At 72.4% G+C, this 57,482-nt stretch carries 49 protein-coding genes (1 of these 49 running past the window's edge); 32 read left to right on the top strand and 17 right to left on the bottom strand.

Annotated elements, in window-relative coordinates:
* The 9 genes from ACFV9W_RS21765 to ACFV9W_RS21725 all read left to right on the top strand — a co-directional run.
* A protein-coding gene (locus ACFV9W_RS21765) for a polyamine aminopropyltransferase (protein WP_385763299.1) crosses the window boundary here: on the top strand, positions 1-1,254 show its 3' portion. Its footprint begins 270 nt before the window's first position; 1,254 of the gene's 1,524 nt are visible here — the last part of the coding sequence; its start codon lies beyond the left edge, outside the window; its stop codon occupies positions 1,252-1,254.
* A 929-nt stretch (positions 1,255-2,183) separates the two neighbouring features.
* Positions 2,184-3,035, top strand: coding sequence for an SRPBCC family protein (locus ACFV9W_RS21760; RefSeq protein WP_385763297.1), 852 nt, complete (start codon positions 2,184-2,186; stop codon positions 3,033-3,035).
* Positions 3,036-3,061: 26 nt separating this feature from the next.
* Positions 3,062-3,856 carry an aldose 1-epimerase gene (locus tag ACFV9W_RS21755; RefSeq protein WP_385763295.1) on the top strand — a complete coding sequence of 265 codons (795 nt, stop codon included), beginning with the start codon at positions 3,062-3,064 and terminating at the stop codon, positions 3,854-3,856.
* Between the two features lie 24 nt (positions 3,857-3,880).
* On the top strand, positions 3,881-4,435 hold the full coding sequence (gene pyrE / locus ACFV9W_RS21750; RefSeq protein ID WP_385763293.1) for an orotate phosphoribosyltransferase: 555 nt from the start codon (positions 3,881-3,883) through the stop codon (positions 4,433-4,435).
* A 167-nt stretch (positions 4,436-4,602) separates the two neighbouring features.
* The gene (gene fbaA, locus ACFV9W_RS21745; RefSeq protein WP_385763291.1) at positions 4,603-5,634 is read left to right on the top strand and encodes a class II fructose-bisphosphate aldolase; all 1,032 of its coding nucleotides are present in this window, start codon (positions 4,603-4,605) and stop codon (positions 5,632-5,634) included.
* 136 nt (positions 5,635-5,770) lie between these two features.
* Complete coding sequence (locus ACFV9W_RS21740) at positions 5,771-6,184, top strand: DUF3151 domain-containing protein (RefSeq protein ID WP_385763289.1); 414 nt, start codon at positions 5,771-5,773, stop codon at positions 6,182-6,184.
* Positions 6,185-6,339: 155 nt separating this feature from the next.
* Positions 6,340-7,194, top strand: coding sequence for a tryptophan 2,3-dioxygenase family protein (locus tag ACFV9W_RS21735; protein WP_385763287.1), 855 nt, complete (start codon positions 6,340-6,342; stop codon positions 7,192-7,194).
* Positions 7,187-8,398, top strand: coding sequence for a kynureninase (kynU, locus tag ACFV9W_RS21730; protein ID WP_385763285.1), 1,212 nt, complete (start codon positions 7,187-7,189; stop codon positions 8,396-8,398). The genes ACFV9W_RS21735 and kynU overlap by 8 nt, the downstream gene beginning before the upstream one ends.
* A 1,004-nt stretch (positions 8,399-9,402) precedes the next feature.
* A complete protein-coding gene (locus ACFV9W_RS21725) occupies positions 9,403-10,020 on the top strand; it encodes a GNAT family N-acetyltransferase (RefSeq protein ID WP_385763283.1) in 618 nt (205 codons plus the stop codon).
* 175 nt (positions 10,021-10,195) lie between these two features.
* On the opposite strand, the gene ACFV9W_RS21720 is transcribed toward ACFV9W_RS21725, so the two are convergent.
* Positions 10,196-10,816, bottom strand: coding sequence for a TetR/AcrR family transcriptional regulator (locus ACFV9W_RS21720; protein WP_385763281.1), 621 nt, complete (start codon positions 10,814-10,816; stop codon positions 10,196-10,198).
* A 166-nt stretch (positions 10,817-10,982) separates the two neighbouring features.
* On the opposite strand from ACFV9W_RS21720, the gene ACFV9W_RS21715 reads away from it, so the two are divergent.
* From ACFV9W_RS21715 to ACFV9W_RS21700, 4 genes are all read left to right on the top strand, one after another.
* Positions 10,983-11,888, top strand: a complete 906-nt coding sequence (locus ACFV9W_RS21715) for an alpha/beta hydrolase (protein ID WP_385763279.1) — start codon at positions 10,983-10,985, stop codon at positions 11,886-11,888.
* Positions 11,889-11,996: 108 nt separating this feature from the next.
* Positions 11,997-13,331 carry a sensor histidine kinase gene (locus tag ACFV9W_RS21710; protein ID WP_385763277.1) on the top strand — a complete coding sequence of 445 codons (1,335 nt, stop codon included), beginning with the start codon at positions 11,997-11,999 and terminating at the stop codon, positions 13,329-13,331.
* The gene (locus ACFV9W_RS21705) at positions 13,328-13,993 is read left to right on the top strand and encodes a response regulator (protein ID WP_385763275.1); all 666 of its coding nucleotides are present in this window, start codon (positions 13,328-13,330) and stop codon (positions 13,991-13,993) included. Before ACFV9W_RS21710 ends, ACFV9W_RS21705 begins: the two co-directional genes overlap by 4 nt.
* Positions 13,994-14,012: 19 nt before the next feature.
* The gene (locus tag ACFV9W_RS21700; protein WP_385763273.1) at positions 14,013-15,248 is read left to right on the top strand and encodes a cytochrome P450; all 1,236 of its coding nucleotides are present in this window, start codon (positions 14,013-14,015) and stop codon (positions 15,246-15,248) included.
* Here ACFV9W_RS21700 and ACFV9W_RS21695 read toward each other — a convergent pair.
* The 3 genes from ACFV9W_RS21695 to ACFV9W_RS21685 are packed head-to-tail and all read right to left on the bottom strand — an operon-like array spanning position 15,211 to position 18,044.
* Complete coding sequence (locus ACFV9W_RS21695; protein WP_385763271.1) at positions 15,211-15,459, bottom strand: hypothetical protein; 249 nt, start codon at positions 15,457-15,459, stop codon at positions 15,211-15,213. The genes ACFV9W_RS21700 and ACFV9W_RS21695 overlap by 38 nt on opposite strands.
* A 51-nt stretch (positions 15,460-15,510) precedes the next feature.
* The gene (locus tag ACFV9W_RS21690; RefSeq protein WP_385763269.1) at positions 15,511-17,127 is read right to left on the bottom strand and encodes an ABC transporter permease; all 1,617 of its coding nucleotides are present in this window, start codon (positions 17,125-17,127) and stop codon (positions 15,511-15,513) included.
* Positions 17,124-18,044 (bottom strand): ATP-binding cassette domain-containing protein, encoded by a 921-nt coding sequence (locus ACFV9W_RS21685; protein WP_385763267.1) that lies wholly within the window; start codon positions 18,042-18,044, stop codon positions 17,124-17,126. Before ACFV9W_RS21685 ends, ACFV9W_RS21690 begins: the two co-directional genes overlap by 4 nt.
* A gap of 92 nt (positions 18,045-18,136) precedes the next feature.
* Here ACFV9W_RS21685 and ACFV9W_RS21680 point away from each other — a divergent pair, with 92 nt between their 5' ends.
* On the top strand, positions 18,137-18,649 hold the full coding sequence (locus ACFV9W_RS21680) for a GbsR/MarR family transcriptional regulator (RefSeq protein ID WP_385763265.1): 513 nt from the start codon (positions 18,137-18,139) through the stop codon (positions 18,647-18,649).
* 85 nt (positions 18,650-18,734) lie between these two features.
* Here ACFV9W_RS21680 and ACFV9W_RS21675 read toward each other — a convergent pair whose 3' ends face one another.
* The gene (locus ACFV9W_RS21675) at positions 18,735-19,595 is read right to left on the bottom strand and encodes a diacylglycerol kinase (RefSeq protein ID WP_385763263.1); all 861 of its coding nucleotides are present in this window, start codon (positions 19,593-19,595) and stop codon (positions 18,735-18,737) included.
* A gap of 172 nt (positions 19,596-19,767) precedes the next feature.
* Between ACFV9W_RS21675 and ACFV9W_RS21670 the strand changes: the two genes are divergently transcribed.
* Positions 19,768-21,051, top strand: a complete 1,284-nt coding sequence (locus ACFV9W_RS21670) for an adenylosuccinate synthase (protein ID WP_385763261.1) — start codon at positions 19,768-19,770, stop codon at positions 21,049-21,051.
* A gap of 81 nt (positions 21,052-21,132) precedes the next feature.
* Here ACFV9W_RS21670 and ACFV9W_RS21665 read toward each other — a convergent pair whose 3' ends face one another.
* The gene (locus ACFV9W_RS21665; protein WP_385763259.1) at positions 21,133-22,830 is read right to left on the bottom strand and encodes a serine/threonine-protein kinase; all 1,698 of its coding nucleotides are present in this window, start codon (positions 22,828-22,830) and stop codon (positions 21,133-21,135) included.
* Positions 22,831-23,012: 182 nt separating this feature from the next.
* Here ACFV9W_RS21665 and ACFV9W_RS21660 point away from each other — a divergent pair, with 182 nt between their 5' ends.
* Positions 23,013-23,699 (top strand): DUF4956 domain-containing protein, encoded by a 687-nt coding sequence (locus tag ACFV9W_RS21660; protein ID WP_385763257.1) that lies wholly within the window; start codon positions 23,013-23,015, stop codon positions 23,697-23,699.
* A complete protein-coding gene (locus ACFV9W_RS21655) occupies positions 23,696-24,502 on the top strand; it encodes a polyphosphate polymerase domain-containing protein (RefSeq protein WP_385763255.1) in 807 nt (268 codons plus the stop codon). Before ACFV9W_RS21660 ends, ACFV9W_RS21655 begins: the two co-directional genes overlap by 4 nt.
* On the opposite strand, the gene ACFV9W_RS21650 is transcribed toward ACFV9W_RS21655, so the two are convergent.
* From ACFV9W_RS21650 to ACFV9W_RS21640, 3 genes are all read right to left on the bottom strand, one after another.
* The gene (locus ACFV9W_RS21650) at positions 24,483-25,754 is read right to left on the bottom strand and encodes a sensor histidine kinase (protein ID WP_385763253.1); all 1,272 of its coding nucleotides are present in this window, start codon (positions 25,752-25,754) and stop codon (positions 24,483-24,485) included. The genes ACFV9W_RS21655 and ACFV9W_RS21650 overlap by 20 nt on opposite strands.
* Positions 25,754-26,452, bottom strand: a complete 699-nt coding sequence (locus ACFV9W_RS21645; RefSeq protein ID WP_385763251.1) for a response regulator transcription factor — start codon at positions 26,450-26,452, stop codon at positions 25,754-25,756. The genes ACFV9W_RS21650 and ACFV9W_RS21645 overlap by 1 nt, the downstream gene beginning before the upstream one ends.
* A 173-nt stretch (positions 26,453-26,625) precedes the next feature.
* The gene (locus ACFV9W_RS21640; protein WP_385763249.1) at positions 26,626-27,123 is read right to left on the bottom strand and encodes a hypothetical protein; all 498 of its coding nucleotides are present in this window, start codon (positions 27,121-27,123) and stop codon (positions 26,626-26,628) included.
* Positions 27,124-27,279: 156 nt separating this feature from the next.
* Here ACFV9W_RS21640 and ACFV9W_RS21635 point away from each other — a divergent pair, with 156 nt between their 5' ends.
* The 3 genes from ACFV9W_RS21635 (at position 27,280) to ACFV9W_RS21625 (ending at position 31,899) form a co-directional block, all read left to right on the top strand.
* Positions 27,280-28,635, top strand: a complete 1,356-nt coding sequence (locus ACFV9W_RS21635) for an aspartate aminotransferase family protein (RefSeq protein WP_385763247.1) — start codon at positions 27,280-27,282, stop codon at positions 28,633-28,635.
* A gap of 1,804 nt (positions 28,636-30,439) precedes the next feature.
* Complete coding sequence (locus tag ACFV9W_RS21630; protein ID WP_385763245.1) at positions 30,440-31,123, top strand: GntR family transcriptional regulator; 684 nt, start codon at positions 30,440-30,442, stop codon at positions 31,121-31,123.
* A gap of 125 nt (positions 31,124-31,248) precedes the next feature.
* Positions 31,249-31,899, top strand: a complete 651-nt coding sequence (locus tag ACFV9W_RS21625) for a hypothetical protein (RefSeq protein WP_385763243.1) — start codon at positions 31,249-31,251, stop codon at positions 31,897-31,899.
* Positions 31,900-32,028: 129 nt separating this feature from the next.
* On the opposite strand, the gene ACFV9W_RS21620 is transcribed toward ACFV9W_RS21625, so the two are convergent.
* The gene (locus ACFV9W_RS21620) at positions 32,029-32,793 is read right to left on the bottom strand and encodes an SLATT domain-containing protein (protein WP_385763241.1); all 765 of its coding nucleotides are present in this window, start codon (positions 32,791-32,793) and stop codon (positions 32,029-32,031) included.
* 344 nt (positions 32,794-33,137) lie between these two features.
* Between ACFV9W_RS21620 and ACFV9W_RS21615 the strand changes: the two genes are divergently transcribed.
* The 7 genes from ACFV9W_RS21615 to ACFV9W_RS21585 all read left to right on the top strand — a co-directional run bounded on the left by ACFV9W_RS21615 (position 33,138) and on the right by ACFV9W_RS21585 (position 39,590).
* Positions 33,138-33,482 (top strand): YbaB/EbfC family nucleoid-associated protein, encoded by a 345-nt coding sequence (locus ACFV9W_RS21615; RefSeq protein WP_385763239.1) that lies wholly within the window; start codon positions 33,138-33,140, stop codon positions 33,480-33,482.
* Positions 33,483-33,541: 59 nt separating this feature from the next.
* Positions 33,542-34,141 carry a recombination mediator RecR gene (gene recR / locus ACFV9W_RS21610; protein ID WP_385763237.1) on the top strand — a complete coding sequence of 200 codons (600 nt, stop codon included), beginning with the start codon at positions 33,542-33,544 and terminating at the stop codon, positions 34,139-34,141.
* The gene (locus ACFV9W_RS21605; protein ID WP_385763235.1) at positions 34,134-34,859 is read left to right on the top strand and encodes a DUF5063 domain-containing protein; all 726 of its coding nucleotides are present in this window, start codon (positions 34,134-34,136) and stop codon (positions 34,857-34,859) included. Before recR ends, ACFV9W_RS21605 begins: the two co-directional genes overlap by 8 nt.
* A gap of 300 nt (positions 34,860-35,159) precedes the next feature.
* Positions 35,160-36,446 (top strand): aspartate kinase, encoded by a 1,287-nt coding sequence (locus ACFV9W_RS21600; protein WP_385763233.1) that lies wholly within the window; start codon positions 35,160-35,162, stop codon positions 36,444-36,446.
* Positions 36,446-37,516, top strand: coding sequence for an aspartate-semialdehyde dehydrogenase (locus ACFV9W_RS21595; protein WP_385763231.1), 1,071 nt, complete (start codon positions 36,446-36,448; stop codon positions 37,514-37,516). The genes ACFV9W_RS21600 and ACFV9W_RS21595 overlap by 1 nt, the downstream gene beginning before the upstream one ends.
* A gap of 308 nt (positions 37,517-37,824) precedes the next feature.
* Positions 37,825-38,499: a SigE family RNA polymerase sigma factor gene (locus tag ACFV9W_RS21590; protein ID WP_385763229.1), complete on the top strand. Its 675-nt coding sequence runs from the start codon at positions 37,825-37,827 to the stop codon at positions 38,497-38,499.
* A complete protein-coding gene (locus ACFV9W_RS21585) occupies positions 38,496-39,590 on the top strand; it encodes a hypothetical protein (RefSeq protein WP_385763227.1) in 1,095 nt (364 codons plus the stop codon). The genes ACFV9W_RS21590 and ACFV9W_RS21585 overlap by 4 nt, the downstream gene beginning before the upstream one ends.
* Positions 39,591-39,774: 184 nt before the next feature.
* On the opposite strand, the gene ACFV9W_RS21580 is transcribed toward ACFV9W_RS21585, so the two are convergent.
* The 7 genes from ACFV9W_RS21580 to ACFV9W_RS21550 form a co-directional block, all read right to left on the bottom strand.
* Positions 39,775-40,542: an SURF1 family protein gene (locus tag ACFV9W_RS21580; protein ID WP_385763225.1), complete on the bottom strand. Its 768-nt coding sequence runs from the start codon at positions 40,540-40,542 to the stop codon at positions 39,775-39,777.
* Between the two features lie 67 nt (positions 40,543-40,609).
* Complete coding sequence (locus ACFV9W_RS21575) at positions 40,610-42,427, bottom strand: prolyl oligopeptidase family serine peptidase (RefSeq protein WP_385763223.1); 1,818 nt, start codon at positions 42,425-42,427, stop codon at positions 40,610-40,612.
* A 314-nt stretch (positions 42,428-42,741) separates the two neighbouring features.
* Positions 42,742-43,542 carry an SDR family oxidoreductase gene (locus ACFV9W_RS21570; protein ID WP_385763221.1) on the bottom strand — a complete coding sequence of 267 codons (801 nt, stop codon included), beginning with the start codon at positions 43,540-43,542 and terminating at the stop codon, positions 42,742-42,744.
* Positions 43,539-45,218 carry an FAD-binding dehydrogenase gene (locus ACFV9W_RS21565; RefSeq protein WP_385763219.1) on the bottom strand — a complete coding sequence of 560 codons (1,680 nt, stop codon included), beginning with the start codon at positions 45,216-45,218 and terminating at the stop codon, positions 43,539-43,541. Before ACFV9W_RS21565 ends, ACFV9W_RS21570 begins: the two co-directional genes overlap by 4 nt.
* 99 nt (positions 45,219-45,317) lie before the next feature.
* Positions 45,318-45,713, bottom strand: coding sequence for a type II toxin-antitoxin system VapC family toxin (locus ACFV9W_RS21560; protein WP_385763217.1), 396 nt, complete (start codon positions 45,711-45,713; stop codon positions 45,318-45,320).
* On the bottom strand, positions 45,710-45,949 hold the full coding sequence (locus ACFV9W_RS21555; protein ID WP_385763215.1) for a hypothetical protein: 240 nt from the start codon (positions 45,947-45,949) through the stop codon (positions 45,710-45,712). Before ACFV9W_RS21555 ends, ACFV9W_RS21560 begins: the two co-directional genes overlap by 4 nt.
* 51 nt (positions 45,950-46,000) lie before the next feature.
* Positions 46,001-46,588, bottom strand: a complete 588-nt coding sequence (locus tag ACFV9W_RS21550) for a TMEM165/GDT1 family protein (protein WP_385763213.1) — start codon at positions 46,586-46,588, stop codon at positions 46,001-46,003.
* Between the two features lie 416 nt (positions 46,589-47,004).
* Between ACFV9W_RS21550 and ACFV9W_RS21545 the strand changes: the two genes are divergently transcribed.
* The 5 genes from ACFV9W_RS21545 (at position 47,005) to ACFV9W_RS21525 (ending at position 57,427) form a co-directional block, all read left to right on the top strand.
* A complete protein-coding gene (locus ACFV9W_RS21545) occupies positions 47,005-48,042 on the top strand; it encodes a murein hydrolase activator EnvC family protein (RefSeq protein ID WP_385763211.1) in 1,038 nt (345 codons plus the stop codon).
* Positions 48,043-48,140: 98 nt separating this feature from the next.
* A complete protein-coding gene (locus ACFV9W_RS21540) occupies positions 48,141-50,696 on the top strand; it encodes a S8 family serine peptidase (RefSeq protein WP_385763209.1) in 2,556 nt (851 codons plus the stop codon).
* A 2-nt stretch (positions 50,697-50,698) separates the two neighbouring features.
* Positions 50,699-53,596, top strand: a complete 2,898-nt coding sequence (locus ACFV9W_RS21535) for an FG-GAP repeat domain-containing protein (protein WP_385763207.1) — start codon at positions 50,699-50,701, stop codon at positions 53,594-53,596.
* Between the two features lie 77 nt (positions 53,597-53,673).
* Positions 53,674-56,997, top strand: a complete 3,324-nt coding sequence (locus ACFV9W_RS21530; protein WP_385763205.1) for an ATP-binding protein — start codon at positions 53,674-53,676, stop codon at positions 56,995-56,997.
* 157 nt (positions 56,998-57,154) lie between these two features.
* Positions 57,155-57,427, top strand: coding sequence for a hypothetical protein (locus ACFV9W_RS21525; protein WP_385763203.1), 273 nt, complete (start codon positions 57,155-57,157; stop codon positions 57,425-57,427).
* Positions 57,428-57,482: the final 55 nt, after the last annotated feature.

The raw sequence follows: 57,482 nt of genomic DNA, 5'->3' as shown, positions 1-57,482 counted from the left end.
CTGCGGGCCGCGGTCGGCTTCGGGATGATCGAGGCGCTGCTCGCGCTCGTCGGCGGCTGCAGCGCCATGGCGCTGTACGCGGTGTTCGCGTGGACCGGGGACTGGGGCGGGGCCTGGGCGGACGGGCCGCGCTGGCTGCTCGTCGCGTTCTCGCTGGCCATCGGGGTGCTGATCGGGGCGGAGGTGCCGCTCCTCATGGTGCTGATCCAGCGGATCAGGCGGCAGGACGCGGGCGGGGCGGTCGCCGACCTGTTCGCGGCGGACTATGTGGGCGCGCTGGTCGGCGGGCTTGCCTTTCCGTTCCTCCTCCTGCCGCTGCTCGGGCAGTTGACGGGGGCGCTGCTGACCGGGGCGGTCAACGCGGTGGCGGGAGCGGTGCTCGTCCTCGGGCTGTTCCGGCGGGACCTGAGCCGGCGGGCCCGCTGGCTGCTGATCGTCGCGAACGTCACGGTGCTCGGCGTGCTCGCCACGTCCTGGGTGCTCGTCGACGACTTCGAGCGGGCGGCGCGGCACGCCCTGTTCGGGGCGGATGTGCGGGTCGCCGTGCAGACCGGGGCGCAGGAGGTCGTGCTCACGGGCGGCGGGCGGCGCCCCACGTCGCTCTTCCTCGACGGGCGGCTGCGGGCGGACGGTCGTGAACGGGGCCGTCCCTACCGGCAGTTCGTCGGGCCCGCGCTGCACGGGGGGCCGCGGGCGCGGGTCCTGATCCTCGGCGGGGGCGACGGGCTGGCCGCGCGCGAGGCGCTGCGCGCGCGTGGTGTGCGCAGGGTCGACGTCGTCGACCCCGACCCGGAGGTGGTGCGGCTCGCCCGGACCGACCCGGGGCTGAGCCGGCTGAACGGGCGGGCGTTCGGGGACCCGCGGGTGCGGGTGATGACGGGGGACGTGTTCGCGTGGCTGCGGGGCGCGCCGCGGGCGGTGCCGTACGACGTGGTGGTGTGCGATCTGCCCGACCCCGGCAGCACGGCGAGCACGAAGCTGTACTCGCAGGAGTTCTACGGGTTGGTGGGGCGGGTTCTCGCGGACCGGGGGCGAGTGGTGGCGCGGGTGGGCGGGGGCGCGGCGCCGCTGGGGACGGCGACCGCGACGGTGCGCTCCGCGGGGTTGCGGGCGGTGGCGTATCGCGGCGACGGGGGTGTGGGGTTCGTGGTGGCCGGGTGGGTCAGGCCGGGGCCCCTGGCGGGTGAGCGGATGGTGCGGACGGGGTCCGGGTTCGCACCGTCGACGCTGGTGCACCCCCGCTTCACCGACTGACGCCTGGCTGGCGGGGGCGGGTGGGTGGGGTCCGGGTGGGTGGTGTTGTTGCGGGGCGGCGGGGTTGTGGGGCCGTGTCGGGGGTGGGGTGGGTGGTGCTGGTTCACGGTGGCGTGGCTTTCGGCTGCGCCGGGCTTCGGTCGTCTCCCACCCTCCCGCCCCCTTCCGGGGGCTTCGGTCCGCCGGGGTTGTGCCCGTGGTGCGGTGTCCGCCGGTGTTGTTGTGCGGCGGCGGGGTTGTGGGGGCCGTGTCGGGGGTGGGGTGGGTGGTGCTGGTTCGCGGGGGCGTGGTTTTCGGCTGCGCCGGGCCTCGGTCGTCTCCCACCCTCCCGCCCCCTCCGGGGGCTTCGGTCCGCCGGGGGCGGGCGTGGGGGGTGCTGGCCTGGGCGTCGAGCTGGCCACTCAGCGTTGCTGGGCCTGGGGCGTTGAGGCGACGGCTCGGTGTGGCTGGGGCCTGGGGCGTTGAGGCGACGGCTCGGTGTGGCTGGGCCCGGGGCGTTGAGGCGCCGCTCGGTTCGCTGCCCCTCCTGGTATTGAGCCGGTCGCGCGGTCCCGCTGGCTCCTCGCGGCGTCGAGCCGGTCGCGCAACCCTGCTGGCTCCCTCCCAGCGTCGAGCCGGTCGCGCGGCCTTGCTCGGTTCCCCGGTGTTGAGCCGGTCGCGCGGCCCTGCTGGCTCCCTCGCGGCGTCGAGCCGGTCGCGCGGCCCCGCTGGGTTCCCCGGCGTTGAGCCAGTCTCGCGGCCCCGCCGCCCCCTCCCCCGAACATCGAGCCCGTCGCGCCGTGGCCGTGGGTGGTGCCATCCGTGTCGTCGCGGTCCAAGGCGGGCAGGGGTCGTTGCGGTAGCACAGGAGGAGTCGTGTCCGCCGGAAAGTCGAAAGGTGGGCCGCGAAGGGGGTACACGTGAGCGATGGGGTCGCTAGGCTCGGCGGCATGGAGCATGAGGTGTTCGTTCCGGTTCCGGCGGAGTCCCTGCGGGCGGTGCTCTGCGATTCCCAACGCGTCGACCGGGCCCTGCCCGGGTACCAGCGTGACGCCGCCGGTGGCGGAGGCCGCCTGAAGGTACGTATCGGCGGGCACACCATCACGTACCGCGGCAGCGTCACCGTGACGCAGTCGGCGGACGGGTCGTTCGCCGTGACGGGTGACGGCAGCGAGGCCCGCGGCACGGGAGGCGTGAAGTTCGCCCTGACCGCGCGGGTCGCCGCGGCGGCGGGCGGCTCCGCGGTCACCTTCTCCGGCACCGGATCGGGCGACGGCCGCGTCGCCGAGCTGCCGCGCGAGGCCGTGAAGGCGGCGGCCCACCGCCTGCTGAACCGGTTCGCGGAGAATCTCGGGGCGACCGGCCAGGAGCCGGGTTCCGATCCCGACGACGACACCCAGGACGGAGAGGGCATGGGCGCTGCCGCCGGGCCCGTCGATGACACCGTCGAGGGCGCGGGGAGCAGCCCGGTCGGTGAACCGGTCGTACCGGAGCCCCAGGAGGACGCCGTCCACGACCACTCCTCCGTCTTCGACGCCGAGATTCCGCCGCCGTCCCTCGACCCCGTCGCGGGATCCGGGACCGAGCTCCCGGCGGAGCCGGTCGCCGCGCACGCCCGGCGCACCATGATCGGCCGCAGCGCGGAGGAGGTCGACCACGCGCCGCCGCGCGGCCGGTACGCCCCGGTGCCCGCCCCCGAGGGCGTCACGACCAGCGCCACGCTGCGCTGGGCCGCCCCCGCGGCCGCCGTCGCGCTCGCCTCGGCGATCGTCGTCGGCCGGGCCCTGCGCAGGCGCCGCTGACGGTCCCCGGCATAGGCTCAGGAGCCGTGACGACACAGGAAACGACGCTGACCGCGGGCGACGCGGAAGTGACCGTGGCGCCGGGCAACGGCTGCCGTATCAGCAGCCTGAAGATCTCCGGCACCGAGCTGCTGCGGCAGGGCGAGAAGTACGGGTGCTTCCCGATGGTGCCGTGGTGCGGGCGCATCAGGGAGGGACAGTTCCGCAACGGCGGCCACGTCCACCAGATGCCGCTGAACTCCCCGCCGCACGCCATCCACGGCTTCGGCCGCGGCGCCGAGTGGACCACCGCCCGCGAGACCCGCACCGAGGCCGCGTTCACGTACGACCTCACCGACCCGTGGCCGTACAGCGGACGCGTCACGCAGCTCGTCTCGCTCTCCGAGGACTCGCTGACCCTGTCGCTGGGCATCGAGACGTACGGCGACTCGTTCCCGGCGCAGGCCGGCTGGCACCCCTGGTTCAACCGGACGATCACCGACGGCGGCAGCAGCGTGCAGATCGCCTTCGACCCGGCCTGGCAGGAGGAGCGCGGCGCGGACCACCTGCCGACCGGCAAGCGCATCGAGGCGACCCCGGGCCCGTGGGACGACTGCTTCGGGATGCCCGACGGCGTCGACGTCACGCTGAACTGGCCGGGCGCCCTCCAGGTCGAGGTGACCAGCCCCGAGCAGTGGGTCGTCGTCTACGACGAGCAGGACGCGGCCGTCTGCGTCGAACCGCAGACCGGCCCGCCGAACGGGCTGAACACGGCGCCGCGCCTGGTCACCCCGGTCGAGCCGCTGGAGGCGAGCACCACCTGGACCTGGCGTCACCTGTAAAACGCGCCCTTTAAGCTCGTAGGCATGACGACGAACGACGTGCGCGACGCGCTGCTGACGCAGATCAAGAACAAGGCCGTGGTGCACGGCAAGGTGACGCTGTCCTCCGGCATCGAGGCCGACTACTACGTCGACCTGCGCCGCGTCACCCTCGACGGCGAGGCCGCCCCGCTGGTCGGTCAGGTCCTGCTCGACCTGACCGCCGACCTGGAGTTCGACGCGGTCGGCGGCCTCACCATGGGCGCCGACCCGGTCGCCGGCGCCATGCTGCACGCGTCCGCCGCCCGCGGCGAGCGCCTCGACGCGTTCGTCGTCCGCAAGGCCGCCAAGGCGCACGGCATGCAGAAGCGCGTGGAGGGTCCGGAGATCAAGGGCCGCCGCGTGGTCGTCGTCGAGGACACGTCCACCACCGGCGGTTCCCCGCTGGAGGCCGTCCAGGCGGTGCGCGAGGCCGGTGCCGAGGTCGTCGCCGTCGTGACCATCGTGGACCGGGCGACCGGCGCCGCCGAGAAGATCACCGAGGGTGCCGGGGTGCCGTACCTCTTCGCCTTCTCGAAGGACGAGCTCGGCCTCGACTGAGACCCCGGACCCGGGTCCCGTACTTCGGGACCTTCGCCGGACTGGAGCATCCGCACAAGTCTGGAAAGATGGGGTCGACGATGATGTCACCCCTTGACGCTTGGTGAGGGTCACCGAGAACGACAACCCGAGCCCCGCAACCCGCGCGCTTTACGAGGAGACGGCAGATGGCCATCGCAACCCCGGACCAGTACAACGAGATGCTCGACCGGGCCAAGGCGGGGAAGTTCGCCTACCCGGCCATCAACGTCTCGTCGACGCAGACCCTGAACGCGGCGCTGCAGGGCTTCGCCGAGGCCGAGTCCGACGGCATCATCCAGATCTCCACCGGCGGCGCCGAGTACCTCTCGGGCCAGGGCGTGAAGGACATGGTCGTGGGCGCCGAGGCGCTCGCCGAGTTCGCGCACGTCGCCGCCGCCCGCTACGGCAACAAGATCGCGCTGCACACCGACCACTGCCCCAAGGGCAAGCTGGACGGCTACGTGCGCCCGCTGCTCGCGATCTCGCAGAAGCGCGTCGAGGCCGGCGGCCTGCCGCTGTTCCAGTCCCACATGTGGGACGGCTCGGCGGAGACGCTCTCCGACAACCTGGAGATCGCGCAGGAGCTGCTCGCCAAGGCCAAGGCCGCGAACATCATCCTCGAGATCGAGATCACGCCGACCGGTGGCGAGGAGGACGGCGTCTCGCACGAGATCAACGACAACCTCTACACCACGGTCGACGACGCGCTGCGCACCGCCGAGGCCCTGGGCCTGGGCGAGAAGGGCCGCTACCTGCTGGCCGCGTCCTTCGGCAACGTGCACGGCGTCTACAAGCCGGGCAACGTCGTGCTCCGCCCCGACCTGCTCAAGGAGCTGAACGAGGGCGTCGCCGCGAAGTACGGCCAGCCGGCCGGCTCGAAGCCGTTCGACTTCGTCTTCCACGGCGGCTCCGGCTCGACGGTCGAGGAGATCACCACCGCGCTCGAGAACGGCGTCGTGAAGATGAACCTCGACACCGACACCCAGTACGCCTTCACGCGCCCGATCGCGGGCCACATGTTCGAGAACTACGACGGCGTCCTGAAGGTCGACGGCGAGGTCGGCAACAAGAAGACGTACGACCCGCGCGTGTGGGGCAAGAAGGCCGAGGCGAGCATGACCGCCCGCATCGTCCAGGCCTGCGAGAACCTGCGTTCGACGGGTACGCGCATCAAGTAGTCCTTCCGCCAGTACTTGCGCTCGCGGGCCCGGCGTCCCCCTTCGGGGAGCCGGGCCCGTGGCATGTCGCCGCATGCAGACGCATGTCACCGGGGCGCTCGACGGGCAACCGGGAAGGCGCGTCACACTTGACCCCATGAACCTTCACGAGAACCTCCTCGGCGGCCCGCCCCCGACCGAGCTCCCGGACGACCCGGAGCCCCGCGAGCTGCTCGCGTCCGGCACGGCCCCCGCGGACGTCGCCGCGAAGTACCCGACCTCCTCGCTCGCCTGGGCGCAGCTCGCCGACGACGCGTACCAGCGCGGCAGCATCGTCGAGTCGTACGCCTACGCCCGCACCGGCTACCACCGCGGCCTCGACTCGCTGCGCCGCGCCGGCTGGAAGGGCCACGGCCCGGTGCCGTGGGAGCACGAGCCGAACCGCGGCTTCCTGCGCGCCCTGCACGCCCTCGCGCGGGCCGCGGGCGAGATCGGTGAGCAGGAGGAGTACGAGCGCTGCACGCAGTTCCTGAAGGACTCCTCGGAGTCCGCCGCGCAGACGCTGACCTGAGCGTTCTTCGCACGGCAAGGCCCGCCCGGTCCATTGTGACCAGGCGGGCCTTGCCGTTTGCGGGGACGATTGCGGAGGATGCACGTGGGGACCGGGGCCCCGTGTCGGTAACGGCAGGGCGGACCGCTACCCGGAGTACAAAACAGGAGACAGCGATGTCCCACGACGCGGATCACGAGGCGGGGCGCGACACAGAGGCGCCCGCCACCCCGCATCTCGACTTCGCGGGCACCACGCCCTACGAGGACTACGTCCAGGCCGACGTCCTCACCCACCTCCAGCACCTCCGCTCGGACGATCCCGGCGAGATGGTCTTCCTGGTCACCACCCAGGTGATGGAGCTGTGGTTCACCGTCATCGTGCACGAGTGGGAGACGGCCGCCCGCGCCCTCGGCACGGACGACGTGCCGACCGCGGTCGCGGCGCTGAAACGGTCCGTCAGGGAACTGGACGCGCTCAACGCCTCATGGCGGCCGCTCGGCCAGCTCACGCCCGGCCAGTTCAACTCGTACCGGTCCGCGCTCGGCGAGGGCAGCGGCTTCCAGTCGGCGATGTACCGGCGCATGGAGTTCCTGCTCGGCGACAAGTCGGCGTCCATGCTGGTGCCGCACCGCGGCGCGCCGCGGGTGCACGCCGAGCTGGAGAAGGCGCTGCACGAGCCCAGCCTGTACGACGAGGTGCTGCGGCTCCTTGCCCGGCGCGGGCATCCGGTGCCGCGCGCCGTCCTCGACCGTGACGTGTCGCAGAAGTACGTGCCGTCGCCGGAGGTCGAGGCGGTGTGGACGCGCCTGTACGCGGGCGACGAGAACGACGAACTCGCCCGTCTCGGCGAGGCGTTGACGGACGTCGCCGAACTGGTGTGGCGCTGGCGCAACGACCACCTGGTGGCCACGCGGCGCGCGATGGGCGCGAAGGCGGGCACGGGCGGCTCCGCCGGTGTGGCGTGGCTGGAGAAGCGGGCGCAGAAGAACGTGTTCCCCGAGCTGTGGACGGCGAGGTCCCATGTCTGATCTGCAAGAGCGGGCGAAGGAGCTGGATGCGGCCGATCAACTCGCCGGTGTGCGGGGCGAGTTCGTACTCGGTGATGACCACGGCGGTGTCTATCTGGACGGGAACTCGCTGGGCGCGCTGCCCGCGAACGTGCCGGGCCGTGTCGAGGACGTCGTGCGGCGGCAGTGGGGCGAGCTGCGGATCCGGTCCTGGAGCGAGTCGGGGTGGTGGACGGCGCCCGAGCGGATCGGGGACGTGATCGCTCCGCTCGTGGGCGCGGGCGAGGGGCAGGTCGTCGTCGGCGACTCCACAAGTGTCAATGTTTTCAAGGCACTTGTGGGTGCGGTACGGCTCGCCGGCGGTCCCGGGGCCGGGCGGGACGAGATCCTCGTCGACGCGGCGACGTTCCCGACGGACGGGTACATCGCCGCCTCCGCGGCCCGGATGACGGGCTGTTCGGTGCGGGCGGTGGAACCGGGAGAGGTGCCGGGCGCGCTGTCGTCGCGTACGGCGGCGGTGCTGCTGAACCACGTCGACTACCGCAGTGGCCGGCTGCACGATCTGCCGGGGCTCACGGCGGCGATCCGGGCGGCCGGGGCGGTCTCGGTGTGGGACCTGTGCCACAGCGCGGGCGCGCTGCCGGTCGGGCTCGACGAGCACGGGGTCGACCTGGCGGTCGGCTGCACGTACAAGTTCCTGAACGGGGGGCCGGGTTCGCCTGCGTACCTGTATGTGCGCAGGGACCACCAGGCGGCCTTCGACTCGCCGCTGCCGGGGTGGAACTCGCATGCCGAGCCGTTCGGGATGCGGTCCGAGTACGAGGCGGCGGACGGGGTCGTGCGCGGGCGGGTCGGGACGCCGGACATCCTGTCGATGCTGGCGCTGGAGGCGGCGCTGGAGGTGTGGTCGCGGCCCGACGTCTCCGTCGACGCGGTGCGGGCCAAGTCCCTCGGCCTGACGGACTTCTTCCTGGAGTGCGTCGAGGCGTACGTTCCCGGGGGCCGGGTCGAGGTCGTGACGCCGGTCGGGCACGGGCAGCGGGGGAGCCAGGTGGCGTTGCGGTGTGCCGATGCGGGGGACGTGATGGGGCGGCTGATCGGGGCCGGGGTCGTCGGTGACTTCCGGGCCCCGGACATCCTGCGGTTCGGGTTCACGCCGTTGTACCTGTCCTATGCGGATGTGGAGCGGGCGGGGGCGGTGCTGGGGCGGGAGCTCTCCGCGTAGCGGTACCCGGTTGGGGCGGGTGGGGAGCGGTTGGCTGGTGGGTGTGGCCGGGGCCGACTCGGTCGACCGGGGCCCGGGGCGGGGGCGGGTCCGGGGTTGGGGTCGGCGGTGACGGGTGCGCGGCACCGGGGTCTTGGCCCGGCTGCGCGCGGCACCGGCTCTTACCGGCTGCGCCGATCCCGGCTCATCTCCCACCCGCCCGCCCCCTCCGGGGGCGTAGGCCCCCCGGGGCCCGGGGCTGTACCGCGCTTGGCGCCTGTGGCGATGGACGCGCGGCACCGGCGTCTCGCCGACTGAGCCGTTCCTGGCCGTTCTCCCATTCGTCAGCTCGTCCGGGGTCCGGGGTCCGGGGGCTGTACAGGGTTTGTCGTCTGCCGTGACGGGCGCGCGGCACCGGGGCCTTGCCCCGGCTGCGCCGGTCCCCGCTCATCTCCCACCCACCCGCCCCCTCCGGGGGCGTAGGCCCCCCGGAGGCAGCGCTCTGTGGTGGTCGGCTGCTGCGGGACGGCGACGGCTCGTCCGGTCCCTGGTGCTGCACCGGGCTTGGCGTCCGTGACGACGGGTGCGCTGCACAGGCGTCCTGCCCCGGCTGCGCCGATCCCCGCTCATCTCCCACCCGCCCGCCCCTTCCGGGGGCTCCGGTCGTCCGGACCCCGGGCCGCTCTGCCGGGGGGGGGGCAGGGCCCGTCGTCCGTCCCTGTTGCGCGGCACCGGGCGCCGCCTTGCCCACCCTGCCGCCCAAGGCGGCAGATTGCCCAAATCGGGGGTCGTTACCGGGCGGGGAGCCGGGCTGGATGGTTCGGGGCGGGTGGGGGTGTCCAAGGTGGCAGATTGCCCGTGTCGGGTGGGGCCGTCGTTACGGGTCGGTGGGCCGGGCTGGATGGTTCGGGGCGGGTGGGGAACGGCCGAGGGGGCGGACCGCCCTGGGCCCTGTCTCCCCGATCACGGGGTCTCGTGGCGAATATCAGGAGGAGGCGGGTCGGTCGGCCGGACACAATGCGGCCATGGGTGATCACGTTCGAGATGCTTCCCGCCCGGATTTCCTCAGCAAGCCGTCGCTACGAGGGGACCAGGTGCTGCTCCGGCCGGTCACGGTGGATGACGTGCCTGCGCTGATGCCGATGTTCCTGGACGCAGAGGCATCACGGCTGACCGGCAGTCATGACGACGGCGTGCCCGATGAGGGGCGGATACGTACCTGGTACGACAGTCGTCGAGAGCAAGACGACCGGCTGGACCTTGCCGTGGTCGAGCCGGCGTCGGGAAACGTCGTCGGCGAGGTGGTCCTCAACGAGTGGGACCCGGACAACGAAAGTTGCAGCTTCCGTATCTGTCTGGTGCCCGGCACGTACGGATCTGGTCTGGGGACGGAGGCGACCCGTCTGATCGTGGGGTACGGCTTCGAGGAGCTGGGGCTGCACCGCATCTCGCTGGAGGTCTATGCGTTCAATCCGCGAGCCCGCCGCGCTTACGAGAAGGTGGGGTTCGTCGCTGAGGGCGTACTGCGTGACGCACTGCTCTGGGAGGGCGAGCGGGTGGACGCGACGGTGATGTCGATCCTGGCGCCGGAGTGGTTCCAGCACGGTGGACGCCCGGAAAACACTGGTCACGCGTCGGTCTGACCGTGCTGCTCGGCATCGGAGTGCAGTGGAGAGAGCGGCGACCGGATTGTCGCCGGAGACGTACGAGTCCGAGGTCGGCGGAGGCCAGTCGGGGGAGAGGGGAGAGGGGCTGTGGTGCGGTCACGGTCACTGGGCTCGTTCACGGTGCGGTCCTTCCGCGGCGCACCCCGCCCCCTCACCCCACGTAAACCCCCGCCACCCCCGCCGCCACGGCTCCCGCGACCGCGCGTTCCGCGTCGGACGGGGTGGGGGCGGTGCCCGTGGTGAGCAGCCGGTAGTACAGGGGGGCGGACACCGCGCGGATGACCTCCGACGGGTCCGTCCCGGAGGGAAGTTCGCCGCGGGTCACCGCCTGTTCCACGCAGGGGGCCCACTCGGCCACCCGTACCTCGTAGAAGCGGGCGAGGGCCGAGGCCGTGCGCGGGTCGCAGGCGGCCGCGGCGATCACCGCGCGGAACAGGGGGCCCTGCCGGGGGTCGGCCAGGGTGCGTTGGACGAGGCGGGCGTTGGCGGTCAGGTCGCCGTGCAGGGTGCCCGTCTCGGTGCGGGGCAGCGATTCCTGGGCCATCTGGTCGAGGAGGTCGGCGACGAGTCCTGTGGGCGAGCCCCACCGCCGGTACACGGTCGTCTTGCCGACGTCCGCGCGCCGCGCGATGTCGCCCAGGTCGAGCCGGTCGAAGCCGTGCTCGGCGAGGACGTCGCCCGCCGCCTCGAGCACCGCGGCGCGGACGCGGGCGGTGCGCCCGCCGGGGCGGAGCGTGCCGGGTTCGTGGGCGTCGGTCGGGTTGGCGGTCATGACCGCCAGGGTAACGGGGTAACGGTACGAAGGAACCGTTTGTGCGGTCACTGTACGTGTTGACGCACGTCACGGGCCTGGTAGCGTCCGCATACCGCGACGCACCGGCCGCCCGCCGGTTCGTACGCATTTGGCCAAGTTCCGCACGATGTCGAGAGGTTGGAGCATGCCAGACCCCGACAAGTCCGGCGCCACCCGCGAGGAGGCGGAGGAGGCGTCGGCCTTCTCGCATCCCGCCGTGCCGCCGGACGTCAGCGCCGCGTACGGGGATCACCCGGACCAGGTCGTCGACTTCTACGCCCCGAGGGACGGCTCGACCGCGGCCCCGCTGGTCGTGGTCCTGCACGGCGGCGCGTGGCGAGGGCCGTACGACCGGCAGTATCTGACCCCGTTCTGCGACTTCCTCGCGCGGCGCGGCTTCGCCGTCGCCAACGTCGAGTACCGGCGGGGGAGTTCGAGTCCGGTGCCGCATCAATCTGTGCCGCATCAAGGCGTCGAGGGACCCGTCGCGGGGCGTTGGCCCGAGACCTTCGACGACGTGGCGACCGCGCTCGACGCGATGCCCGCGCTCGCGCGGGAGCACCTGCCGTCCGCGGACCCGCGCCGCACCGTCGTCACCGGGCACTCGGCGGGCGGCCAGCTCGCGCTGTGGGCGGGCGCCCGGCACGTGCTGCCGGAGGGCGCTCCGTGGCGCACCCCGGACTCGGCGGCGCTGCGCGGCGTCGTCGCCATCGCCCCGCTGGTGGGCTTCGCGCTCGCCGAGGAGCTGGGTGTCTGCGGCGGCGCGTGCGTCCAGCTCCTGGGCGGTATGCGGGAGTTGTTCGACGAGCGCCGGCCGTACGCGGACCCGGTGGAGCTGCTGCCGACCGGCGTCGCGACGACCGTGGTGCAGGGTCGCGCGGACACGACCGTGCCGTTCGAGCTGGCCGAGGCGTACGCGGACGCGGCGGCGAAGGCGGGCGAGGTCGTGGGTGTCACGCTCCTGGAGGAGGTCGGCCACTTCCCGGTGATCGACCCGGCCGCGGACGCCTGCGCGGTGGTCGCGGAGGAGATCGCGCAACTGGCCTGGTGACCGTGGCCCCGGGGTCGCAAAGCAAGGCTCTAGTCCTTGCGACGGACCCCGCCGAACCCTCCTCCGTACGGACGCGGAGCGCCGCCCCCGCGACCTACCGTGAAGGGCATGACCGACACGACCATCGTCCAGGGCCCGCGGGAACACAGCCCTGAGATCAATCTCGCCAAGGCGGCGCTGCGGGGGCTGCGCGAGGACCTGTTCCGGGGGGTGCTCGCGTACCGGCCGATGCCGCGGGCGGGCACGGACGGGCCGTGGGCCCGGCAGTTCCCCGAGCGGTTCCGCCGTCGCCTGGGGCTCCTGCCGCACGCCGTCGTCCTCGGCCTCGCCGGGTTCACGCTGATCACCGGCATGGCGAGCTACGGTGCCCTCGACGACGGCTTCTTCGCCCTGGTCGCCGGACTGATGGCCGCGGTCCCCGTGGCACTCACCCTGCTCCGCCCGGTCCTCGCCTTCTGGCTCTCGCTGGGGGCCGCCCCGCTCCTGGTCTGGGCGACGGGCGACGGCCTCTACCCGTGGTCGGGCGGCAGCATCCTGGGCCACACGATCGTGATGATGGTGGTCGCGGCGCGCACCCGGCCGCGTACGGCGGCCTGGATGTGGGCCCTGTCCACGCTGTACTCGCTGCTCTCCGCGGCGGTCTTCGGCAGCCTGAACGGCGGCATCGCGGTTCCCATGACGGTGCTCTCCGGCATGGGGGTCGGGATCGTCGCGCTCGTCCAGGTCAACCGGAACGCGCGCCGCGAGGTCGTCCAGGAGCGCACGGTCACCGCCGTCGAGCGGGACCGGCGCACGCTCCTGGAGGAGCGCACGAACATCGCGCGCGAGCTGCACGACGTGGTGGCGCACCACATGTCGGTCGTCGCGATCCAGGCGGAGGCCGCCCCGTACCGCGTCGAGAACCCGCCGCCCGAGCTGGAGCAGGCGTTCGTCACGATCCGGGAGAACGCGGTGGCGGCGCTCACCGAGCTGCGCCGTGTCCTCGGTGTCGTACGGGCCGAGGACTACGAGGCGCCCGACGCCCCGCAGCCCACCCTCGCCGACCTCGACAAGCTCCTGGAGAACGTGCGGGAGGCGGGCCTGGCCGTGACGCGGACGGTGACCGGCGCGGCCCGTGAACTCCCGCAGGGCGTCGAGCTGTCGGCGTACCGGATCGTGCAGGAGGCGCTGAGCAACGCGCTGCGGCACGCCCCGGGTTCGCAGGCCGCGGTCGAGGTTTCGTACGTCCTCGGGGGCCTCGGCCTCAGGATCGTCAACGGCCCGTCGACAGGGCTGGTGAAGCCGAGCCCCGGCGCCGGACACGGCCTCACCGGGATGCGCGAGCGTGTGTCGATGCTGGACGGCGAGATGACGGCGGAGGGGACGGCCGACGGCGGGTACGAGGTGGCGGTCTTCATCCCCGTCGCCCGCGCCGCGGCCGCCGGGACGGAGGACGAGGCGTGATCAGGGTCCTGGTCGCCGACGACCAGATGATGGTCCGTGAGGGCTTCTCGGTCCTGCTGAACGCGATGCCGGACTTCGAGGTCGTCGGCGAGGCCGTCAACGGCGTCGAAGCCATCGCCAAGGTCCGTGAACTGCGCCCCGACGTCGTCCTGATGGACATCCGGATGCCCGAGCTGAACGGCATCGAGGCGACCCGCGAGATCGTCGCGGCGGACGCGGGCACGAAGGTGCTCGTCCTGACCACCTTCGACCTGGACGAGTACGTGTACCAGGCGCTGCGGGCCGGGGCCTCCGGCTTCCTCCTCAAGGACGCCTCCGCGCGCGAACTCGCCGACGGCGTACGGGTGGTGGCGAGCGGCGAGGCCCTCCTCGCGCCGACCGTGACCCGCCGCCTGATCACCGAGTTCGCCAAGCTGTCCGAGGCCTCGCCGGTTCCGGCGGGGCGGCAGCCGGGGGCGTACGGGGAGCTGACCGAGCGCGAGACGGAGGTGCTCGTCCTGATCGCGCAGGGCCTGTCGAACATCGAGATCGCGGAGCGGCTCGTGGTCGCCGAGTCGACGATCAAGACGCATGTGAGCCGGGTCCTGGTGAAGCTGGGGCTGCGCGACCGGACGCAGGCGGCGGTGTTCGCGTACGAGGCACGACTGGTCACGCCGGGCTGAGCGGGGCTAGCGTCCGCGCATGGATGCCGCTGTGTTCGATCCCTGGTCCCCGGCCTTCGTCGCCGATCCGTATCCCGCCTACGCGGCCCTGCGCGAGGCCGGCCGGGTCCACTGGTTCGAGCCCTCGAACCAGTACCTGGTCCCGCACCACGCCGACGTCTCGGCGCTCCTGCGCGACCGCCGCCTGGGCCGCACCTATCAACACCGGTACGCCCACGAGGACTTCGGCCGCACCGCCCCGCCGCCCGAGCGCGAGCCGTTCCACACCCTCAACGACCACGGCATGCTCGACCTGGAGCCCCCGGACCACACCCGCATCCGCCGCCTGGTGTCGAAGGCGTTCACGCCGGGCACGGTGCGCCAACTCCAGTCTTACGTAGAGAAGTTGGCGGGCGAACTCGTCTCCGGTCTCGTCGCCGACGGTGGCGGCGATCTGCTCACGGCCGTCGCCGAGCCGCTGCCCGTGGCCGTCATCGCGGAGATGCTCGGCATCCCCGAGTCGGAACGGGCGCCGCTGCGGCCGTGGTCGGCGGCGATCTGCGGCATGTACGAGCTGAACCCGTCGCAGGAGACGGCGCGGGCCGCGGTCACCGCGTCCATCGAATTCACCGAGTATCTAAGGGAGTTGATCGCGCGGCGCCGGGCGTGCCCCGCCGACGACCTGATCTCGGGGCTCATCGCCGCCCACGACGACGAGGACGGCACGGGCTCGGGCTCCGCGCCCGCCCGCCTCACCGAACAGGAGATGATCTCCACCTGCGTCCTGCTCCTCAACGCTGGGCACGAGGCCACGGTCAACGCGACCGTCAACGGCTGGTGGGCCCTGTTCCGGCACAACGAGCAGCTGGCGGCCCTGCGTGCGGACCACTCCCTGGTCCCCACCGCGATCGAGGAGCTGATGCGCTACGACACCCCGCTCCAGCTCTTCGAACGCTGGGTGCTCGACGACATCGAGGTGGCGGGCACCACGATCCCGGCCGGTTCGGAGGTGGCCCTGCTGTTCGGCTCGGCCAATCACGACCCGGCGGTCTTCGACGCCCCGGAGAGGCTGGACCTGACCCGCCCCGACAACCCGCACATCTCCTTCTCGGCGGGCATCCACTACTGCATCGGCGCCCCGCTCGCCCGCGTCGAACTCGCGGCGTCCATGCGGGCGTTGCTGACGCGGGCGCCGACGCTGCGGCTCGCGGCGGAGCCGGAGCGCAAGCCGAACTTCGTCATCCGCGGCCTGGAGGGTCTGCGTGTCGAGCTGTGAGGAGACGGGTCAGCAGCACCCCGGCCAGCGCTCCGGCGAGGGTGCCGCCGGCCAGGCACAGCGGCAGGTCCACGGCGAACACCCGCCAGTCCGGGCCCTGCTCGAACCGGTGGATCCGGCCGTCGGCACGGACGTTCCAGACGGCGATCCCGGCGCCGAGACCGGCGAGGGTGCTGAGGCAGCCGACGGCGGCCTGAGTGCGTTGTCCCATGTCAGGGGGACGCACTCGGGCCGCTGAAGGGTTCCGCGGGCGAGGTGCCGCTCAGCTGGACATGTCCCGCCTGCGCAGCCCGGCCAGGCCGACGGCCACGAACACGGCCGCGAGCGCCACCTCCACGAGCACCGGGCCCCACGTCATCTCCCCGCCCGGCAGCTTCGGCAGATGTCCGAACGGCGATACGTCCATGACCGCCTGCGGCAGCTTCAGCGCGGGGCCGATCCAGCCGATGAGGAGCGCCGCGCCCGCCACCGCCCACGCGGCGACGGCCGCCCGCGGCAGCAGCCCGTACAGCAGCACGGCCACCCCGCCGAGCGTCCAGATCGCGGCGAGCTGGACCAGGCAGGCGCCGACGACGGGCCCGAACTCCTTGCCGTGGCCGAGCGCGAGGCCGACCCCGCCGAGCAGCATGATCAGCGCGGCGCCCGCGAAGGCGATCACCAGGTGTCCGGCTGCCCAGGCGGTGCGGCCCACCGCGTTCGCCAGGATGGGTTCGGCGCGCTGCGAGGTCTCCTCGCCGCTGAGCCGGAGCACCGCCTGCACGATGTAGAGCGCGGCGACCATTCCGAGCATGCCGACCATCGTGGCGAGGAAGGCGTCGGTGATGCCGGACTGGCCGCCCATCCGCTCGATGAGCTCGACGGTGTTCTCGCTGTCGCCGACCAGTTCGGCCGCCCCCTCGGTCATGCCGCCGAAGACGACACCGGCGGCGAGGAACCCGATGGACCAGCCGATGACGCTGCCCCGCTGGAGCCGCCAGGCCAGCGAACCGGCCGTGCCGAGGCGCCCGTCCGCGGGCCCCGGGCGGGTCGGCAGGAAGCTCATGCCGATGTCGCGCCGCCCGGCCAGTTCGTAGCCGACCGCGCCCTGGATCAGGACGGCCGCGAGGAGGAGACCGAGCACCCACCACCGTTCGTCGGCGAAGGCGCGGACGTTCTCGACCCAGCCGATGGGCGAGATCCAGGTCAGCGGCGACGAGCCGTCGTTGGTGCCGGAGTCGCCCGCCGCGCGCAGCACGAAGGCCGCGCCGAGCACCGCCGATGTGGCGCCGCGCGCGAGCCGCGCGCTCTCGGTGAACTGGGCGACGATCGCGCCCATCGTCGCGAACACCATCCCGCAGCCGCCGATCGAGAGCCCGAGGGCCAGGGCCCCCGCGCCGCCCTGGGCGGCGAGGCCGCCGGTGACGAGCAGCGCGAGCACACCGTTGGCCACGAGGGCCGCGAGCAGCGCGGCGGTCAGCGGCGCGCGCCGCCCCACCATCGCCGACGACACCAGTTCCTGCCGCCCGCTCTCCTCCTCGTCACGGGTGTGCCGCACGACGATGAGCAGGCTCATGATCGCGGCGAAGACCGCGGCGAACGTGCCCGCGCGCCAGGCCGTGAGCGCGCCGAGCGAGTCCCCGAAGACGGGCCCGTACATGGCGCGCATCGAGCTGTTGGTGTTCATGGAGGCCGCGATGTCGGCCCGGTCGGCGGCCGTGGGCCACACCGACTCCAGCGAGCCCGGCATCGACACGACCATCCCTGCGGTGATGGCGACCCATACGGGCATCATCACGCGGTCGCGCCGCAGCGCGAGCCTGAGGAGCGTCCCGGTGCCCGCGAGGTGCCGCGCGCCGCCGGACCTGGAGACGTAGCGATCTTCGCTCAGGAGGGTGGTCATCGCGACACCGCCGCTTCGGGAGTGCGGACGTCGTCCTGGTAGTGCCGCATGAACAGCTCTTCCAGGGTGGGCGGGGTGCTGGTCAGCGAGCGCACACCGGACCCGGCGAGCGAGCGGAGCACGGCGTCGAGCTTGTCGGTGTCGACCTGCAGCTTGACGCGCTTGCCCTGTACGTCGAGGTCGTGCACCCCGGGGAGGTCGCCCAACCCGCCCGGTTCGCCCGCGAGTTCGGCGGTGACGCTGGTACGGGTCAGATGCCGCAGGTCGGCGAGCGAACCGCTCTCCACGGTCACGCCCTTGCGGATGATGCTGACCCGGTCGCAGAGCTCCTCGACCTCGCTGAGGATGTGCGAGGACAGCAGCACCGTCCGCCCGTGCTCGCGCGCGGCCTCCTCGACGTAGGACTGGAAGACGTCCTCCATCAGCGGGTCGAGGCCGGAGGTCGGCTCGTCGAGGATCAGTACGTCGATGTCGACGGCGGCGAACGCGGCGACCAGGGCGACCTTCTGCCGGTTGCCCTTGGAGTACGTGCGGCCCTTCTTGGTCGGGTCGAGTTCGAAGCGCTCGATGAGCTCGGCCTTGCGCTTCTTGTCGAGGCCGCCGCGCAGCCGCCCGTAGAGGTCGATGACCTCGCCGCCGCTGAGGTTGCGCCACAGCGTCACATCACCGGGCACGTACGCGACCTTGCGGTGCAGTTCCACGGCGTCGGCCCACGGGTCGCGGCCGAGCAGCTGGACGGCGCCGGAATCGGCGCGCAGCAGGCCGAGCAGGACGCGGATGGTGGTGGACTTCCCCGCGCCGTTCGGGCCGAGGAAGCCGTGCACCTCTCCTGCCTCGACGTCCAGGTCGAGGCCGTCCAGCGCGTGGGTCCCGCCGAACGACTTGTGCAGTCCGGAGACCGTGATTGCCTTCGTCATGTTTCTGAAGCTACGCGCACTTCACAAATTTGTGAAGTTAAGGAAACGTATAAACTGGCTTCGCAGGCCGGGCAAGGGGAGAGGATCGGGACATGGGTACGCAGGGCATGGACGAGACGCAGGCACGGGCGGCCGAGGAGGCCCGATCCCGGTTCGTCGAGCGCTTCGCCGCCCAGCTCGTCGAGGCCGGCATGGCCCGGATGCCCGCCCGCATCTTCGCGGCCCTCCTCGCCTCCGACTCCGGGGCCCTCACCTCGGCCGAACTCGGCAAGCAGCTCCAGGTCAGCCCGGCCGCGGTGTCCGGGGCGGTGCGCTATCTGACCCAGCAGCACATGGTCACGCGCGAGCGCGAGCCCGGGACGCGGCGCGACCTCTTCCGGGTGCACAGCAACCAGTGGTACGAGGCGCTGGCCAACCGCGACAGCATCATGAAGCGCTGGGAGGACGCGCTGCGCGAGGGCGTCGACAACCTCGGCGCGGACACCCCCGCGGGCCGCCGCATCGCCGAGACCCTGGCGTTCTTCGAGTTCGTCCAGTCCGAGTTCGACGGCCTCCTGGAACGCTGGCGCGCCCACCGCAAGACCTTGGGCTTCTCGGACGGCTGAGCAAATTAAGCCCCGCCGGCGATTGAGGCGCGGGGTCCGGGGCAGCGCCCCGAGACCTCAGCCACGGTGCCGGTCAACAATCCCGCTACGGAAGCGCCAGCGCCCACGCCCTCGCCCGCACCGACCACGTCCGCCTCCGCACCGGCCCCCCGATCGTCACCCGGTCCGCCCGGTACCGGAAGTCCGCCCCGGTCACCGTGACCGTCCGCGCCCGCACCGAGACGGGGCCCTCCGCGGCCCTGCGCACCTCCACCCGCGCAAACCCGTCCCCCGCACAGGGCGTCACCGAGACACCCCGGACCGGCTGGTCGAGGTCGACGAGCGTCGCCCCGTCCGCCTCGATCCGCAGCCGCGCGGCCTGCGCCTCGCCCGCATCGGCGCCGCGCGGCGAACGCGCCGCGAGGTTCCGCACCAGCGAGCCGCACGTCCGCCACCAGGCCCGGCCGCCCTGTGGCCCCGAGCCCGCGGGATCGGCGATCGGCGGGATGCACAGGCCGCCGAGCACCACCCCGTCGCTGTCGTCCACCAGCAGATCGAGCCGCCGCGGCGCCCCGTCGAGCGCGGCCCGCGCCGCCTCGACCGTGCCGCCGGGCACGCCGAGCGACCGGGAGAGCGACACCGCCGCCCCCACCGGCACCATCGAGAACACCGCGTCCGCCAGCTCCCGCTCCCGGTGCAGCAGGGACACCGCACGCAGCAGCGCCCGGTCGTCGCCGACCACGACGGGTCGTCTCACACCCCGCTTGGCCAGCGCTTTCGCGAATTCCGCCGGGCCCTCAGGCAGACACACCTTCGCCGTCGAACCCGCGCACAACACGTCCTTGGCGATGCGCACGGACTCCCCGTCGGCACGCATCGCGAGCGGATCGACGATCACCAGAAGCTGCCGCGACAGCCCCTCGCTCGCGCCGTCCGTACGGTCAGATGGATGGTCCAAAGCCGCCACCTCGGCCTTGCCTCGCTTCCTCGGGTAGCATCTTTGTGCAAGAGCCCCTTGCGCTATTGCGCCAGGGGCTTGGTCTATTCCGGGGCACCCCAAGGCTTACGAAGGCACGCCGCAAAGGAGCGGCCACGGCCCCTGACCTTGGACATGCCCCGCCCGGAAGGGGTGTACGCCTGTGCCCGCACTTGTGCTGCTCGGTGCTCAGTGGGGTGACGAAGGCAAGGGAAAGGCCACCGACCTGCTCGGTGGATCCGTGGACTATGTAGTGCGCTACCAGGGCGGCAACAACGCCGGCCACACGGTTGTCGTAGGCGACCAGAAGTACGCGCTGCATCTCCTCCCTTCCGGAATCCTCTCGCCGGAGTGCACGCCGGTCATTGGAAACGGTGTCGTCGTCGACCCGTCGGTCCTGCTCTCCGAGCTGAGCGGTCTGAACGAGCGCGGCGTCGACACGTCGAAGCTCCTGCTCAGCGGTAACGCGCACATCATCACGCCCTACAACGTGACGGTGGACAAGGTCACCGAGCGCTTCCTCGGCAAGCGCAAGATCGGTACGACAGGGCGCGGTATCGGCCCGACGTACGCGGACAAGATCAACCGCGTCGGCATCCGCGTCCAGGACCTCTACGACGAGTCGATCCTCACCCAGAAGGTCGAAGCGGCCCTCGAGGTCAAGAACCAGCTCCTGACGAAGCTCTACAACCGCCGCGCCATCGAGTCGCAGCAGGTCGTCGAGGAGCTGCTCGGCTACGCCGACAAGATCAAGGGCTACGTCGCCGACACCACCCTGGTGATCAACGACGCGCTCGACGAGGACAAGGTCGTCCTGTTCGAGGGCGGCCAGGGCACGCTCCTGGACATCGACCACGGCACGTACCCCTTCGTCACCTCCTCGAACCCGACCGCGGGCGGCGCCTGCACGGGTGCGGGCGTCGGCCCGACGAAGATCAGCCGCGTCATCGGCATCCTCAAGGCCTACACGACGCGGGTCGGCGCGGGCCCGTTCCCGACCGAGCTGTTCGACCAGGACGGCGAGGACCTGCGCCGCATCGGCGGCGAGCGCGGTGTCACCACCGGCCGCGACCGTCGCTGCGGCTGGTTCGACGCGGTGATCGCCCGTTACGCGACGCGCGTCAACGGCCTCACCGACTTCTTCCTGACGAAGCTCGACGTGCTCACCGGCTGGGAGCAGATCCCGGTCTGCGTCGCGTACGAGATCGACGGCAAGCGCGTCGAGGAGCTCCCGTACTCCCAGACCGACTTCCACCACGCGAAGCCGGTCTACGAGTACCTGCCGGGCTGGTCGGAGGACATCACGAAGGCCAAGACCTTCGCGGACCTCCCCAAGAACGCGCAGGCCTACGTCAAGGCGCTGGAGGAGATGTCCGGCGCCCCGATCTCCGCGATCGGCGTCGGTCCAGGGCGCGACGAGACGATCCAGGTCAACTCGTTCCTGTAGGCCGCTGCGGCCTTGTGCGCCCCGGTCCGCTTCGGCGGGCCGGGGCGTCGCCGTTTTCACGGGGCGCCCGTCCGGCGGGCCTCACCCCGACCTGTCGTACGTCACCGGCGCCTCGCCGCCCGCCATCGCGCGCTCGAGTCCGCCGGTCGCCGTGAGGGAGAGCGTGCTGGATCCGCCCGGGCTGCAGGCGCCCGCCGGCCGGGCCGTCGTCGGGACGGTGGGGCCGATGCGGACCGTGGCGGACGTCGCCGACTCCAGCCGGCCCTGGAAGACGCAGTGGTAGGGCTCGCCGTTCCGCTGGTAGCCGTCCGCCGTCAGGGAGAAGACCGTGTCCCCGGAGGCGCCCTGCCGGAGCGTGATGCTGCGCGGGTGGTGGCCGCCCGCGTTGTCGATCGCGCCCTCCCACGTGCCGAGGAACGTGGTCGGTATGTCGCCCGCGGCGGACTGCGGGGACTCCTCCTGGGAGGTCGTCTCCTGGGTCGGGGGACTCGGGTCGGGGGCGGCCGGGGCGGAGCCGGGGGACGTCGCGGACGTGGCGGAGGCCTTGTCGTCGGCCCGGTCGGACGGCTTGCCCGTGCCGTTCATCAACGCGTACACCGAACCGCCCGCGCCGAGAGCGACGATCAGTGCGACCACGATGAGCGCCGGAGTGGAGCGACTGCGGCGCGGCGGCTGCGGAGGCGGCGGGCCGTACGGCGGGGTCTGGCCCCAAGGGTGGCCGTAGCCCGGCGCGGGTGGGGGCGCCGGGGCCGCGTGGGAGACCACGGTCGGCAGGTGGTTCAGGGAGGCCGCGCCGGGCGTGCCGGGCGGCGGGGGCGCCACCGGTTCGGGGTCGGGCGGCGGTGCGGGCGCGGGGACCCGGGCCATCTGCTCCGGGTTCTCCGTGTCCAGCAGCTGCACCGCGTGCCGGGCCAGCTGGGCGACGAGGGCGCCCGGCAGCCACGGGTCGCGGGTGCGGCCGCCGTCGCCCAACGCGTCGTCCACGCCGCACCGCTGGAGTATCTCGTCGAGCGTGGGACGGTCGCCGGGCTGCTTGTGCAGACAGTCACGGACGAGATCCTGGAGGCCCTCCGGCAGCCCCGCCAGGTCGGGCGGCTCCTCCGCGATGCGGTACATCAGGGCGTGCACCCCGCTGTTGCTCGTACGGAACGGCAGCCGTCCCGACGCCGCGAAGGCGAGCACCGACCCCAGGCAGAACACGTCGCACGCCGGGGTGATCCGGTCGCCGCGCACCTGCTCGGGCGCCATGAAGCCGGGCGAACCGACGAGCGCCCCGGTACGGGTCAGCCCGCCGTCGGTCACCGTCTCCAGGGCGCGCGCGATGCCGAAGTCGATGACGCGCGGCCCGTCGACGGTGATCAGCACGTTCGACGGCTTCAGGTCGCGGTGCACGATGCCCGCCGCGTGAATGTCCTTGAGCGCGTGCGCGAGGCCGCCCGCGAGGATGCGCACCGAACGCTCGGGCAGCGCGCCGTAGTCGTGCGACACCACCTGCTGGAGACTGGGCCCCGCCACGTACCCGGTCGCCACCCAGGGGAGCTCCGCGTCCGTGTCCGCGTCGAGCACCGGAGCCGTCCACGCGCCGCCGACCCGCCGCGCGGCCGCCACCTCCTGCCGGAACCGGTGCCTGAACTCCTCCTGCTCCGCGAGCTCTTCGCGGATCACCTTCACCGCCACCGTGCGACCGCGCTCCGAGCGCGCGAGATACACCTCGCCCATGCCACCCGCGCCGAGCCGGCCGAGCAGCCGGTACGCGCCGATGCTCTGCTTACCCTCCATGTCGCGCCACCCTCCCCCGGTATGTGTGCAACGAACTGAGAATAATGCGGACATACGACAGAGAGGCTTCCCGCGGGCCGAGCGGTTCCGTTCGTCGACCCACGTTGACGCGGACACCGGGGCGCGGATCGTTAACCGTCACCAAGCGCGGCGTTAACCCGGCCGTTCGTAGCGTCAGGGGCATGGACAACCTTCCACCCGTGGCGGAGCTCGGCGCCCATCTCGGCCTCGACCTGCTCGCCGTGACGCTGCTGACCTTCGGCATCTTCTACCCGCGGCACCGCAGGCGAGAGCTCGTGCCCGCGTATCTCGCGCTGAACGTCGCCCTGTTCGCGGTCGTCGCCGCGCTCGGCGAGGTCGGCAAGGGCGGCGGGCTCGCCCTCGGGTTCGGCCTGTTCGGCGTGCTGTCCATCGTGCGGCTGCGCTCGGACGCGCTGCGGCACCAGGAAGTCGCGTACTACTTCGTGACGCTGGTGCTCGGGCTGCTGTGCGGGCTGCGCGCACTCGGCCTCGGCGTCACCGCCGCGCTCGCCGCGCTGCTCCTCGCGGTCGTCTACGTGGCCGACCATCCGCGCCTGTACGCCCGTGACCGCAGGGCCGTCGTCACCCTCGACGCCGTGTACGTCGACGAGGACGCGCTGCGGGACGAACTGGCGAGGCGCGTGGGGCAGCCCCATGGTTGGACCGTGCAGGAGATCGACTACGTACGCGACCTCATGGTTGTGGAAGTCCGATTCCGCCAGCCGGAGGCACGGGAACGATCGGAGGCGCCCATACGTACCTCTCGTACCCACAGGGGCGCTCATGACCGTCATGAGCCTCGCAGTACGACGAAGACCGCAGCCGCCTATCACCAGGAGACCGTGTGATCCCCGCCGTACGCGCCATCGGGCGCGCCGCACTCGCCGCCAAGCCGTTGTCGCTCGATGAACTGAACAACAGGGCAGAGCTGTTGGCCCGCTACGACAACAGCTATCTGGTACCGGTCGAGGTCTTCGAGGACTTCGCGGCGCTGCTGACCGACCCGCGGCGCCCGGAGGGGCCCTTCCGCTCGCTCTCGGTGAACGGCCGGCGCTGGTTCTCGTACAGATCGACCTACTACGACACTGCCGACCTGCGCACCTATCACGACCATCGGCAGGGGCGGCGGCTCCGCTACAAGATCCGCGAGCGGCTCTACCAGGACACGGGGGAGCGGCAGTTCGAGATCAAGCTCAAGAACGGGCGGGGCGAGACGGTGAAGCACCGCCGCAGGATGGTGGGCGAGGAGCGGCCGCTCGACGCCGCGCAGCAGGGCTTCCTCGCCGGTGTGCTCGGCGGGGCGTACGGCATCGAGGCGCCCGAGGAGCTGGAACCCTCGCTGGTCACGGACTACCAGCGCGCCACGTTCGTCGCCGACGGGCAGCGGATCACCTGCGACGCGGGGCTCGTGGTGCGGGACCTCGCCGACGGGCGGACGGTCCGGGCGGACGGGGGGCTCGTCCTCGTCGAGACCAAGACGCGCGGGTCGCTGACCGAGGCGGACCGGGTGCTGCACCGCTTCGGTGTGCGCACGGCCGAGTTCACGAAGTACTGCGGCGGATTCGCCGCGCTCCGACCCGAGTTGGGCATCAACCGGTGGTCGCGTGCGGTACGGGAGGCGTTTCCCCGGGTCAGCCCCACCGGAGCGTGACCACCGCCCCGCTCTCCCCCGAGCCGAAGGAGACCGTCCCCCCGGTCTCCTCGGCCGTCCGCCGCACGATCGAGAGGCCGAGGCCCGTGGAGCCGCCCCCGCTGGCACCCCGGGTCTCGGCCTCCGCCGGAAGACCCGGCCCGTCGTCCGCGACGACCAGCTCCACGACGGAGCCCTCCGTGTGGACGGAGACCCGGAAGCCGACGCCCTGCGGCGTGTGGTCCAGTACGTTCCCGATCAGCGCGTCGAGCGCCGCGACCAGCTCGTCCTCCGGCACCGGCACCGCCACCGCGGCCTCGGGCACCGACACCTCCAGGTCCCGCCCCTGATCGGTGGCGAGCGGCTCCCAGAAGTCCGCGCGCTCCCGGGCGACCGCCGCGAGATCCGCCCCCGCCACCCCGCGCAGCGGCTTGCGCGCCTTGCGGATGACGTCGTCCACGCCCAGTTCGAGCGCCGCGACCCCCGCCGCGATCCGCTCCGCCTCCTCCGCGTCCCGCAGCCCCTCCGCGTCCAGACGCAGCGCCGCGACGGGCGTGCGCAGCCGGTGCGCGAGGTCGGCCGCGTTCTCCCGCTCGGCGGTGAGCAGCTCGTCGATGCGGGCCGCGAGATGGTTCAGCTCGGCCGCCACGGAACGCAGCTCCGGCGGACCCTGGGGCTCGGCGCGGGCGGTCAGATCGCCGCCCGCGAGCCGGTCCGCCGTCCCGGCCAGCGCCCGCGTCGCCCCGACGAGCCGCGCCCCGAGCCGGTCCGCGAGCAGCAGCCCGATGAGCACGAGGCCGAGCCCGATACCGGCGAGCGTCAGCCACGACGAGAGCATCCCGTCGTACAGCTGGCGGCTCGTCAGGCTCACCTGGACGACGGCCGTGCCGCCCTCCGCGCCCTGCACCGGCACCAGGACCTGGCGGCCCCCGCCCGGCGGCTCGTACGTGAACGCGCGCCCGGCCCGCGCGAGGCGCACCGCGTCGGTGACAGGAGCCGGGGCGCCGATGACCTTGCCGTCGGCGAAGATGAGTGAAGTGTCGGGCTGGGAGCCGGAGTTGACGCTCTCCACGGCCTGTTCGGCACCGGCCCGCTCGTCCGGACTGTGCAGCGTGGGGCCCATCGCGGCAGCCACCCACTGGGCGCGGGCGGTCGCCTCCGCGGTCGTGCGGTCCGCGGCGTGACTGCGGGTGAGCAGGGTCAGCGGGACGAGCAGCGCCGTCAGGACGAGGGCGGTGGTGGCCGCGGTGAGCAGCAGCAGGGTGCGGCGCACTACGAGGCCGCCCCGTCGTCGGGGGCCATCAGCTTCACACCCACCGTGCGCACGGTGTGCAGATAGCGCGGCGACTGCGCCGACTCGCCCAACTTCCGTCTCAGCCACGACAGATGGACGTCTACGGTCTTGTCGGCTCCGCCCAGCGGCTGCTGCCACACCTCGGCGAGCAGCTCCCGGCGCGAGACGACCTGCCCCGGGCGGTGGGCGAGGTGGGCGAGCAGATCGAACTCGCGGGGCGTCAGATCGAGCGGCCGCCCGTCGAGCGTGACCTCGCGGGACGCGGGCGTGATCACGAGCCCGCCGACAGTGAGCGGCTCGTCGGCGCCCTCGGGCAGCCCGAGGCGACGCAGCACCGCCTTGATCCGGGCGTCCAACTGGGCCGCGCCGAACGGCTTCACGATGTAGTCGTCGGCCCCGTCACCGAGCACCGCGACCATCTCGCCCTCCTCGTCGCGGGCCGTTGCCACGATCACAGGTACGTCGCTCACCGCGCGCAGCATCCGCAGTATTCGGCCGCCGTCCACATCGGGCAGGCCCAGGTCGAGGACGACCAGATCGGGCCGGTCGGTGACGGCGGCGTCGAGCCCGGCCATGCCGGTGGCGGCGGTGGCGACGGCGTGACCCCGGTCGCGCAGGGCGCGGACCAGGGCGTTCCGCAGGGCGGGATCATCTTCGACGACCAGGAGATGTGGCATTTGATCACCGTATGTGTGGGGCGCCGGAGGCCCCCGTCCGGGTCCTGCCGACGTCAGCCGACGTTAGTCATCGTCAGCCGTCGTTAGGCATCGTCAGTCGTCGTCAGTCGTCGTCAGTCGTCGTCAGTCGTCGTCAGTCGTCGTCAGTCGTCGTCAGTCGTCGTCAGTCGTCGTCAGTCGTCGTCACCGTCGTCGGGGACCAGTACGGCCCGGGGTGAGCCCGAACCCTCCGAACAGCGAATCTCGTAATGGCGGTCGGGACTGTCGTCGTCGGAGGGCTCCGCCTCAAGGCGGGCCACGCGCCCCGGACCGCGTACGACGTCGTCGTCGATCTCGTAGCCGTCGGCCGGGCTCCACGCCACCAGGTACACGCTGCCGTCCGTCCCGCACTCGACGGTCGCGGAACCGCCCGTGAAACGGAGCGTGCGGCGCTGGTCGGCGGGGGACGGGGCGGCGGACGAGGTGTCGGCGCGGGGCGTCGAGGCCTGCGCGGACGCCAGGGCGCGGTGCACCGCCGCGTCGTCGAGCGGATGGCCGTGCGTGCCGGTCCCGGCGTTCGCGTCGGAGCCCGCCAGCTGCCAGGCGCCGAGCGCGCCCGCGGCCGTACCGACGGCCACCCAGGCCGCGGTCACGGCGACGTTGCGCCAGCGGCGCGCGTTCGGCTTGGTCATGCGGACAAGACTGCCCGACGGTTTCCTAACGCCACGCTAAAAGCAGCCCCGGAACGGCGGGCCCGGAGGCGGGGCGACAGTCTGTCGGGTTCGGCGGCGTCCCACAGACAGGACGCCGATGGTGTGCCGGTGCGGCGCCCCCTTACCCTCGGCCCCATGACCCCTCAGCCGAATCCCCAGGTCGGCGCCGCCGTGAAGGCCGCGGACCGCAAGCACGTCTTCCACTCCTGGTCGGCACAGGAGCTGATCGACCCGCTGGCCGTCGCCGGCGCCGAAGGCTCCTACTTCTGGGACTACGAAGGAAACCGCTACCTCGACTTCACCTCCGGCCTCGTCTACACGAACATCGGGTACCAGCACCCGAAGGTCGTCGCGGCGATCCAGGAGCAGGCCGGGAAGATGACGACCTTCGCCCCCGCCTTCGCCATCGAGTCGCGCTCCGAGGCCGCACGCCTCATCGCCGAGCGCACCCCCGGCGACCTCGACAAGATCTTCTTCACCAACGGCGGCGCCGACGCCGTCGAGCACGCCCTGCGGATGGCCCGCCTGCACACGGGCCGCCCGAAGGTGCTCTCCGCGTACCGCTCGTACCACGGCGGCACCCAGCAGGCCATCAACGTCACGGGCGACCCGCGCCGCTGGGCCAGCGACACCGGCACCGCGGGGGTGACCCGCTTCTGGGCCCCGTTCCTCTACCGCTCGCGTTTCTACGCGGAGACGGAGGAGCAGGAGTGCGCCCGCGCCCTCGAGCACCTGGAATCCACGATCCAGTTCGAGGGCCCGGGGACCATCGCGGCGATCATCCTGGAGACGGTCCCGGGCACGGCGGGCATCATGCTGCCGCCTGCGGGTTACCTGGCCGGGGTCCGCGAGCTCTGCGACCGCTACGGCATCGTCTTCATCCTCGACGAGGTGATGGCGGGCTTCGGCCGTACGGGCAAGTGGTTCGCCGCCGACCTCTACGACGTGACGCCCGACCTCATGACCTTCGCGAAGGGCGTGAACTCGGGCTACGTGCCGCTGGGCGGCGTCGCGATCTCGGGTGCGATCGCCGAGACGTTCGCGAAGCGCCCCTACCCCGGCGGCCTGACCTACTCCGGCCACCCGCTGGCCTGCGCGGCGGCCGTCGCCACCATCAACGTGATGGAGGAGGAGGGCATCGTCGAGCACGCCGCGAAGCTCGGCTCCGAGGTCATCGAGCCGGCCCTCCGCGACCTCGCCGAGCGGCACCCGTCCGTGGGCGAGGTCCGCGGCGTCGGCATGTTCTGGGCCCTGGAACTCGTACGTGACCGCTCCACGCGCGAGCCGCTGGTCCCGTACAACGCGGCCGGCGAGGCCAACGCCCCGATGGCCGCGTTCGGCGCCGCCGCCAAGGGTGCCGGCCTGTGGCCCTTCATCAACATGAACCGCACCCACGTGGTCCCGGCCCTCAACATCACGGAGGCCGAGGCCAAGGAGGGCCTCTCCGCGCTGGACGCTGCGCTGGCGGTGGCGGACGAACACGTGGCGTGATCCCACGGGGGACCGGGGGCGGGGTTCGACCGGGTGGTCCGGGCGCCGGGGTCGACCAGGTGGTCCGGGCCTGGGTCTGATTCGGCGCCCGGGCGCCGGGGCTCGACCACGTGGGTCGGGCGTCGAGGTGTGACCGGGAGCCGGGGGCGTGACCGGGGTCGTTCGTGCGCGGCCGGGTCCCCCGGGGCTCGGCCCCGTTCCCCCGCCTCTTTCCCACCCGCCCGCCCCCTCCGGGGGCTTCGGTTGGGCGTCCTCGGGCCTGTGTCCTGCCCGGTTCCGGGCTTGGGTCGTGAGGGCTGCGCCCTGAACTCTTGGTCGCCCGGGGCTCGGCCCGTTCCTGCGGCCTCTCCCACCCGCCTGCCCCTCCGGGGGGTCGGTCGGGAGCCCCGCGCCTGGGGTCTGCCACCGGTACCGGGCTTGGAGCGCGAGGGTTGGGCCCTGGACCCGTGGCCCCTTGGACCCGTGGCCCCTTGGACCCGTGGCTCCTTGGCCGCCGGGGGCTCGGCCCTGTTCCCGCGCCTCTCTCACCGGCCCGCCCCCTCCGGGGGCTTCGGTTAGGCGTCCCCGGGCCCGGTTTCCGGCATCGGTGCCGGGGTGAGCCGTGAGGGCTGCGCCCTGGTCGCCGGGGGCACGGCCCCCTTCCTGCGGCCTTCTCTCACCTACCCGCCCCTCCGGGGGCTTCGGTCGGGCGCCCCCGGGCCCGGTTCCTGCCACCGGTGCCGGGTTTGAGCCGTGAGGGCTGTGCCCTCAACTCCTCGTCGCCGCAGGACCAGTTCTGCTGCCCCTCGACCCTGCACAGGGCCCTCTCGTTGCGGCGCGACAGGTATTGCCCCAGTCGGGGTGGGCGAGCGGGTCGGTGCGGCAGGGGAGGCGCGGCGCCGAGCGACGGTCACGAGGGGCGTCTCGACGAACCCCGTGGCCCCGGTGCGGCGTATCCATGTCGGCCGGCGCTGGCCTCGGCACGGTTCCAGAACCCCGTTGCGGCGTTATAGGTCCTGCCCCGGTCGGGGCGGGCGGGTGGGAGGTGAGCGGGTGTCGGCGCAGCCCGGGGAGGCACGGTGCCGCGAACCGCACCACAGGCGCCGAGCGGGCAAGCCTCGGATCTCCGGTGCTGCGAATCGTTGCCGGTAGGCGTAGCCCCGGCAACGTTCCGGAGGCACGGTGCCGCGTAACCATCACTACGGAACCCCGGAGCCGTGGATGGAAAGCGGCGGGCGCCGACCCGGCACGGTTCCAGAACCCCGTTGCGGCGCAGCAGGTTCTGCCCCGGTCGGGGCTGGAGCCCCCGGAGGGGGCGGGCGGGTGGGAGATGGGCGGGGCCCGGCGCAGCCGGAGACGGGGAGGCGCCGCGCATCCATCGCGGCAGGCGCCGCCCCCGGAAGAGCCCCGAAATCCGGTACGGCGTACCGGTCACGGCGGGCCTGGGCCCCGGTCGGGCCCCGTGGCGTACCGATAACGGCGGGCCTCGGCCCCGGCCAGCCCCGTGGCGTACCGGCAACGGCGGACCCCGACCCCGGTCGGGCCCCGTGGCGTACCGATAACGACGGACCCCGGCCCCGGCCAGGCCCCGCAACCCCGTTGCCGCGCACCCGTCACAACCGGCCCCGACCCGGCCCAGCCCCAGAACCCCGCCTCCGCGCCACGATCCCCGGGGACACCGACCCCGCCGCACCCCGCCCCGCACCCCGCAGGCGTAACCTGACCAGCCACACCGGACCAGCCACACCGGACCAGCCACACCGGACCAGCCACACCGGACCGACCACCAGACCGACCACGCCAGCCGAACCGGGGGACCCGACCCGTGCCCGTTCCAGACGGCCCCGCCGTCACCCGTTCCACCCTGCGCCAGCAGATCGCGGACGCGCTGCGCGACGAGATCCTGGCGGGACGCCTCAGCCCCGGCCAGGAGTTCACCGTCAAGGAGATCGCCGAGGGATACGGGGTGTCGGCCACCCCCGTCCGCGAGGCCCTCGTGGACCTGTCCGCCCAGGGACTCCTCGACTCCGCGCAGCACCGCGGCTTCCGCGTCCACGAGTACTCGCTCCCGGACTACCGGGCGATGATCGAGGCCCGCAGCCTCGTCGCGGACGGCATCTTCCGCGGCCTCTCCGCCGACCCGTCCCGCGCCCCGCAGACCGCGGACGACCTGTCCGGCGTGCGCCGCCGCGGCGAGGAGGCGGCCCGCGCCGCCCGGGGCGGCGACCTGAACGTCCTCATCGGCTACGACCTGCGTTTCTGGCGAGAGCTCTCCGCCCTCTTCGGCAACCCGTACCTCTCCGACTTCTTCCACCGCCTGCGCGTCCAGTCGTGGATGTGCGCGGTCCCGCACCTGCGCGCCGCGGGCGACCTGCGGGGCCGGCTGTGGGCGGGCCACTGCGAACTGGTCGACGCGCTCGTGAACCGCGACCCCGATGCCGCGCAGGCGCTCATCGACTCGTACAACGACGACTCGCTGTCCTTGATCGAGGCTCTGACAGGCGCGTGAGCGGGTACTTCGGGGAGAACGGGTACGCGCAAGACAGGTCAACCCTGCCCCGCGTCCCACTACCCTGATGACGACGCCGATACCGTCCACCGCGCCGGAGCACTCCGGAGCACTGAGGAGCCCCCTTGGCCTGTGACCTGTGGCTCGTCCCCCTGGTCGACGTGCTGTGCCACAGCCCCGACAATCCGTTCGCCGAGGAACTCGCGCTCTACGACAAAGCGTTGAACGAGGCAGGACTGCCACCGGTGCCGGTGCACGCGTACATGCCGGGCCTGTCCGGGGACGTGGCCCCGATCGCGGGCTTCGACTACGACGCGCTGCACTTCCTGCGCCGCGCGTACCTCCTGCAGATCTGCGGCCTCGCCGTGACCCCGGTCGACGAACTGGGCGGTGACTACGAGCAGTTGCTGGAGATGTTCGAGTCGACGGCCCAGAGTTCCCACCTGGTGTGGCATTACGACCACGCGGGCGCGTACGTGCCCGTGGATTTCCCCGAGCCGTTGTCCAACGACGAACTCCTCGCGGGGGGCGGCCCGTTGGGCTCGTCGCACGCGCTGTTGCGGGAGCTGGAGTTCGTGGCACCGGCGATCGGTATCGATCCGGCCAATCCGCCGCAGCCGCCGGCTCCGCCTGTCGCGCCGACGTCGCTGGAGGAACCGGCCGCGGCGGTGCCGCTGGACGACAATCCGTTCGCCCGGGAGCGGCACGTGTGGCTCGGCCTGCACCAGGCGGCCACCCGGAGCCTGGCCCAGAGCTCCATGCTCATCTTCAGCTGACCGGACCTGTTGCGGCCGACCGTCCCCCGGTCCCGGGGCTCCGCCCCGGACCCCGCGCCTCAAACGCCGGCGGGGCTTTATTTACCGGCACCCCGGTGCCGCGCAACGGGCGGTGGGGCCCGGCCCCGCCTACCGCGGCTCCGGCGGTCGCTGCCGCGGCATGTTCGGCCTGGTCCCCGGCGGCAGCGGAAAGCGGCTGCTCGGCTGGTCCGCCGGGCGGGCCGCCGGGACGGACGCCTGCATCGTCAGCGGCGCGGGGCCGGACTTGAACTCGACCATCCAGTCCGCCGTCTCGGCCCGCACCAGCTCCGTCACGTCGTCCGAGAACCGCCGCAGCACTCCGAGGCACCGCTCGGCCGCCTCGCTGGCCGTCCCCTCGGTGGGCCCGAGGACCTCCCGTACGTTCTCCGAGGCCCAGTCGAACTGCAGGACCTGCAACCGCCGCTGCACGGCCTGCGCCGTGGCCACGTCCCGTATCCAGCCGGACGTCAGCCCGAAGTAGCGGTCGCACCCGACGCACGCCACCGCGAGCAGCAGCGACAGATAGCCCCAGGGGGCCGCGCCGCCGAGGACACCCGTCAGGTCGAGCAGCGGCAGCACCCCGCCGCAGACCGCGCCGAGGACCGTGCCGGTGCGCAGCGCCCGCGCGCCGCGCCGCTTCCAGACCCGGTCGGAGAGGTACCAGTCCGCCGTGTTCAGGGCGCCCTTCTCGACCCAGCGGTACAGCTCGTCGAGCCGCTCGGCCGGTTCGCCCCAGTCGCCGAGCGGGAGCGCGCGGCCGGTGAGATCGCCCTGCCGGGGCACCTGCTTGCCGTGGCCGCCCCGGTCGCCGTCCTCGCCCGCGCCCGCCCCCTCCTGGGGTGCGCCTTCGGGCTGCATCTCCGGCTGACTCACCCGGAACTCCCTCGACAGATCACGGCTGGGCCAGGCCCCGCACGGGTCGTCGGGGCCTGATGTGCAGCATCTTCCTACCGCCCAATGGGTGGCCGAACCCCAGTTTTCACCGGATCTCCGCCCGGAAGTGGTCCCGCATCAGGTATAGAAAGCAACCCATCTCACTCGAAAGAGTGCAGAGCGGAAATGCGGCCCCGCATGCCCCGGAAGGCTTCAGGTCACCGGGGCGGGCGGCCCCCCGACCACGTAGGCTCGGATCCAGGGGCACCGGCGGACAACCGCAGACATACGCCCCGCCCCGACGACGTGCACGGACCGGAAGCGGACCGGAACAGGAGCTGATCGTGATCCCCGGTGGTGGCCAGCCCAATATGCAGCAGCTGCTCCAGCAGGCCCAGAAGATGCAGCAGGACCTCGCGCAGGCTCAGGAGGAGCTGGCGCAGACCGAGGTCGAGGGCCAGGCGGGCGGCGGTCTCGTCAAGGCGACGGTGACGGGTGGCGGTGAGCTGCGCAATCTCGTGATCGACCCGAAGGCGGTCGACCCGGAGGACACCGAGACCCTCGCCGACCTGGTGGTCGCGGCGGTCCAGGCGGCGAACGAGAACGCGCAGAACCTCCAGCAGCAGAAGCTCGGCCCGCTCGCCCAGGGACTCGGCGGCGGTGGCGGCATTCCGGGTCTCCCCTTCTGACCCCGCCGCCAACTACCGTACGTACCAAGCGACAACCGTAAGCAGCAGGAAGGCAATCCGTGTACGAGGGCGTGGTCCAGGACCTCATCGACGAGTTGGGCAGGCTGCCCGGCGTCGGTCCCAAGAGCGCGCAGCGGATCGCCTTCCACATCCTGCAGGCGGAGCCCACGGACGTACGGCGGCTCGCGCAGGCCCTGATGGAGGTCAAGGCGAAGGTCCGCTTCTGCGCGACGTGCGGAAACGTCGCGCAGGAGGAGCTGTGCAACATCTGCCGCGACCAGCGGCGGGACGGTTCCGTGATCTGTGTCGTGGAGGAGCCCAAGGACGTCGTGGCGATCGAGCGCACCCGTGAGTTCCGCGGGCGGTACCACGTGCTCGGCGGCGCGATCAGCCCGATCGAGGGCGTCGGCCCTGACGATCTGCGGATACGGGAGCTGCTCGCCCGCCTCGCGGACGGCACGGTCACCGAGCTCATCCTCGCCACCGACCCGAACCTCGAGGGCGAGGCCACAGCGACGTACCTCGCCCGCATGATCAAGCCCATGGGCCTGAAGGTCACCCGCCTGGCCAGCGGCCTCCCCGTCGGGGGCGACCTGGAGTACGCGGACGAGGTGACCCTCGGCCGCGCCTTCGAGGGGAGAAGACTCCTAGATGTCTAAGACGCCACAGAAGTCGCCGGTGAAGGCGCCGGCGGCCCAGCAGCCGTCGACGCCCGACGCGGTCACGCTGCACTCCACGACCCAGGACCCCGACGACTTCGCCGTTCAGATCTCGGATCAGATCGAGTCGTTCATCGTGGCCGTGACCGAGATCGCCAAGGGCGACGAGCCGGACTCGGCGGTGCCGTTCCTGCTGCTCGAGGTCTCTCAACTGCTGCTCGCGGGCGGCCGGTTGGGCGCGCACGAGGACATCCTCCCGGACGAGCGCTACGAGCCGGACCTGGGCGCCGAGCCGGACATGGACGACCTGCGCGAGCGGCTCGCCGTGATGCTCGACCCGGTCGACGTGTACTCCGAGGTCTTCGACCCGTACGAGCCGCGCAAGGCGCCGGTCGCCGCGCGGATCTCGGACGACCTGGCGGACGTCGTCTCCGATCTGCGGCACGGCATGGCGCACTACCGGGCGGGCCGGATCACCGAGGCGCTGTGGTGGTGGCAGTTCTCGTACTTCTCCAACTGGGGCTCGACGGCCTCGGCGACGCTCCGCGCCCTTCAGTCCCTGGTGGCCCACGTCCGCCTCAACCAGCCGCTCGAGGACCTCGACGGCCTGGACACGGACGAGGACCTCGCGACGGCCGAGGACACGCTGGAGGAGGAAGCGGGCCAGGTCATGGCGGAGGAGATCGCCGGCCCCTTGGGCCTCCGCCCGGTGAAGTAAGAGGGCTACGGCGCAGTGACCAGCGCCCCTTCAGGGGCGCGGGGAACTGCGCACGCCGACCCCGGCCGACCGCAACAACGATGTGACCCGCCCCACGTTCCCGGTTACCCCGGCAGGGGCCGGGCATGCGACTGTCCGGAGCGGCCGGAGATCGGCAAACGGAAACCTGGTGATCAAGTCGTGGGCGGGACATCTCACGGAGTGATACGGCCGGGGCGGATTTCGGCCGCTCGTTAGACTGAGCCGACCGCAGTGCGCATACGTACATGCGGTGACAGACGGACTGAGCGAGGAGCGCACGTGGGCCTTGTCGTGCAGAAGTACGGAGGCTCCTCCGTTGCAGATGCCGAGGGCATCAAGCGGGTCGCCAAGAGGATCGTCGACGCCAAGAAGAACGGCAACAAGGTTGTCGTTGTGGTGTCCGCGATGGGCGACACGACGGATGAGTTGATCGATCTCGCCGGACAGGTATCTCCGATCCCTGCCGGGCGCGAATTCGACATGCTGCTGACCGCCGGAGAGCGGATCTCCATGGCCTTGCTGGCGATGGCGATCAAAAACCTGGGTCACGAGGCCCAGTCGTTCACGGGCAGTCAGGCCGGTGTCATCACCGACTCGGTCCACAACAAAGCACGGATCATCGACGTCACGCCGGGCCGCATCCGGACCTCGATCGACGAGGGCAACATCGCCATCGTCGCCGGGTTCCAGGGCGTCAGCCAGGAGGGCAAGAACATCACGACCCTGGGTCGTGGTGGGTCCGACACCACCGCTGTCGCCCTCGCCGCGGCGCTCGACGCCGAGGTCTGCGAGATCTACACGGACGTCGACGGCGTGTTCACCGCCGACCCGCGCGTCGTGAAGAAGGCGCGGAAGATCGACTGGATCTCCTTCGAGGACATGCTGGAGCTCGCGAGCTCCGGGTCGAAGGTGCTGCTCCACCGCTGCGTGGAGTACGCCCGTCGGTACAACATCCCGATCCACGTCCGCTCCAGCTTCAGTGGGCTGAAGGGCACGTGGGTCAGCAACGAGCCGATCGAGAAGAACCAGCAAGGGGAAAAGGGCGTGGAGCAGGCCATCATCTCCGGTGTCGCGCACGACACCTCCGAGGCGAAGATCACCGTCGTCGGGGTACCGGACAAGCCGGGCGAGGCCGCGAAGATCTTCCGGGCCGTCGCGGACGCCCAGATCAACCTCGACATGATCGTGCAGAACGTGTCGGCCGCCTCCACGGGTCTGACCGACATCTCCTTCACGCTCCCCAAGACCGAGGGCCGCAAGGCCATCGACGCCCTGGAGAAGCAGAAGGCGAGCGTCGGCTTCGACTCGCTGCGCTACGACGACCAGATCGCCAAGATCTCCCTCGTCGGCGCCGGCATGAAGACGAACCCGGGCGTCACGGCCGGCTTCTTCGAGGCACTCACCGACGCGGGCGTGAACATCGAGCTGATCTCGACCTCCGAGATCCGGATCTCGGTCGTCACGCGCGAGGACGACGTGAACGAGGCCGTGCGCGCCGTGCACTCCGCCTTCGGGCTCGACTCGGACTCCGACGAGGCCGTGGTCTACGGAGGCACCGGCCGCTGATGGCCGAGGCATCCGTGCGGCGTCCGACGCTCGCGGTCGTGGGAGCGACCGGGAGCGTCGGCGCCGTTCTGCTGCAGATCCTTTCGCAGCATGCGGACATCTGGGGCGAGATCCGGCTCGTGGCCTCCGAGCGCTCGGCGGGGCGCAAGCTCACCCTGCGCGGCGAGGAGGTCGAGGTCGTCGCGCTGACGGAGTCCGTCTTCGACGGGGTCGACGTCGCGATGTTCGACGTGCCCGACGCCGTGGCCGCGCGGTGGGCGCCCATCGCCGCCTCCAAGGGCGTCGTCGTGGTGGACAACTCGCCCGCCTTCCGGATGGACCCGGACGTACCGCTCGTCGTGCCCGAGGTGAATCCGCACGCCGCGCGCGTGCGGCCGCGCGGCATCATCGCGAACCCCAACTGCACGACCCTTTCGATGATCGTGGCGATCGGGGCGCTGCACGCCGAGTTCGGCCTGCGCGAGCTGGTCGCGTCCAGCTATCAGGCGGTGAGCGGGGCGGGCCGCGCCGGGGTCGAGACGCTGCGCGCGCAGCTCTCCCTCGTGTCCGGCTCCGAACTCGGCACCACCCCCGGTGACCTGCGCCGTGCCGTCGGCGACCGGACGGGTCCCTTCCCCGAGCCGGTGGCGCTCAATGTCGTGCCCTGGTCGGGCACGCTGTGCGAGGACGGCTGGTCCTCGGAGGAGATGAAGGTGCGGGACGAGTCCCGCAAGATCCTCGGCCTGCCGGACCTGAAGGTCGCGGTCACCTGTGTGCAGGTGCCCGTCGTCACCACGCACTCCCTCACCGTGCACGCCCGCTTCCAGAGCGAGGTCACCGTCGACCGGGCGCGCGAGATCATCGCGACCGCGCCGGGTGTCGTGCTCTTCGACAATCCGGCCGCCGGTGAGTTCCCCACGCCGGCCGACGCGGTGGGCACCGATCCGACGTGGGTGGGCCGCGTGCGGCGTTCGCTCGACGATCCGGCCGGGCTCGAACTCTTCGTGTGCGGGGACAATCTGCGCAAAGGTGCGGCTTTGAACACCGCGCAGATCGCCGAGCTGGTGGCGGCCGAGCTCACCGCGATGTGAGCTGCGGCTCTTTCGCCGCCCGCGATGCGGGCATCCTCTTCCTATTCGTGCGTCCGGCCATAAGATTCTGTGTGAGTTTTGTGTAAGGCGTTTTCCCTCCCCGTCCTGCAACCGCGTGCAGGGCGGGGAGCGTCTTTGCGGTCGCCCCACTGAGGCGTCGACCGGCATCGGGCATACGGGGCATAAGGGAAGAGTGTGGTGCGCATGTCGGCAATCGAGGCGGCGTCATCGGTGGGGATGACGAGGCCCGTCGCAAATGGGGCGCCTGACGCGTACAACCCTGACGGGGGGAAGCTTGTCCAACAGGCGTGGCAGAAGTACTGGACTTCACAGCGGTACGGGCGACGGGCGCGGCCCTTCGTCCGCCCCTCGCACCCCTTGGTACCCGGCGTGGCCGGGCAGCCGGCGGCATGCCGGTGATCGCCCCCATGCCAGCGGCGCGGCCGGCGCGCATTCCGGCACAGGGTGCTGAAGAGTCGATGACGCAGGCCGGTACCTCCGTCGACCATCTCACCGAGACCTATCGCGCCCACTACCGCTCCCTGCTGGGGCTCGCGGCGCTGCTTCTCGACGACACCGCCTCCTGCGAGGACGTCGTGCAGGAGGCGTTCATCCGCGTGCACTCGGCGCGCAAGCGCGTCCGCGACCCGCAGAAGACGCTGGCGTATCTGCGCCAGACCGTCGTCAACCTGTCGCGGTCCACGCTGCGCCGCCGCATCCTCGGCCTGAAGCTGCTCACCAAGCCGATGCCGGACATGGCGAGCGCGGAGGAGGGCGCGTACGACCTCCTGGAGCGGGACGCCCTGAAGAAGGCGCTGCGCGGGCTGCAGCGACGCCAGCGCGAGGTCCTCGTCCTGCGATACTTCGCGGACATGACGGAGGCGCAGGTGGCCGAGGCGCTCGGCATATCGCTCGGCTCGGTCAAGGCGTACGGATCGAGGGGTATCGCGGCGCTGCGCGTCGCCATGGAGGAGCCAGCATGAACCACCATCTCGACGGCGGCCCGGGCCGGGCGGCCGACGAAGTGAGTGAGGCAGACCGGCACTCCCCGGACTCCGCCGACACCGAAGGATTCGGTGACGACGAAGTCGCGGTCCGCCGGATGATGCGGCAGGCCGTCGCGGACCTCGAACCGTCGGAGCAGGCGCTCGACGAGCTGCACCGTGCCGTGCCCGCCCGCCGCGCGCGCAAGCGGCAGGCCGCCGTGGGCGCGATCGCCGTGGGTGTGTTCGCGGCGATGGCGGTGCCCGCGGTGCTGCACGTGACGAACCCCGACTCCGGCGGCGACCGGCCGTCCATCGCGGGCAACAGCAGCGACGCCACGCGCGGCGGCGCGACCTCGGGCACGGCGTCCGGCGGCGCGGGCCAGAGCGAGAAGGGCAAGCCCTCGCACGCCAAGGGCAAGGACAAGGGCGCCAAGAAGGACAAGAAGGGCGACGGCCGCAAGGCCACGGGCGGCGCCACCGCGGGCACCGACCCCGCCTCCACGGCGGCCGCCACCTCACCCTCCTGCGAGGCGAGCGAGCTGGGCAGGCCGCAGGCCACCGTCGGCGCGCCCGACGCGGCCGGCAAGGTCTACGGCTCGTTCCGCGTCTCGAACGTCTCGGCGTCCAACTGCACGGTGGACAGCGCCGGGTCCGTGGTCACCGTCGCGCAGGGCGCGGCCGACCCGGCCAAGGTCAGCGTCGTCGACCACACCTCGGGCGACGGGTCCGGGCTGCCCGACCCGTCCATCGAGCCGAGCCAGGTGATCCTCGAACCGGGCAAGGCGTACGAGGTGCGGTTCGCGTGGGTGCCCTCCGCGTCCTGCTCCGCGACGGGCGGGAGCGACGGGGGTACGGGGGGCGGTGATCCGTCCCCCTCGCCGACGCCGACCGATGACGCGTCGAACGGCGGGGACGCCACGACCGGCACGGAGCCGCAGACGGCGACGCAGCTGGGTTCCGACGGTGGTGCGGAGGGCAGCGTGGCGGTGTCCCACACGGCGGAACCGGGCGCCCCTGTGGCCGCCACGACCATCTCGAACGCGTGCGAGGGCACGGTCTACCGAACAGGTCTGCTGCCAGCCTCATAATCGTTGCGCGGCACCGGGGGCCGCCTTGCCCACCCTGCCTTCCCCAAGCTCTCCGACAAGCTCCGAGCAGGGGAGACCCCATGAGGCGGCAGATTGCCCAAGGCGAGACGGCATCGGTCAGTGCCGACACATCAAGCCCCGCCGGCGATTGAGGCGCGGGGTCCGGGGCGGAGCCCCGAGGCGTTCACGCCGGTTCAGCGATACCCAGTTCCGCATCCCGGAGGGCCTCCGCCTCGCGGCGCACCAGGCGGAACCACATGAACACCACGAACCCGGCGAACACGAACCACTCACCCGTGTACCCGAGGTTCTGGAACGCCTTGAGGTCGAGCCCGCTGCCCTCGGGCGCGGAGGCCGGCACCGCCGTCATCCCGGAGTCCGCCTTGTCGAGCGTGACCCACCCGTCGTACACGTCGTACGGCACCAGGTTCACCAGGGATGCCGCGCTGATCACGCCGACCTGCCCGGCGGGAAGGCCACCCGCGGTGGTCACCCCGCTGGAGGTCGGGGACTCCGAGGCCTGGAGCGCCCCGACGACCGAGACCTCGCCCTTCGGCGCGGCGGGCGCCTTCGCGGCGGACGCCTTGCCGGGCACCCAGCCGCGCACCACCGGCAGCGCCTTCCCCGTGTCCTCGACCTTGAGGAGCGTCACGACGTAGAAGCCGCTGCGCTCGCCGAGGTCCCGCTGGGGCACCAGGAGCTGCTTGCCGTAGTGGCCGGTGGCCGTGGCCCGCTTCCCGGAGGTCTTCTGGTCGACGGGCAGCAGCGAGTCGAGCGGCTGGGGCGCCGCCTTCTCGTTGACCCGCGACTGCTCGGCCGCGGACTGGTGGTCCTGCACCCGGCCCTCGAAACGACTGAGCTGCCACGAGCCCATGAAGATGCACACGGGGATCGCGAGCAGGACGAAGATGTTGATCCCCCACCAGCGCGGGGTCAGGAGGAACCGGTACACACCCCCACGGTACGGGGTCCGAAATAAAGACCCGCGCACCGGCCCCTCCCTTGCCCGGCGGGGCCGGTCAGTTCGGCAAGTGGCGCTTCGCGAAGTCGAGTTCGAGCGCGACCTGCTTGATGCGCTCCTCGACGACGAGCGAGCCGTGCCCCGCTTCGTACCGGTACACCTCGTGGGTCGCGTCGCGGGCCGCGAGCCGGTCCACGTAGTTGAGGATCTGCTGGAGCGGGCACCGCGGGTCGTTGACCCCCGCCGAGATGTAGACCGGCGCCTTCACGTCGTCGACGTACGTGATCGGGGACGAGACGCGGTACCGCTCGGGGACCTCTTCCGGCGAACCGCCGAACAGCGTGCGGTCGAGGGCCTTGAGGGCCTCCATCTCGTCCTCGTACGCCGTGACGTAGTCGGCGACCGGCACCGCGGCGAGACCCACGGCCCACGCGCCGGGCTGCGTGCCGACGCCGAGCAGCGTCAGATAGCCGCCCCAGGAGCCGCCCGCGAGGACGAGCCGATCGGGGTCGGCGAGCCCGGAGGAGACGGCCCACTCGCGCACCGCAGCGATGTCCTCCAGCTCGATCAGGCCGACGCGGTGCTTGAGCGCGTCCGTCCACTCACGGCCGTATCCGGTCGAGCCCCGGTAGTTGACCCGCACCACCGCGTACCCGTGGTCGACCCAGGCCGCCGGGCCCGCCGCGAAGGCGTCGGAGTCGTGCCAGGTCGGCCCGCCGTGGATCTCGAACACGGTGGGCAGCGGACCGCTCGCGCCCGCCGGCTTCTGTACGAGGGCGTGGATGCGGCCGCCGGGGCCCTCCACCCACACGTCCTCGACGGGCACGGAGGCCGGGGCCTTCATGCCGGGCGGGTCGAGGATCACCGCGCCCGTGGTGGAGCGGACGACCGACGGCTCGGCGGCCGACGACCACAGGTATTCGACGCTGCCGTCGGGCCGCGCGGAGGCGCCCGAGACCGAGCCGACGGGGGTGTCGACCTTCGTCAGGGCGCCCGTCGCGAACTCGTAGCGCCACAGCTCGCCGCGGGCCTCGAATTCGTGCACGACGAGCAGCGCCGAGCCGTCCGGGTACCACTCCGCCGACACGTCGCCCGGCAGGTCGAGCGCCAGGTCCCTCTCCTCGCCGGTCGCGACGTCCCAGACCATCGGCTCCCAGCGGCCGCGCCGCTGGTGCCCGACGAGCAGCCGGGTGTCGCCGGCCACGGGCGCGAAGCCGAGCACTTCGAGGCCGAGCTCCTCGGTGCCGCCCTTGGAGTCGTCGAGCTCCGCGACCGTCGAGCCGTCGAGCCGGAGGACGCGCAGCGCCCCGTGCATCGCGTCGCCGTGCTCGGTGTGCTCGATCGCGATCAGCGTCCCGTCGTGCGACAGGTCGCCGACGCCCGCGGACTCGCGGTGCCGGTAGATCTCGGCCGGGGAGTCGGACCCCGGGCGTACGACGTGGATCGTCGTGCCGTCCTCGTCCGTGGAGCAGCCGATCACGGCCGTGTGCCCGTCGCGGCCGAGGGCGAGGCCCGCCGGGTAGGACGGTGCGAGGCCGGGGACCGCCTCGACGTCCTCGCCGCCCCCGAAGGGCTGGCGCAGCCAGGTCCCGAACTCGTCCCCGTCCGTGTCGTTGAACCACCAGATCCACGCGCCGTCGGGCGTGAGCACGCCGTCCGTCGTCCCGTTCGCCCGGTCCGTCGCGCGGCGCTGCTCGCCCGTGGCCCGGTCCCAGGCGTACAGCTCGTACGTCCCCGTCGCGTTCGACACGAACAGGGAGCGGTCCGGCGCGTCCTCCGCCCAGTCGGGCAGCGAGACGCGCGGCGCCCGGAACCGCTTCTCCCAGTCGGGCATGGACTCGGTGGCGGGCGGCGTGCCCCCGTTGCTCTCAGTCATGGCCCCAGTGTGCCTGGCCCCGCGGACAATCCGCCGGGGAGCGGCTCGGCCCGACCGGAATGGTGCTTTCCGAGGGGAGCGGCCGGGCCGGCCTTCGCAGGTGCTCCCGCTGTGCTGCGCCTGCACGCCGCCTTCGACAGGCCCGGGCGTGGGATGAAGAGCACCGACGCAATTCATCCGCGCGACCGTGCGTGCGCCGACGGTGAAGCGAATGTACGCCCGAGTGCCCCGTCCCGGTATAGCTCTCACGCATATCTGTGCGAGTGGTTTCGGCGGCCGTGTACAGGGGCCCCGGCCGCCGGAATCCCCTGCCCCTACTTGAGCCCGTGCCTCCTGGCCACCATCCGTTCGGCCGCCGCGCGGGGCAGCGCCCGGCGCAGCGCGAACACGAGGGGCGCGTTGCTGCCCACCGCGTACAGCGGCCTCGGCCGTCCCGCCTCGATCGCGGTGACGATCTTCGCGGCGACCTTCTCGGCCGAGATCCCGTGCGCCTCATTGGAGTTGAGGGCGGCGAGCATCGTGTCGTAGGCGGCCCGGAAGGGCGAGTCCTGCGCCACGTACTGGGTGCGCCGTTCGCTGATGCCGGTGGCGATGGAGCCCGGCTCGACCGTCGTGATCCCGACGCCGTACGGGGCGTACTCGCGCCGCGCCGCGCTCGCGAAGCCCTTGACGGCGGCCTTCGAGGCGACGTAGGAGGACCGGTACGCGAGCGGGAAGCTGGCCAGCATCGAGCCGACCATCACCACCCGGCCGCGCCGCCGCTCCCGCATCCCCGGCAGCAGCAGCTGCGACAGCCGCACCGCCCCGAACACGTTGAGCTGGAACAGCCGCCGCACCGCGTCCATCGGCAGCTCCTCGAACGGGCCGCTCTGCGATTCCCCGGCGTTGTTGACGAGCACGTCGACCTCGCCGACCGACCGCGCGAGGGTCTCGATGCTCTCCTCGTCGGAGAGGTCGAGCGGCAGATACTCCACGCCCGGCACCGGTGCGGCGACCTTCCGGGGGTCCCTGCTGGTCCCGTACACCTTGTAGCCGCGCTTGAGCAGCGCCGCCGCGACCGCCGCCCCGATGCCCGAGGAGGCCCCTGTCACCAGGGCCGTGCCCCGCGTACTCATGCGAGGCTCCGGGCGAGCGCGCGCCCGGCGGCGCGTCCGGAGAAGATGCAGCCGCCGAGGAAGGTCCCCTCCAGCGCGTTGTACCCGTGCACGCCGCCGCCGCCGAATCCGGCGACCTCCCCGGCCGCGTAGAGCCCTTCGAAGACGGACTTGTCGGGCCGCACGACCTGCGAGTCGAGGTTCGTCTCCAGACCGCCGAGCGTCTTGCGGGTGAGGACGTGCAGGCGTACGGCGATCAGCGGGCCCTGCGCCGGGTCGAGGAGGCGGTGCGGCTTGGCGACGCGGGTGAGGCGGTCGAAGAGGTACGAGCGGGCGTTGCGGATCGCCATCAGCTGGAGGTCCTTGGAGTACCCGTTGGCGACCTCGCGGTCGCGGGCGACGATCTCGCGCTCCACCTGCTCGTAGGAGACGGGGGTGTCGGGCGTCAGCTCGTTCATCCCGGCGACGAGGTCCTTCAGGTTCCGCTGGAGGACGAAGTCCGCGCCCTTGTCGAGGAACGCCTGGATCGGTCCCGGTGCGCCCTTCTTCACGCGCTGCAGGACCAGCTTGAGGTCCTTGCCGGTGATGTCGGGGTTCTGCTCGGACCCGGAGAGCGCGAACTCCTTCTCCACGATGGCGCGGGTCAGGATGAACCAGGTGTGGTCGTGGCCCGTCCCGGTGATGTGCTTGAGCGTGGCGAGGGTGTCGTGGCCGGGGAAGAGCGGTGCGGGCAGCCGCCTGCCCTCCGCGTCCAGCCACAGCGAGGACGGGCCCGGGATGATCCGGATGCCGTGGCCCGGCCAGACCGGGTCCCAGTTCTTGAGGCCCTCGGTGTAGTGCCACATGCGGTCGCGGTTCACGAGGGAGGCGCCCGCGCCCTCGGCGATCTCCAGCATGCGCCCGTCGACGTACGCGGGGACGCCGGTGACCATCGACTCGGGGGCGGGGCCGCCCATCCGCTCAACAGGCCAGTTCTTCTTGACCAGTTCGTGGTTCCCGCCGATGCCGCCCGAGGTCACGATCACGGCCTTGGCGCGCAGTTCGAAGTCGCCGACCGTTTCGCGGGAGGAGGCGACGCCGCGCGCCGCGTCGGAGGGTTCGAGCAGCGAGCCGCGCACGCCGACGGCGGCGCCGTCCTCGACGATCAACTCGTCGACCTGGTGCCGGTACTTGAAGTCGACGAGCCCGCGCTCGGCGGCCTCGACGACGGGCTCGCGGAAGACGCGCACGACCTCGGGGCCCGTCCCCCACGTGATGTGGAAGCGCGGCACGGAGTTCCCGTGCCCGGTCGCGGTCCCGGAGCCGCGCTCGGCCCACCCCACGTTCGGGGTCACCTTCAGGCCGAGCCCGAGGAGGTAGTCCCGCTTCTCCCCGGCGGCGAACCGCACATACGCCTCGGCCCACTTGCGAGGCCAGTGGTCCTCGTCCTCGCGGTCGAAGCCGGCGGAGCCGAGCCAGTCGGCGAGGGCCAGCTCGTAGGAGTCCTTGATGCCCATGCGGCGCTGCTCGGGGCTGTCGACGAGGAAGAGCCCGCCGAGCGACCAGAACGCCTGGCCCCCGAGGTTCGCCTCGTTCTCCTGGTCGACCAGCACGACTCGCTTGCCCGCGCGAGTGAGTTCGTACGTCGCGACGAGCCCGGCGAGGCCCGCTCCCACGACGATGACATCGGCTTGGCTCGTGCGACTGGTGGCGCTCACGGATTCTCCCTCGGTGCGGTGCGCCGTGGTTCCGGCGTCAGGACGTCACGTTCTGCCATCGGTCGGGGGCAGGGCAAGAGGGAGAGCGGTCGAATCCGGTCAGCTGATGACCTCGACCTCACAGCGGGCGGCCTTGCAGCGGCTCAGCCGTGCGTCGCCCGTGACCAGGGGGCACGCGAAGGTTTCGGCTGCCGCGATGTACGCGGCGTCGTAGCCGGAAACGTTGGCGCGCAACTCCCACATGCGCGGCAGGAGGCGCTGCACGTCAACGGTCTCGATCGACATGCGGGCCAGCGCCGCGATCGCGGCGTCGGCCCGCTCCTGTGTGATCTTGCTGCCGAGTCGCCGGCCGCGGACCGCGTGGAAGGTCTCCACGACGAGGTGCTCGGGCGCGGCCCAGTGGTTGTCGCGCATGAGCCGGGCGCGCGCGGCCTTGCCCACCGTGCCGTCGCCGGTCAGTGCCTCGGTGAGCACGGACGCGTCCACGACGATCACCGGAGCCGCTCCTCGCGTGCGGCCTCGATCTCGGCGACGGTGTCCGCCATGGGCTCGGCGCTGCCGTCCGTACGGTCCTCGAAAGCCCGGAGGAGCGCGAGATTGTCCGCCCGCTTCGCTTCGTCGGTGACGAGGTTCAGGAGGTACGCCTGGAGGGACTGGCCCAGTTGCTGGGCGCGGTCGGCCAGTATGGCGCGGACCTCGTCCGGAACGTCACGAATCTGCAGTGCCACCATGCATGCATTTTGCATGCGTGGAAGGTGCCCGGTCAAGCGCGCCATGGTGCGTCAGCCGGTGAACACCTCGGCGAACGACCAGATGGCCAGCGCGAGCATGCAGAAGCCGCCGATGCGCTGAACGGTCTTGAGCGGCACCCGCTTGGCGATGAACCGCCCGGCGACCAGCGCGAGCGCGGACACGGACATCAGGGCCGCCCAGGAGCCGATGGCGGTCGACCAGGTGCCGTTCGTGGCCGCCAGGTTGGCGGTGGTGATCTGCGTGAGGTCGCCCCACTCGCTGATGAACACGGCCATGAACGCCGTGCCGAAGACCGGCCAGAAACCGGTGACGGTCTTCGCGCCCGCCGCGTCCTCGTCGTCCTCGTCGTCGCCGCCCTTGAGGAGCATGAACGCGCCGAAGAGGAACATCAGGCCGGAGACGACCTTCACGATCCAGCCGGGCAGCAGGCCGAGCAGCGAGCCCGCGCCGACGGCGATGGCGACGTGCACGAGGAACGCGGCGGACGTGCCGAACCAGACGTACAGGGGCTTCATCCGGGTGCCCATGGCCAGTGAGGCGAACATGGTCTTGTCCGGGAGTTCGGCGAGGAAGATCAGTCCGAAGGCGGTGACGATCGCCAGGGGATCGAGGTCCATGGGGACGCTTTCTGTGCGGGCCGGATCGGCGCGGTCCCCGCCCCGCTGCGTAGGGAGGACCACTCGACCCGGCAGCGGACACACGTAGGCACGGTTGCGTACGTGTGCTGTGTTCTGCCTGGTCGAAGGTCTCGCCCACCCGTCCCGCCGAGGCGGTCCGAGCCCGGCCACCGGGAACCCGGGGGTTCCAGTGTGTCGACGACCGGTTCGCGGGGCTACTCCCCTTCGCTTGCACGTCAAGGGTACACGCGGTCGATACAGGGCCACCTGTGACGATCGTCGCGTGTAGTACGTCCGATGGACTCGGGGCGGGCGACGCGGCGACGTACGGCCGTCCGGCTTGTACTTTTTGCGACATTCGGTCGATGCGATGTGTACGACGGAACGGAACACGGCGTACGGGGACGGCAGCATGCGTGGCCGCGGCGGTCGCCGCGCTCCTCGTCCCATGCGCCGGACGGGCGTCCGCGGACGACGGTCCCGGCATCGGACAGCTCTCGGTCCGCGCCGGGCACCTCATGCACGAGGCGTCGAAGGCCGTCGCCGCGCACGAGAAGGCACGGGCCGCCGCGCGCAAGGGCGAGCGCCGGCTCGCCGAGGTCACCAGAAGGCAGGCCGCCGAGCAGCGCAGGCTCGACGCGCTCAGGGCCACCCTCGGGCGCCAGGCGCGCAGCGCGTACCGGGGCGCGTCGGGCCTCGGCACGATGCTCCCGCTGCTCACCTCGTCCTCCCCGCAGCGGGCCCTCGACGCCACCGTCCGCGCGGGCCGCGGCGACCGCGCCGCCCGGCAGCTCACCGACCGCGTCACCGCGTCCAGGGACCGGGTCGCCGACCGGCGCGCCGAGTCCGCCCGGCTGGTGAAGGGGCTCAAGGCGCAGGAGCGGCGCCGCTCGGCCGCCCGTGACGACATCGAGGCGAAGCTGGAGCGGGCCGAGGAGGAGGTGCGGCGGGCCCGGGCGCGGGCCCTCGCGGCCGGGCCGCCGATGCCGTCCGGGGGCGGGGCGTGCGGGCGCGGTGACATCGGCGCGCACGACCGGGGCGGCAAGGGGCGGGCCTGGGTGAAGCCGGTGAGCCCCGCCCCGCTGTCGGCGGGCTTCGGCTCGGGCGGCCGCCTGTGGTCGCACACGCACACCGGCCAGGACTTCGCCGTGCCCACCGGGACAACGGTGCGGGCGGTCGGCGCGGGCACCGTCGTCCACACGGGCTGCGGCGACGGCTTCGGCAACCAGGTCGTCGTCCGGCACGCCGACGGCTACTACACGCAGTACGCCCACCTGTCCCGGATCGGCGTCAGGACCGGAGACCGGCTCGACGCGGGCGAGGCGCTCGGCCTGTCCGGCGCGACCGGCAACGTCAGCGGCGCGCATCTGCACTTCGAGGTGCGCGTCACGCCGCGGTTCGGCTCGGGCATCGATCCGCTGCCGTGGCTGCGGGCGCGGGGGCTGAACCTGTGACGGGCCGGGTCGCCGGGCGGGCCACCGGGGCTGTAATGGCGCAGTAACGGCCGCTTCCTAGGTTTCGGGCACCCCGTACCCTCCCCGAGGAGTGCCCGATGCCCCTGCCCCGACCGCCGAGGCGCAGACGAACCGCCTGGGCGGCGGCGTCGCTGACCGCGGCCGCCGCTCTGCTGGCCGGCGCGATACCCGCCGTCGCAGGACCCGCCCCCACGTCGGCCGCCGTCGACTCCGCTCTGGACAAGGCCGTCTCCCAGGGCGGCGACGCCACCTTCTTCGTCGTCCTCAAAGACAGGGCCGACCTGCTGGCCGCGAAGAAGCAGCGCACGCACGCGAAGGCCGCCACGGCCGCGTACAAGGCGTTGAAGTCCCATGCCGCCGAGAGCCAGAAGCCGCTCACCGCCTTCCTCGACAAGGAGAAGGTCGGGCACGAGGACTACTGGATCGCCAACGCAGTCAAGGTCCGCGGCGACCAGGACCTCGTCGAGCGGCTCGCGAAGCGCCCCGACGTCAAGGAGCTCGTCAAGTCGCGGACGTACCGGCTCGACGGCATGGAGACGTCCGACGCCAAGGTCAGCGACTCGCGCACGACCGCCGAGGGCGACGCCGTCGGCGACGCCACCCCCGCCTGGGGCATCTCCGACATCAAGGCCGACCAGGTATGGGACCAGTACGAGGACCGCGGCGAGGGCATCGTCGTCGCCAGCGTCGACTCCGGTGTGCAGGCAGACCACCCGGACCTCGCTGCCAACTACCGCGGTAACAACGGCGACGGCACGGTCACGAACGACTACAACTTCTACGACGCGACCGGCACCTGCGCCACCAGCAGCACGCCGTGCGACGACAACGGCCACGGCACCCACACCATGGGCACGATCGCCGGCAAGAACGGCATCGGGGTCGCGCCGAACGCGCGGTGGATGGCCGCCAAGGCCTGCGCGGGATCGAGAGGCGAGTGCGTCGACGCCGACACGCTCGCCGCCGGCCAGTGGATCCTCGCGCCGACCGACCGCAACGGGCAGAACCCGCGCCCGGACCTCGCCCCGAACATCGTCAACAACTCGTGGGGCGGCGGGCAGACGACGTTCTACCAGGACATCGTCGAGGCGTGGAACTCCGCGGGCATCTTCGAGGCGTTCGCCGCGGGCAACGACGGTGACGGCAAGACCTGTTCGACCACGGCCGCGCCCGGCGCGCAGGCCCCGGCCTACGGTGTCGGCGCGTACGACTCCGCAGGCACGATCGCCGACTTCTCCGGCTTCGGCCCCTCCCTGGTGGACGGTTCGGCCAAGCCGAACATCTCGGCGCCGGGCGTCGACATCACCTCGGCGTGGCCGGGCGGCTCGTACAACACCATCAGCGGTACGTCGATGGCGACACCGCACGTCGCCGGATCGGTGGCCCTGCTGTGGTCGGCCGCCCCGTCGCTGATCAGCAACATCGACGAGACGCGCAGGCTCCTCGACGAGGGCGCCCGCGACGTGGACGACACGCACTGCGGCGGCACCGCCGGCATGAACAACGTGTGGGGTGAGGGCAAGCTCGACATCCTCGCCTCCGTCGCCAAGGCGCCGCGCGACGCCGTCGACGTCACCGGGAGGATCACCGACAAGGACACCGGCGAGGCCGTCTCCGGCATCACCGTCAAGGCCGCCGGCGCCGACGGCGACCACAAGGTGACCACCGGCCCCCAGGGCACGTACAAGCTGGCGCTGGTCCCGGGCACGTACGACTTCACCGTCGCCGAGTACGGCTACGCGACCAGGACGCTCTCCGGCGTCGAGCTGACCTCCGGCAGCCCGCTGACCCAGGACATCGCGCTCACCGTCCTGCCGCGGCACGCCGTCACCGGCACCGTCCTCGACGTCACCGGAAAGCCGCTGGCCAAGGCCAGGGTCGAGATCCCCGGCACCCCGGTCGACTCAGTCACCTCCGGCTCCGACGGCACGTTCACGCTGCCGAAGGTCGCCGAGGGCACGTACACGCTGTCCGTGACGCCCACCGAACCCCTCCTGTGCAACGGCGGGTACGCGGCCGGGCTGACGGTCGACGGCGACGAGAACCGCACCGTCCGGCTCCCGGAACGCAGCGACCACTCGGGCAACTCCTGCGCCCCGGCCACGTACTCCTGGATCCCCGGCTCGACCAAGGTCGCGCTGAGCGGTGACGAGGACGCCAGGACGGTCGCACTGCCGTTCCCGGTCACCTTCTACGGCGTGAAGTACACGAGCGCCGCCGTCACCACCAACGGCCTGGTCAACTTCCTGTCGCCGCGCCTGGGCGACTACGCCAACGAGGCGCTGCCGACGGAGGGCGAGCCGAACGGGATCGTCGCCCCGCTCTGGGACGACCTGAGCCTCGACAAGAAGTCGAGCGTGCAGACGGCCACCACCGGCACCACGGGCAACCGGAAGTTCGCGGTCGTCTGGAACAACGCGCTCTTCGCGAACGGCGAGCGGGCCACCTTCGAGGCCGTCTTCGACGAGGCCTCCGGCGCGATCGACTTCCAGTACAAGGCCGTGCCCGGAGCGGGCGCCTCCGCCACCGTCGGCATCGAGAACCAGGCCGGCACCGACGCCCTCCAGTACGCGCACAACCAGGCCGTGCTCACGGCCGGTTCGGCGATCCGCATCGCGCAGGGAGCCAAGTGATCATGAGAGCCACCACCTCCCGGCGGGCCCTGACGCTCGCCTCCGCCCTGGTCGCGGCGGGCCTGACGCTGACGGCGGCGCCGCCCGTCCTGGCCGCCGACGACGCGGGCACCGCGGCGAAGCTGACCAGTGCCGAGGCCGAGAAGCTCGCCGACCACGTCAACGTCGACGTGTACGGGGACAACGCCCCCACCGCCGGCGACGAGGAGGCCGCCGAGGGCGATTCCACCGCGGACGCCACGGCCGACCCCTCCACCAAGGTCACCTTCACCAACAAGTCCACCCTGGAAGGCGCACGCGGCCTCGCCGCGACCGCCCCGGCAGGCTCCGACGGCAGCTACTTCACCGTGCACAGCCTCGGCAACGTCCAGCTGCACAAGGCCGACGGCTCCACCGCCTGGGCGCGCACCAACGCCTCGTACTACAAGGACTGGCAGGCCAAGCCGCTGCAGGTCTGGCGGACCGAGCCGTACCCGGCGCGGATCGTCATGGGCTACAACGCGGTCGCCCCGTACGCGCCCTACTCGGACCAGGGCTTCGACACCGCCGACCTGACCGGTGACGGCACGAAGGACATCGTGTTCTCCGCGTCCGTCGGCATCGGCGACCCCCGGCTGATCAGCTCGCCCGGATCGTCGCTGAAGTCCGGCACCTTCGTGACGGTCCTCGACGGGAAAACCGGCACGACCGTGTGGTCGAAGCTGTACTCGTACGCCACCAACATCAAGGTGGTCGACGGCACCCTGCTCGTCGCCAACGCGCCGCGCCTGAACCAGAACGCGCCCGCGACGGAGACGTCCACCCTCACCGGCATCCGCTTCTCGTACGCCGACGGGAAGCTGACCCCGGACCACACCTGGACGTACGACACCGGCACCACCGCGGGCGTCAGTTGGGGCGCCCTGGAGGCCGTCGGCGACGGCAGGGTCGCCGCGGTCTGGGACCTGCGCAAGACCGACGCGAACGCCTCGCGCGGGCGCACCCTCGTCCTCGACACGGCCGACGGCTCGGTCAAGTGGCAGACGGACAGCGCCCTTTACGGTCGCCAGCTCCGCCTCGACGCCTCCCGCGACCGGATCGTCGCCCTGGAGCAGGCGGACTCCTCCGACGCGGTGCGCTACGAGATCGCCGCGTACGACCTGGCCGACGGCAGGCGCAGCACGCTCGACAGCCGGGTCAACGCCCTGCCCACGGCCCTGACGGTCGGCGACGCGGCGACGGGCGGCGGCGCCGAGATCGCGGTCAGCGAGTCGACGTACACCTCGTCGTTCTACGTCAACGCCGGCACGATCCGGGTCCTGGACGGCTCGGACGGCTCCACGGTCAAGTGGACGTACACGACCAAGCGTTCCGCCGACAATCACGGTGACGGCCCCAGCACCTGGAACCTCGCGGCCAAGGGCGGCGCGCTCTACGCCACCGCGCAGGACGACCAGGACATCAGCGACGCGCGCAACGTCGGCGGCCTGCGCTACGGCTCGCTGACGGCGTTCACCGGCGGCGGCAAGGTCAAGTGGCGGCAGCACGGCCTGAACTCGTCGCCGATGTACCAGCAGCTGTACTCCGCCGGCGGCGGCGACTACGTCCGCACCGTCGACCAGCAGCAGAACATCCGCGACTACAGCCTGGGCAGCGGCAGCCAGAAGCACCTGACCCCGCTCCAGGGCGACGTGAACCACGGCGGGGCCGCGGACTTCGACGGCGACGGCAAGAAGGACGTCGCCGTCGGCGGCTCCTCGCGCGGCGTGTGGGCGTACTCCGGTACGTCGCTCGTCGACGGTTCCCCGAAGAAGCTGTGGCAGGCCACCGTCCCCGGCGAGGTGCACGACATCGCGACCGGTGACGTGAACGGCGACGGCACGGACGACGTCGTCGTGGCCGCCGAGAGCGCGACCGCCGTGCTCGACGGCAGGACCGGCAAGGCCCTGTCGACGATCGACGGCAAGGGCGCGTACATCCGCTCGGTGACCGTCGCCGACGTGACCGACGACGGCAGGGCCGAGATCCTCGTCCCGAGCGACGCCCTGCGCGTGTACGACGCGAGCGGCACCCAGCTGTGGTCGTACGCGGCGCCCTCGGGCGCGGGCGACGTGGCCTTCTCCGACACGGTCGTCTCGGGCGGGCGGATCTACACGCAGTACAGCAGCCTCGGCGCGCTCAACGCCCCCGACGCCGTCGTGAACGGCGTCGCCCTCGACGGCAAGGGCGCCGTGCGATGGACCGCCGACCCGAAGGCCCCGAGCAGGGCGGCCGACGGCAAGCTGCACGGCGCGGTGCTGAGCAAGGGCGTCTTCGCCTCGCCGAAGATCCCGTACGCCGACGGCCACGCGGTCGTCTGGACCTGGATCATCAAGGCCGACCCGACGGTGTCGGGCGACATGGCCACGGCCTCGCCGCGCGTGGTGACCGAGATCCGGGACGGGCGCACCGGCGAGCTGATCCGTCAGATCCTGGGCGGCAGCCCCTGGTCGCACGGCAATTACTTCATCGACGGCCAGGGCGACCCGCTGTACCAGCTCAGCTTCGGCACGTTCAAGGGCTACCCGGGCGAGGGCAAGGAGGACACGTACGCCTCGGTGATCGCGCCGCTGCGCACGGCCGGATTCATCGACGGACCCGGCGGCCGGCGCCTGCTCGCCGGTGGCACCGAGGCGGGCCTCGCCGCGTACGACCCGTCGCAGCTGAACAACGGCAACGTGTTCCAGTCCGGCATCGGCGGCGCCAACCTCATGGGCGGCCGCAGCTACCTCGCCGCCGACCTCGACGGCGACGGCACCGACGAGATGATCTCGCTGAACTACGACCACCTCGGCGTCAACCGGACGGCTGAGCTGCTCGGCGGCGGCGTCCTCTCCCTGGACGACGGCATCCACCAGATGTCGACGTTCAAGCTGTCCTGACCTGAACCGGACGGCGGCCGACCCCCTGGGCACACGCCCAGGGGGTCCTCGGCGTGCTCGGTTACAGTGGCGCCCTCATGGACGCACCACGCACGGAAGACAGCCCCGACTCCGGTGCCCCGCTGCTGCGTCTGCACCTTTTCGACGGTTTCCGGGCCACTCGTGACGGCGGCCCCGAACCCGCCGGACGCTGGCCCCGGCCCGGCGCCAGGACCCTGGTGAAGCTGCTCGCCGTGACCCCCGGACACCGCCTCCACCGCGAACAGGCCATGGACATCTGCTGGCCCGAAGCCGACCCGTCGTCGGCCACGGGCAGCCTCCGCGTCGCCCTGCACGCCGCCAGGCACGCCCTGGAACCCGAACTGGCGCCGCGCGCCGCGTCCTCGTATCTCATATCCGACGGCGGGATGCTCTACCTCGACCCGCGGACGGTACGGATCGACGCCGACGCGGCGGAGACCGCGGCGGAGGCGGCGCTCACCGACGCGGGGGTGGCCGAACTGGCCGCCGCGCTCGGCCTGTTCACCGGCGAGCTGCTCCCCGAGGACCGCTACGCGAGCTGGGCCGACGAGCGCCGCGAGCGGCTCGCCCTGCTGAAGGAGCGGCTGCTGCTCGGCCTCGCCCAGGCGCACCTGGCGGCCGGTGCGGCGGCGGACGCGGCCACCGCCGCGGAACAGGTCCTCGCCACCAGCCCCGCGGAGGAGCTGGCCCACCGCGTCCTCATGGACGCCGCCCTGCGCCAGGGCCTGCGGCGGCGTGCCCTGCACCAGTACCACGTGTGCCGCGAGGCGCTCGATACGGAACTCGGCGTCCGGCCCGGGCCCGAGACGGAGCGGCTGCACCGCGCGGCCCTCGCGGCGGCGCCCGCCCCGGTCCCCGTGACGACAACGTTGCCAGCGCTGCTGCGGGCCGCCCCCGCCACCCCGCTGCACGGCCGCGACGCGGTGCTCGCCCGGCTCCTCGCCGCCGACGGGCCACCGGTCACGCTGCTCATCGGCGAGCCGGGCGTCGGCAAGACGCGCCTGGTCGGCGAGGTGGCGCGCCGGGCCGCGGCGTCCGGCACGGCCGTGCTGTGGGGCGGCGGCCAGGACGCGGAGGGGTACACGCCGTACGGGGCGTTCGCCGACGCGCTCGACGGGTGGCTGGCCGAGCACGACGCCGGGCAACGCGCGCGGATCGGCGCCGAGTACCCCGAACTCGCCGCGTTCCTGCCGTCGTTGGGGCAGGTGCGCACGCCGGGGGAGCGCAGCCCCGAGGAGGAGCGGGACCGGCTGTTCCGGGCGGGCGCCGCCCTGCTCGGCGATCTGGCCGCGGCCCGCCCGGTGCTCGCGGTCCTCGACGACCTGCACGCCGCCGACAGCGGTTCGTACCAGCTCATGAGCCATCTGGCCCGACGGGCGGCGGACCGCGGCATCCGGCTGCGGTTCCTCGTGACGTACCGCGAGGAGGAACTCCCGGAAGACGACGCACGCCGCTCCGTCCTCAGCTTCCTCGTACGCCAACGACTCGCCGTACGCGAGGAGTTGGGCCCGCTCGACCGGGAGGCGTGCCTCGCGGTGGCACGCGACGCGGCGCCGCGCCCCGGGCAGGAGCACCGGGTGTGGGAACTCTCCCTCGGCAACCCGCTGTTCGCCCTCGAACTCGCCCGCGACCTGCCCGCGGGCCAGGCCGACGCGAGCGCGCCCCAGGGCGTGCGGGAGCTGGTGGCGGACCGGCTCGTACGGCTCGACCCCGACGCGCGCCGCCTGGTCGAGGCGCTGTCCGTGGCCGGGGGAGAGGCGGCCCTGTCCGAACTCCTCGACGTCGCCGAGCACGGCCTGCGCCCGCCGATGACGGGGGCCGCGGCCGCCGACGCGGTCGAGCGGGCCATCGGGGCCGCCCTGGCGGAGGAGCGGCAGGTCGTGGTCGCCGGGCGCCCCGAACCGGGCCTCGCCTTCCGGCATCCGCTGGTCCGCCTCACCTGCTACGAGCGGCTGACCGCGGTCCGCCGCAGGCAGCTGCACGGCGCGTTCGCGCAGGCCGTCCTCGCCCGCCGCCCCGACGCCGTCGACGCGCTCGCCTCGCACTTCGCCCGCGCCGACGACCCGCGCGCCGCCGAATACCTGCGCCGCGCCGCCGAACGCGCCGCCGCCCTCTACGCCAACGACACCGCCGACCGCTACTACCGCGACCTCGTCGCCCGCCTCGACGTCGACGCGGCCCGCGCCCGCCTGGCCCACAGCCAAGTGCTCGCCCGGATGGGCCACTTCGAGGAGGCGGCCGAAGCGCTGCGGCAGGCCCTCGCCGAGTTCGTCCGGCGCGGCGCCCACGACGACGCGGTGCTCACGGCGGCCCGCCTCGCCGAGTCCCTCGCCCGCACCGGCGCCCTCGACGCCGCCGCCGACGCGCTCCGCGCCCACCCCGCCGCCCCGGACACCGCCCCCGAACCCCTCGCCGTGCACCACCTGTCCCACGCCATGCTGCACAGCGTCAGGGGCGAGTACGACGACGGGTACGCCGCCGCCCGCCGGGCCCTGGACGCCGCACGCCGGGTCCCCGGAGCCCGCGGCCAGGGCCTGATCGCCCGCTCCTACGCCCTCCAGGCCACCAACCTGGGCCTCTCGGGCCGCCTCACCGAGGCCCGCGAGGCCGGCGACCGGGCGCTCGCCCCGGCCGAGGCGTACGGCGATCCGACGCTGCTCGGCACGGTCCTGTCCACGCTGCGGGAGAACGCGCGCCGCCACGGCCGGCTGCGCGAGGCGGTCGAGAGCGGCGAACGCGCCCTCGACCTCGCCGACCGCTCCGGCAATCCGACAGCGGCGTCCTTCGAACGCCTGAACCTGGCCGAACTCCACCTCCTCCTGGAGCAGTTCGACGAGGCCACCGCCCTCGCCGAGGCCTCCGTGACCCTCGCGGAGGGCGACGGCGCCTGGTGCCTGCCGTACGCGCTCGCGACGCTGGCGCTGGTCCGGCTGCGGACCGGGGACACGTCGGCGGCCGCGGACCTCCTCGACCGCGCCGCCCCCGCCGCCGACCACCTGGGCGACCGCCAGGCCCGCCACGAGGTCGGCACCGCCCGCGCCGAACTCGCCCTGCGCACCGGCCGTCCCGAAGCGGCCCTGCGCGCCCTCGCCGACTGCCCCGACGCCGCGCCGTCCCTGACCGCCTGGGCCCAGCTCGACGCGGGCCGCCCCCGCCTCGCCCTGGAACTCGCGACGGCGGAGGCCACCCGAGCCGAACGCACCGGCGAACGCCTGGCCGAGGCGGAGGCCCACCTGGCCCGGTCCGCGGCCCTCTCCCACCTGGCCTCCCCCACGGAAGCCGCAGCAGCCCTCACCCACGCCACCCACCTCGGCCACTCCCTCCCCTACCCGGCGGGCCTCCGCAGGGCGAAAGAGCTCCGCACCCGTGTCGCTCATTAAGCCCCTGCGGCGATTGAGCAGCGGGGTCCGGGGCAGAGCCCCGAGACGTAGGCACCGACGACCCCGCAGCCCCGACGCCTGGTCGAACAATTGGCCCTCACGGGTGGGCGCCCCGCAACCCCCGTATCCGCCGCCCCCCACCCACCGTTAACCCGGCATGATCTCAACTCGACGTGCCCTCAGCGCTGTCCTCCTCGCCGTCGGCGCCGCCGCGGCCGCCACCCCCGCGGCCCAGGCCGTGGAACCCATCTCGCCCACCGGCACCATCGACTCGCTCTCCACGATGGCGCTCCCGGAAGACCAGGCGGCGCAACTGCCCAGCACCGCCGAGCAGCTCTCCGGGCTCAACGACCTCAACAAGCTGAACGAACTGCACCAGGTCACCGACCTCGTGGCACCGGTCACCAACCTGGTCCCCGCGGTCCAGTAGCGAGCAGCACCAGAACGCACGACGAAGGCGGTGGACCCGAACCGGTCCACCGCCC

It is taken from the genome of Streptomyces sp. NPDC059897, assembly GCF_042730865.1.
In the GTDB taxonomy this organism is placed as follows: Bacteria; Actinomycetota; Actinomycetes; order Streptomycetales; family Streptomycetaceae; genus Streptomyces.
The sequence above is the reverse complement of the archived record's forward strand: the minus strand, read 5'-3'. Positions and strand labels throughout refer to the sequence as shown.

Excerpts from the sequence above, each read along its gene's own strand:
- ACFV9W_RS21535 (WP_385763207.1), top strand. The coding sequence starts at position 50,699 with ATGAGAGCCACCACCTCCCGGCGGGCCCTGACGCTCGCCTCCGCCCTG.
- ACFV9W_RS21685 (WP_385763267.1), bottom strand. The coding sequence starts at position 18,044 with ATGACGAAGGCAATCACGGTCTCCGGACTGCACAAGTCGTTCGGCGGG.
- ACFV9W_RS21680 (WP_385763265.1), top strand. The coding sequence starts at position 18,137 with ATGGGTACGCAGGGCATGGACGAGACGCAGGCACGGGCGGCCGAGGAG.
- ACFV9W_RS21760 (WP_385763297.1), top strand. The coding sequence starts at position 2,184 with ATGGAGCATGAGGTGTTCGTTCCGGTTCCGGCGGAGTCCCTGCGGGCG.
- ACFV9W_RS21660 (WP_385763257.1), top strand. The coding sequence starts at position 23,013 with ATGGACAACCTTCCACCCGTGGCGGAGCTCGGCGCCCATCTCGGCCTC.
- ACFV9W_RS21540 (WP_385763209.1), top strand. The coding sequence starts at position 48,141 with ATGCCCCTGCCCCGACCGCCGAGGCGCAGACGAACCGCCTGGGCGGCG.
- ACFV9W_RS21720 (WP_385763281.1), bottom strand. The coding sequence starts at position 10,816 with ATGACCGCCAACCCGACCGACGCCCACGAACCCGGCACGCTCCGCCCC.
- ACFV9W_RS21735 (WP_385763287.1), top strand. The coding sequence starts at position 6,340 with ATGTCCCACGACGCGGATCACGAGGCGGGGCGCGACACAGAGGCGCCC.
- ACFV9W_RS21605 (WP_385763235.1), top strand. The coding sequence starts at position 34,134 with ATGTCTAAGACGCCACAGAAGTCGCCGGTGAAGGCGCCGGCGGCCCAG.
- kynU (WP_385763285.1), top strand. The coding sequence starts at position 7,187 with ATGTCTGATCTGCAAGAGCGGGCGAAGGAGCTGGATGCGGCCGATCAA.
- ACFV9W_RS21695 (WP_385763271.1), bottom strand. The coding sequence starts at position 15,459 with ATGGGACAACGCACTCAGGCCGCCGTCGGCTGCCTCAGCACCCTCGCC.
- pyrE (WP_385763293.1), top strand. The coding sequence starts at position 3,881 with ATGACGACGAACGACGTGCGCGACGCGCTGCTGACGCAGATCAAGAAC.
- ACFV9W_RS21640 (WP_385763249.1), bottom strand. The coding sequence starts at position 27,123 with ATGACCAAGCCGAACGCGCGCCGCTGGCGCAACGTCGCCGTGACCGCG.
- ACFV9W_RS21740 (WP_385763289.1), top strand. The coding sequence starts at position 5,771 with ATGAACCTTCACGAGAACCTCCTCGGCGGCCCGCCCCCGACCGAGCTC.
- ACFV9W_RS21575 (WP_385763223.1), bottom strand. The coding sequence starts at position 42,427 with ATGACTGAGAGCAACGGGGGCACGCCGCCCGCCACCGAGTCCATGCCC.
- ACFV9W_RS21725 (WP_385763283.1), top strand. The coding sequence starts at position 9,403 with ATGGGTGATCACGTTCGAGATGCTTCCCGCCCGGATTTCCTCAGCAAG.
- ACFV9W_RS21700 (WP_385763273.1), top strand. The coding sequence starts at position 14,013 with ATGGATGCCGCTGTGTTCGATCCCTGGTCCCCGGCCTTCGTCGCCGAT.
- ACFV9W_RS21530 (WP_385763205.1), top strand. The coding sequence starts at position 53,674 with ATGGACGCACCACGCACGGAAGACAGCCCCGACTCCGGTGCCCCGCTG.
- fbaA (WP_385763291.1), top strand. The coding sequence starts at position 4,603 with ATGGCCATCGCAACCCCGGACCAGTACAACGAGATGCTCGACCGGGCC.
- ACFV9W_RS21585 (WP_385763227.1), top strand. The coding sequence starts at position 38,496 with ATGAACCACCATCTCGACGGCGGCCCGGGCCGGGCGGCCGACGAAGTG.
- ACFV9W_RS21595 (WP_385763231.1), top strand. The coding sequence starts at position 36,446 with ATGGCCGAGGCATCCGTGCGGCGTCCGACGCTCGCGGTCGTGGGAGCG.
- ACFV9W_RS21550 (WP_385763213.1), bottom strand. The coding sequence starts at position 46,588 with ATGGACCTCGATCCCCTGGCGATCGTCACCGCCTTCGGACTGATCTTC.
- ACFV9W_RS21570 (WP_385763221.1), bottom strand. The coding sequence starts at position 43,542 with ATGAGTACGCGGGGCACGGCCCTGGTGACAGGGGCCTCCTCGGGCATC.
- ACFV9W_RS21665 (WP_385763259.1), bottom strand. The coding sequence starts at position 22,830 with ATGGAGGGTAAGCAGAGCATCGGCGCGTACCGGCTGCTCGGCCGGCTC.
- ACFV9W_RS21690 (WP_385763269.1), bottom strand. The coding sequence starts at position 17,127 with ATGACCACCCTCCTGAGCGAAGATCGCTACGTCTCCAGGTCCGGCGGC.
- ACFV9W_RS21555 (WP_385763215.1), bottom strand. The coding sequence starts at position 45,949 with ATGGTGGCACTGCAGATTCGTGACGTTCCGGACGAGGTCCGCGCCATA.
- ACFV9W_RS21710 (WP_385763277.1), top strand. The coding sequence starts at position 11,997 with ATGACCGACACGACCATCGTCCAGGGCCCGCGGGAACACAGCCCTGAG.
- ACFV9W_RS21645 (WP_385763251.1), bottom strand. The coding sequence starts at position 26,452 with ATGCCACATCTCCTGGTCGTCGAAGATGATCCCGCCCTGCGGAACGCC.
- ACFV9W_RS21525 (WP_385763203.1), top strand. The coding sequence starts at position 57,155 with ATGATCTCAACTCGACGTGCCCTCAGCGCTGTCCTCCTCGCCGTCGGC.
- ACFV9W_RS21635 (WP_385763247.1), top strand. The coding sequence starts at position 27,280 with ATGACCCCTCAGCCGAATCCCCAGGTCGGCGCCGCCGTGAAGGCCGCG.
- ACFV9W_RS21715 (WP_385763279.1), top strand. The coding sequence starts at position 10,983 with ATGCCAGACCCCGACAAGTCCGGCGCCACCCGCGAGGAGGCGGAGGAG.